At 69.5% G+C, this 55,045-nt stretch carries 56 protein-coding genes and 2 tRNA genes (1 of these 58 cut by a window edge); 26 read left to right on the top strand and 32 right to left on the bottom strand.

The annotated features are described in order from the left end of the window. On the top strand, window positions 1–82 hold the end of the coding sequence (gene edd, locus A7B20_RS14525) for a phosphogluconate dehydratase (RefSeq protein WP_102109303.1). 1,724 nt of this gene lie to the left of the window's left edge; 82 of the gene's 1,806 nt are visible here — the last part of the coding sequence; its start codon lies off the left edge, out of view; the stop codon is at window positions 80–82. 79 nt (window positions 83–161) lie between these two features. Here the strand turns inward: edd and A7B20_RS14520 are convergent, their stop codons facing one another. Continuing rightward, window positions 162–860 (bottom strand): HupA family protein, encoded by a 699-nt coding sequence (locus A7B20_RS14520; RefSeq protein ID WP_102109302.1) that lies wholly within the window; start codon window positions 858–860, stop codon window positions 162–164. Window positions 861–1,126: 266 nt separating this feature from the next. On the opposite strand from A7B20_RS14520, the gene A7B20_RS14515 reads away from it, so the two are divergent. After that, window positions 1,127–1,768 carry a bifunctional 4-hydroxy-2-oxoglutarate aldolase/2-dehydro-3-deoxy-phosphogluconate aldolase gene (locus A7B20_RS14515; RefSeq protein ID WP_102109313.1) on the top strand — a complete coding sequence of 214 codons (642 nt, stop codon included), beginning with the start codon at window positions 1,127–1,129 and terminating at the stop codon, window positions 1,766–1,768. A gap of 3 nt (window positions 1,769–1,771) precedes the next feature. Here A7B20_RS14515 and A7B20_RS14510 read toward each other — a convergent pair whose 3' ends face one another. Both A7B20_RS14510 and A7B20_RS14505 read right to left on the bottom strand, forming a co-directional pair. Further along, on the bottom strand, window positions 1,772–2,032 hold the full coding sequence (locus A7B20_RS14510) for a hypothetical protein (protein WP_102109301.1): 261 nt from the start codon (window positions 2,030–2,032) through the stop codon (window positions 1,772–1,774). Between the two features lie 41 nt (window positions 2,033–2,073). Further along, on the bottom strand, window positions 2,074–4,878 hold the full coding sequence (locus A7B20_RS14505) for a bifunctional [glutamine synthetase] adenylyltransferase/[glutamine synthetase]-adenylyl-L-tyrosine phosphorylase (RefSeq protein ID WP_102109300.1): 2,805 nt from the start codon (window positions 4,876–4,878) through the stop codon (window positions 2,074–2,076). Between the two features lie 84 nt (window positions 4,879–4,962). Here A7B20_RS14505 and A7B20_RS14500 point away from each other — a divergent pair, with 84 nt between their 5' ends. From A7B20_RS14500 to A7B20_RS14485, 4 genes are all read left to right on the top strand, one after another. Next, window positions 4,963–5,433 (top strand): YbaK/EbsC family protein, encoded by a 471-nt coding sequence (locus A7B20_RS14500; RefSeq protein ID WP_102109299.1) that lies wholly within the window; start codon window positions 4,963–4,965, stop codon window positions 5,431–5,433. A gap of 113 nt (window positions 5,434–5,546) precedes the next feature. Further along, on the top strand, window positions 5,547–5,966 hold the full coding sequence (locus A7B20_RS14495) for a DUF2852 domain-containing protein (protein WP_102109298.1): 420 nt from the start codon (window positions 5,547–5,549) through the stop codon (window positions 5,964–5,966). A gap of 61 nt (window positions 5,967–6,027) precedes the next feature. Next, window positions 6,028–6,483: an RDD family protein gene (locus tag A7B20_RS14490; protein WP_102109297.1), complete on the top strand. Its 456-nt coding sequence runs from the start codon at window positions 6,028–6,030 to the stop codon at window positions 6,481–6,483. A gap of 82 nt (window positions 6,484–6,565) precedes the next feature. Then, the gene (locus A7B20_RS14485; protein WP_102109296.1) at window positions 6,566–7,405 is read left to right on the top strand and encodes an arginyltransferase; all 840 of its coding nucleotides are present in this window, start codon (window positions 6,566–6,568) and stop codon (window positions 7,403–7,405) included. Window positions 7,406–7,728: 323 nt separating this feature from the next. Here the strand turns inward: A7B20_RS14485 and A7B20_RS14480 are convergent, their stop codons facing one another. From A7B20_RS14480 to A7B20_RS14415, 15 genes are all read right to left on the bottom strand, one after another. Next, window positions 7,729–8,067 (bottom strand): hypothetical protein, encoded by a 339-nt coding sequence (locus A7B20_RS14480; RefSeq protein WP_102109295.1) that lies wholly within the window; start codon window positions 8,065–8,067, stop codon window positions 7,729–7,731. Continuing rightward, entirely contained in the window at window positions 8,064–8,450 is a 387-nt protein-coding gene (locus A7B20_RS14475; protein WP_102109294.1) for a response regulator, read from the bottom strand. The genes A7B20_RS14480 and A7B20_RS14475 overlap by 4 nt, the downstream gene beginning before the upstream one ends. A 2-nt stretch (window positions 8,451–8,452) precedes the next feature. Beyond that, a complete protein-coding gene (locus tag A7B20_RS14470) occupies window positions 8,453–9,349 on the bottom strand; it encodes a CheR family methyltransferase (protein ID WP_102109293.1) in 897 nt (298 codons plus the stop codon). Beyond that, window positions 9,346–9,819 (bottom strand): chemotaxis protein CheW, encoded by a 474-nt coding sequence (locus tag A7B20_RS14465; protein WP_102109292.1) that lies wholly within the window; start codon window positions 9,817–9,819, stop codon window positions 9,346–9,348. The genes A7B20_RS14470 and A7B20_RS14465 overlap by 4 nt, the downstream gene beginning before the upstream one ends. Beyond that, window positions 9,816–11,807 (bottom strand): chemotaxis protein CheA, encoded by a 1,992-nt coding sequence (locus A7B20_RS14460; protein WP_245866966.1) that lies wholly within the window; start codon window positions 11,805–11,807, stop codon window positions 9,816–9,818. Before A7B20_RS14460 ends, A7B20_RS14465 begins: the two co-directional genes overlap by 4 nt. After that, the gene (locus A7B20_RS21650) at window positions 11,710–12,042 is read right to left on the bottom strand and encodes an Hpt domain-containing protein (protein ID WP_245866963.1); all 333 of its coding nucleotides are present in this window, start codon (window positions 12,040–12,042) and stop codon (window positions 11,710–11,712) included. Before A7B20_RS21650 ends, A7B20_RS14460 begins: the two co-directional genes overlap by 98 nt. 4 nt (window positions 12,043–12,046) lie before the next feature. After that, a complete protein-coding gene (locus A7B20_RS14455; RefSeq protein WP_102109291.1) occupies window positions 12,047–12,415 on the bottom strand; it encodes a response regulator in 369 nt (122 codons plus the stop codon). Further along, window positions 12,412–12,687 (bottom strand): STAS domain-containing protein, encoded by a 276-nt coding sequence (locus A7B20_RS14450; protein ID WP_157937694.1) that lies wholly within the window; start codon window positions 12,685–12,687, stop codon window positions 12,412–12,414. Before A7B20_RS14450 ends, A7B20_RS14455 begins: the two co-directional genes overlap by 4 nt. Window positions 12,688–12,691: 4 nt before the next feature. Further along, window positions 12,692–13,240, bottom strand: coding sequence for a chemotaxis protein CheD (locus A7B20_RS14445; protein ID WP_102109289.1), 549 nt, complete (start codon window positions 13,238–13,240; stop codon window positions 12,692–12,694). 45 nt (window positions 13,241–13,285) lie between these two features. Further along, window positions 13,286–15,802: a methyl-accepting chemotaxis protein gene (locus A7B20_RS14440; protein WP_102109288.1), complete on the bottom strand. Its 2,517-nt coding sequence runs from the start codon at window positions 15,800–15,802 to the stop codon at window positions 13,286–13,288. 25 nt (window positions 15,803–15,827) lie between these two features. Then, window positions 15,828–16,310 carry a hypothetical protein gene (locus A7B20_RS14435; protein WP_216641209.1) on the bottom strand — a complete coding sequence of 161 codons (483 nt, stop codon included), beginning with the start codon at window positions 16,308–16,310 and terminating at the stop codon, window positions 15,828–15,830. Window positions 16,311–16,606: 296 nt separating this feature from the next. Further along, window positions 16,607–19,747: an efflux RND transporter permease subunit gene (locus tag A7B20_RS14430; protein WP_102109287.1), complete on the bottom strand. Its 3,141-nt coding sequence runs from the start codon at window positions 19,745–19,747 to the stop codon at window positions 16,607–16,609. Between the two features lie 70 nt (window positions 19,748–19,817). Beyond that, window positions 19,818–21,029, bottom strand: coding sequence for an efflux RND transporter periplasmic adaptor subunit (locus A7B20_RS14425; protein WP_102109286.1), 1,212 nt, complete (start codon window positions 21,027–21,029; stop codon window positions 19,818–19,820). 178 nt (window positions 21,030–21,207) lie between these two features. Then, window positions 21,208–22,488, bottom strand: coding sequence for a multidrug effflux MFS transporter (locus A7B20_RS14420; protein WP_245866960.1), 1,281 nt, complete (start codon window positions 22,486–22,488; stop codon window positions 21,208–21,210). Further along, the gene (locus A7B20_RS14415; RefSeq protein ID WP_172961023.1) at window positions 22,485–22,955 is read right to left on the bottom strand and encodes a MarR family winged helix-turn-helix transcriptional regulator; all 471 of its coding nucleotides are present in this window, start codon (window positions 22,953–22,955) and stop codon (window positions 22,485–22,487) included. The genes A7B20_RS14420 and A7B20_RS14415 overlap by 4 nt, the downstream gene beginning before the upstream one ends. Window positions 22,956–23,154: 199 nt before the next feature. On the opposite strand from A7B20_RS14415, the gene A7B20_RS21310 reads away from it, so the two are divergent. The 3 genes from A7B20_RS21310 to A7B20_RS14405 all read left to right on the top strand — a co-directional run bounded on the left by A7B20_RS21310 (window position 23,155) and on the right by A7B20_RS14405 (window position 23,951). Further along, the gene (locus tag A7B20_RS21310; protein WP_157937693.1) at window positions 23,155–23,346 is read left to right on the top strand and encodes a hypothetical protein; all 192 of its coding nucleotides are present in this window, start codon (window positions 23,155–23,157) and stop codon (window positions 23,344–23,346) included. A 67-nt stretch (window positions 23,347–23,413) separates the two neighbouring features. Next, window positions 23,414–23,629 carry a hypothetical protein gene (locus tag A7B20_RS14410; protein ID WP_102109284.1) on the top strand — a complete coding sequence of 72 codons (216 nt, stop codon included), beginning with the start codon at window positions 23,414–23,416 and terminating at the stop codon, window positions 23,627–23,629. Beyond that, entirely contained in the window at window positions 23,610–23,951 is a 342-nt protein-coding gene (locus tag A7B20_RS14405; protein ID WP_245866956.1) for a YbjQ family protein, read from the top strand. The genes A7B20_RS14410 and A7B20_RS14405 overlap by 20 nt, the downstream gene beginning before the upstream one ends. 4 nt (window positions 23,952–23,955) lie before the next feature. Here A7B20_RS14405 and A7B20_RS14400 read toward each other — a convergent pair whose 3' ends face one another. Then, window positions 23,956–24,465, bottom strand: a complete 510-nt coding sequence (locus A7B20_RS14400) for a hypothetical protein (protein WP_102109283.1) — start codon at window positions 24,463–24,465, stop codon at window positions 23,956–23,958. A 160-nt stretch (window positions 24,466–24,625) separates the two neighbouring features. On the opposite strand from A7B20_RS14400, the gene A7B20_RS14395 reads away from it, so the two are divergent. Continuing rightward, entirely contained in the window at window positions 24,626–25,252 is a 627-nt protein-coding gene (locus A7B20_RS14395) for a DUF1638 domain-containing protein (RefSeq protein ID WP_102109282.1), read from the top strand. Window positions 25,253–25,258: 6 nt separating this feature from the next. On the opposite strand, the gene A7B20_RS14390 is transcribed toward A7B20_RS14395, so the two are convergent. Then, window positions 25,259–25,681 carry a SufE family protein gene (locus tag A7B20_RS14390; protein WP_102109281.1) on the bottom strand — a complete coding sequence of 141 codons (423 nt, stop codon included), beginning with the start codon at window positions 25,679–25,681 and terminating at the stop codon, window positions 25,259–25,261. Window positions 25,682–25,791: 110 nt separating this feature from the next. Here A7B20_RS14390 and A7B20_RS14385 point away from each other — a divergent pair, with 110 nt between their 5' ends. Beyond that, entirely contained in the window at window positions 25,792–26,256 is a 465-nt protein-coding gene (locus A7B20_RS14385; protein WP_172961022.1) for a hypothetical protein, read from the top strand. A gap of 247 nt (window positions 26,257–26,503) precedes the next feature. Here A7B20_RS14385 and rnd read toward each other — a convergent pair whose 3' ends face one another. The 3 genes from rnd to purM form a co-directional block, all read right to left on the bottom strand. Next, window positions 26,504–27,661, bottom strand: a complete 1,158-nt coding sequence (rnd, locus tag A7B20_RS14380; RefSeq protein ID WP_102109280.1) for a ribonuclease D — start codon at window positions 27,659–27,661, stop codon at window positions 26,504–26,506. A gap of 81 nt (window positions 27,662–27,742) precedes the next feature. Then, window positions 27,743–28,345: a phosphoribosylglycinamide formyltransferase gene (gene purN, locus A7B20_RS14375; protein ID WP_102109279.1), complete on the bottom strand. Its 603-nt coding sequence runs from the start codon at window positions 28,343–28,345 to the stop codon at window positions 27,743–27,745. Then, the gene (gene purM, locus A7B20_RS14370; protein ID WP_102109309.1) at window positions 28,342–29,388 is read right to left on the bottom strand and encodes a phosphoribosylformylglycinamidine cyclo-ligase; all 1,047 of its coding nucleotides are present in this window, start codon (window positions 29,386–29,388) and stop codon (window positions 28,342–28,344) included. The genes purN and purM overlap by 4 nt, the downstream gene beginning before the upstream one ends. 190 nt (window positions 29,389–29,578) lie before the next feature. On the opposite strand from purM, the gene A7B20_RS14365 reads away from it, so the two are divergent. The 5 genes from A7B20_RS14365 (at window position 29,579) to A7B20_RS14345 (ending at window position 32,875) form a co-directional block, all read left to right on the top strand. After that, window positions 29,579–29,854, top strand: coding sequence for a hypothetical protein (locus A7B20_RS14365; RefSeq protein ID WP_102109278.1), 276 nt, complete (start codon window positions 29,579–29,581; stop codon window positions 29,852–29,854). A gap of 34 nt (window positions 29,855–29,888) precedes the next feature. After that, window positions 29,889–29,965: transfer RNA gene (locus A7B20_RS14360), tRNA-Ile, on the top strand. A 208-nt stretch (window positions 29,966–30,173) separates the two neighbouring features. Further along, complete coding sequence (locus A7B20_RS14355) at window positions 30,174–30,818, top strand: hypothetical protein (protein ID WP_102109277.1); 645 nt, start codon at window positions 30,174–30,176, stop codon at window positions 30,816–30,818. Between the two features lie 385 nt (window positions 30,819–31,203). Next, window positions 31,204–31,533, top strand: coding sequence for a TfoX/Sxy family DNA transformation protein (locus A7B20_RS14350; protein ID WP_102109276.1), 330 nt, complete (start codon window positions 31,204–31,206; stop codon window positions 31,531–31,533). A gap of 85 nt (window positions 31,534–31,618) precedes the next feature. After that, a complete protein-coding gene (locus A7B20_RS14345; RefSeq protein WP_157937692.1) occupies window positions 31,619–32,875 on the top strand; it encodes a class I SAM-dependent DNA methyltransferase in 1,257 nt (418 codons plus the stop codon). 46 nt (window positions 32,876–32,921) lie between these two features. Here the strand turns inward: A7B20_RS14345 and ndk are convergent, their stop codons facing one another. Then, window positions 32,922–33,344, bottom strand: a complete 423-nt coding sequence (gene ndk / locus A7B20_RS14340; protein ID WP_102109274.1) for a nucleoside-diphosphate kinase — start codon at window positions 33,342–33,344, stop codon at window positions 32,922–32,924. A gap of 232 nt (window positions 33,345–33,576) precedes the next feature. Here ndk and A7B20_RS14335 point away from each other — a divergent pair, with 232 nt between their 5' ends. From A7B20_RS14335 to A7B20_RS14320, 4 genes are all read left to right on the top strand, one after another. Then, complete coding sequence (locus tag A7B20_RS14335; RefSeq protein WP_102109273.1) at window positions 33,577–34,218, top strand: YceI family protein; 642 nt, start codon at window positions 33,577–33,579, stop codon at window positions 34,216–34,218. Window positions 34,219–34,269: 51 nt separating this feature from the next. Then, window positions 34,270–36,132 (top strand): ABC-F family ATP-binding cassette domain-containing protein, encoded by a 1,863-nt coding sequence (locus A7B20_RS14330; RefSeq protein WP_102109272.1) that lies wholly within the window; start codon window positions 34,270–34,272, stop codon window positions 36,130–36,132. Window positions 36,133–36,334: 202 nt separating this feature from the next. Further along, on the top strand, window positions 36,335–36,946 hold the full coding sequence (locus A7B20_RS14325) for a MarC family protein (RefSeq protein ID WP_102109271.1): 612 nt from the start codon (window positions 36,335–36,337) through the stop codon (window positions 36,944–36,946). Between the two features lie 40 nt (window positions 36,947–36,986). Next, entirely contained in the window at window positions 36,987–37,568 is a 582-nt protein-coding gene (locus A7B20_RS14320; protein WP_102109270.1) for a retropepsin-like aspartic protease family protein, read from the top strand. 24 nt (window positions 37,569–37,592) lie between these two features. Here A7B20_RS14320 and A7B20_RS14315 read toward each other — a convergent pair. Then, window positions 37,593–37,669, bottom strand: a tRNA-His gene (locus A7B20_RS14315). Window positions 37,670–37,745: 76 nt separating this feature from the next. Further along, entirely contained in the window at window positions 37,746–38,645 is a 900-nt protein-coding gene (locus A7B20_RS21780; protein WP_102109269.1) for a GNAT family N-acetyltransferase, read from the bottom strand. A gap of 119 nt (window positions 38,646–38,764) precedes the next feature. Here A7B20_RS21780 and A7B20_RS14305 point away from each other — a divergent pair, with 119 nt between their 5' ends. Both A7B20_RS14305 and serS read left to right on the top strand, forming a co-directional pair. Further along, window positions 38,765–38,974 (top strand): DUF6324 family protein, encoded by a 210-nt coding sequence (locus A7B20_RS14305; RefSeq protein ID WP_102109268.1) that lies wholly within the window; start codon window positions 38,765–38,767, stop codon window positions 38,972–38,974. 84 nt (window positions 38,975–39,058) lie between these two features. Next, complete coding sequence (gene serS, locus A7B20_RS14300) at window positions 39,059–40,348, top strand: serine--tRNA ligase (RefSeq protein WP_102109267.1); 1,290 nt, start codon at window positions 39,059–39,061, stop codon at window positions 40,346–40,348. Window positions 40,349–40,353: 5 nt separating this feature from the next. Here serS and A7B20_RS14295 read toward each other — a convergent pair whose 3' ends face one another. After that, the gene (locus tag A7B20_RS14295; protein ID WP_102109266.1) at window positions 40,354–41,115 is read right to left on the bottom strand and encodes a potassium channel family protein; all 762 of its coding nucleotides are present in this window, start codon (window positions 41,113–41,115) and stop codon (window positions 40,354–40,356) included. 161 nt (window positions 41,116–41,276) lie between these two features. Between A7B20_RS14295 and A7B20_RS14290 the strand changes: the two genes are divergently transcribed. Further along, complete coding sequence (locus A7B20_RS14290; protein ID WP_102109265.1) at window positions 41,277–41,990, top strand: hypothetical protein; 714 nt, start codon at window positions 41,277–41,279, stop codon at window positions 41,988–41,990. Window positions 41,991–42,080: 90 nt separating this feature from the next. Here A7B20_RS14290 and der read toward each other — a convergent pair whose 3' ends face one another. From der to A7B20_RS14275, 3 genes are read right to left on the bottom strand one after another with little or no spacing between them, the layout of a single operon-like run. Continuing rightward, a complete protein-coding gene (gene der, locus A7B20_RS14285) occupies window positions 42,081–43,562 on the bottom strand; it encodes a ribosome biogenesis GTPase Der (protein WP_102109264.1) in 1,482 nt (493 codons plus the stop codon). A 49-nt stretch (window positions 43,563–43,611) separates the two neighbouring features. Next, window positions 43,612–44,937, bottom strand: coding sequence for an outer membrane protein assembly factor BamB family protein (locus tag A7B20_RS14280; RefSeq protein ID WP_102109263.1), 1,326 nt, complete (start codon window positions 44,935–44,937; stop codon window positions 43,612–43,614). A 40-nt stretch (window positions 44,938–44,977) separates the two neighbouring features. Continuing rightward, window positions 44,978–45,631, bottom strand: a complete 654-nt coding sequence (locus A7B20_RS14275; RefSeq protein WP_102109262.1) for a hypothetical protein — start codon at window positions 45,629–45,631, stop codon at window positions 44,978–44,980. Between the two features lie 205 nt (window positions 45,632–45,836). Here A7B20_RS14275 and A7B20_RS14270 point away from each other — a divergent pair, with 205 nt between their 5' ends. The 3 genes from A7B20_RS14270 (at window position 45,837) to A7B20_RS14260 (ending at window position 52,414) form a co-directional block, all read left to right on the top strand. After that, entirely contained in the window at window positions 45,837–47,054 is a 1,218-nt protein-coding gene (locus A7B20_RS14270; protein ID WP_102109261.1) for an efflux RND transporter periplasmic adaptor subunit, read from the top strand. Continuing rightward, window positions 47,051–50,659 (top strand): efflux RND transporter permease subunit, encoded by a 3,609-nt coding sequence (locus A7B20_RS14265; RefSeq protein WP_102109260.1) that lies wholly within the window; start codon window positions 47,051–47,053, stop codon window positions 50,657–50,659. The genes A7B20_RS14270 and A7B20_RS14265 overlap by 4 nt, the downstream gene beginning before the upstream one ends. Window positions 50,660–50,830: 171 nt before the next feature. Continuing rightward, window positions 50,831–52,414 carry a calcium-binding protein gene (locus tag A7B20_RS14260; protein ID WP_102109259.1) on the top strand — a complete coding sequence of 528 codons (1,584 nt, stop codon included), beginning with the start codon at window positions 50,831–50,833 and terminating at the stop codon, window positions 52,412–52,414. Here the strand turns inward: A7B20_RS14260 and A7B20_RS14255 are convergent. After that, on the bottom strand, window positions 52,362–54,272 hold the full coding sequence (locus tag A7B20_RS14255) for an ABCB family ABC transporter ATP-binding protein/permease (RefSeq protein WP_102109258.1): 1,911 nt from the start codon (window positions 54,270–54,272) through the stop codon (window positions 52,362–52,364). The two genes, A7B20_RS14260 and A7B20_RS14255, sit on opposite strands and share 53 nt — an antisense overlap. 79 nt (window positions 54,273–54,351) lie before the next feature. Beyond that, on the bottom strand, window positions 54,352–55,045 hold a 694-nt coding region (locus A7B20_RS14250), incomplete at its 5' end, for a LysM peptidoglycan-binding domain-containing protein (protein ID WP_157937691.1).

The raw sequence follows: 55,045 nt of genomic DNA, 5'->3' as shown, positions 1-55,045 counted from the left end.
CAACGGCGTGGGCCGCGAGCTGTTCGAGGTGTTCCGCCAGAACGTCGGCCTGGCCTCGCAGGGCGCCGGCGTCGTGGTCTGACGCCTTTGCCCGTAACGCGGAAGGGCGGGACATCGCCCGCCCTCCCCGATCCCGAGGGATCACGTGGAGCCGATGCGGCTCAGCGCTCGGCGTACCAGGTGCCCGCGCCCGCCCGCTCGGCCACCGACGTGCCGGTGATCTGCTGGATCTGCGCTGGCCCATGGATTGCCTGCCCCTGCGGACCGGTGAAGTTGCCGCCGAGGGTCAGGAGCACCTCGCTGTTGCCCGCATTGGCATCGTCGATATCGCCGTAAAGCGCGATCGACGCGCTGCCCGGCCGGACGCTGGTCGGCGTGCCCGGCGGCAGGATCACGCCCGGCGGGGCGACGATCGGCTGCTCGTCGTTGTTGAAGGAAGAGGGATACTTGGGGCCGGTGCGCAGTTCGCCGTTGAAGGCGACCGCCTGGCCGTCGACCGTGCCGCGCCAGTTGTTTGCCACGCCGTTGCTGATGGCGGCATTGTTGGCGGCGGCGAAATCGACGTCGAAGGACACGTCGCCGTAAAGCTCGCCCGTCCCGCCCTGCACGATATCGAGCCGGGTGGCGCCGGTGTAGGTCGCGGACCCGGACACGGGCATGTCGGACGTGGGCACAAGGGCCTGCACCGCGTCGAGGTTCGCCTGGTAGGTGGCCGGGGTCGCCGGCGGCGTTCCGCCGCCTCCACCGCCCGTGCCGCCGCCCGGCGTGGCCGTCCCGTTGTTCACGCAGCCCGCAAGCGCGACGGCGCCAAGCGCCAGCGCGCCCGCCCGCACACCACGCGGCCAGTTCTTCAAATCCATCCATACCTTCCTTTCGAGACCCCGTGCAGAGAATGACGCGCACGGGAACGCATTCGCCCGGTCAGACATCTCGGCCGGGCGATAAACTGCCAATAAATTGATGTCCGATGACGTTACGTTATCTGGAACCCTTTAACGATCAAGCCCAAATGCCTGTTTCAGTGATGAAATTTCGTCAACCCAAGGGCGAGCGATCCTGCCCGGTGGACAGGCCGACGGCACTCGGCTAGTGCAGTGCTGCACCGCTGATTGAAAGGTCCGCCATGATGACGCCCCATCTCGCTTCCCAGAAGGCCGCCGAGATCTGCCGCCTCGCCCCCGTCGTTCCGGTCCTCGTCATTGACGATGCGTCCCGCGCCGCCGACCTGGCCCGCGCGCTGATCGCGGGCGGCCTGCCCGCGCTGGAAGTCACCCTGCGCACCCCCGCCGCGCTCGACGCCATCCGCGAGATGGCGAAGGTCGAGGGCGGCGTCGTCGGCGCGGGCACGCTCCTGACCCCGAAGGACGTGCAGGACGCGGTGGATGCGGGCGCGACCTTCGGCGTCTCCCCAGGCGCCACCGACCGCCTGCTCTCGGCCTGCGAGGAAGCGGGCTTGCCGCTGTTGCCCGGGGCCGCCACGGCGACCGAGGCGATGGCGCTGCTCGAACGCGGCTATACCACGCAGAAGTTCTTCCCGGCCGAAGCCTCCGGAGGCGTCCCCGCGCTGAAGGCGATCGGCGCGCCGATCCCGCAGGTCAGCTTCTGCCCGACCGGCGGCGTGTCGCCGAAGAACGCCCGCGACTACCTGGCGCTGTCGAATACGCTGTGCGTCGGCGGCAGCTGGGTCGCGCCGAAGGACAAGGTGGAGTCCGGCGACTGGGCCGGAATCGAGGCGCTGGCCCGCGAGGCCGCCGCACTCGACGCCTGACCTTCACGCAGGCGGCACCCGCGCCGCCCCCCCGCCCCGCCGCACGGGCGAGTCCGCCGCCGCCAGACCGTCGCGCAGCACGGTGTTCATCGGATGGCCGGGGTTCGCGTCCTCGTAGTGTTCCAACAGCGCCGCCAGCGCCTCGGCCGGGACGGCCTCGGCCGGGAGCGACAGTGCCCAGTCGAGGAAGATCGACCGGCACTCGCCCGCCGTGATCCCCTCGATGTTGTAGCTCTCGCGGATCAGGCCCTTGGGGTCGGTCATTGCAGAATCCATCGCGCGCACCTCGCTTTGCTGTCCATGCGTTAGGCCCTGTCGGCCGCGCTGCCAAGCATTTCCGCGACATGGGCCGCCGCCTTCCCGGCCAATTCCGCCATGGCCGCCGCCAGTTCCTCCAGCGTCTCCGCCCCGCTGTCGCGCAGCAGGAGCGCAGCGCCCCCCGCGCCCAGGTGGTCGGGCGCGAGCCGCCCTGGGCTCAGCAGCCGCGCCGCCGCGTGAAGCCGCCAGAAGGCACCGTGCGCCTCGGCCAGGTCCTGCGCCACGTGGGCCGGCAGCACGCCCGCCGCCGCCCCTGCCTCGAGCTGTTCGGGCACCGCCCGTGACGGACAGCCCGCCAGCAGCGCCGCCGCCGAGGCCGCCAGTTCGATGTCCTGCAACCGCCCCGGTCCCGCCTTGGCGTCAAACGGCCCCGAGGCGCCCTGCGCCGCCGCCAGCCGGTCGCGCATGTCGGCGACGTCCTTCAGCACCGGCGCGGCCTCGCGGGGTGCGGCCAGCAGCTCCAGCCGGAACGACTCGACCGCGTCACACAGCTCTGCCGCCCCGGCCACGGCCCGCGCGCGGGTCAGGGCCAGGTGCTCCCAGGTCCAGGCCTCCTCGCGCTGGTAGGTGCGGAAGGCCGGGAGCGCGGTCGCCACCGGCCCCTGCCGCCCCGACGGGCGCAGCCGCATGTCGACCTCGTAGAGCTTGCCCTCGGCCATCGCGGCCGACAGGGCCGTGACCAGCGCCTGCGTCAGCCGGGCATAATAGAGGCGCGAGGCCAGCGGCCGCTTGCCCTCGCTCGCCTCGACCCCGTCGGCGTCGTAGATCACGATCAGGTCCAGGTCCGAGGCCGCATTCAGCCGCCCCGCACCGAGCGAGCCCATGCCCAGCACCATCGCCCCCCGCCCCGGCGCCGCGCCGTGGCGTTCGGCGAAATGCGCGCCGACCAGCGGCCAGAGAACGCCCAGCACCGCGTCGGCGACATCGGCATACTGCCGCCCCGCCGCATCGGCCCCGATCAGCCCGCGCAGGTGGTGGACGCCGATGCGGAACTTCCACTCCTTCGCCCAGGCCCGCGCCAGGTCCAGCCGCGCCTCGTAGTCGGCGGCATCGGCCAGCCGCGCCTCCAGGTCCTCCCGCAACGCCTCGGGCCCGGGCCAGGGGGTAAAGAAGGTGCCGCCGATCACCGCGTCGAACACCCCGGCATTGCGCGACAGGAACCGCGCGAGGTCCGGCGCGGTGTCGGCGATGTCGACGATCAGGTCGATCAGCTGCGGATTGGCCTCGAAGAGCGAGAACAGCTGCACCCCGGCGGGCAGCCCGGCAAGGAAGCCGTCGAGGTGCAGCAGCGCCTGCTCGGGGTCGGCGCTTTCGGAGAGGCGGGCCAGCAGGTCGGGGCGCAGCCGGTCGAAGATCTCCTGCGCGCGTTGCGACCGCAGCGCCGGATAGCCGCGCCAGCGGGCGACGATCGCCGCCTGCTTCTCGTCCAGTTCGGGCGGCTCCGAAGGCTCCTGCCCGTCGCGGGACTCGTGGGCGGGATCGAAGAACGGCTCGGTCAGGCCCGCCACCCGCTCGAGCCGCGCCTCGATCTCGTCGCGCAGGGCTTCGGTGTCGCGGTCCATCATCGCGGCAAGCCGCGCGAACCCCTCGCCGTCCTGCGGCAGGGCGTGGGTCTGGGCGTCGTTCACCATCTGCACCCGGTGCTCGACTGTCCGGTGTTCGACGTAATCCGCCTTCAGCTGTTCGGCCGTCCCGCCCTGCACCCAGCCCGCCGCCACCAGCCGGTCGAGCCCCTCGCAGGTGCCGCGGACGCGGAGCGAGGGGTCGCGCCCGCCCGCGATGATCTGCCGGGTCTGGGTGAAGAACTCGATCTCGCGGATGCCGCCCCGCCCGAGCTTCAGGTCGTAGCCCTCCAGCGCCGGTCGGCCGTTCAACCCCTTGTGGGCGCGGATCCTCAGCCGCATGTCGTGGGCATCCTTGATCGCCGCGAAGTCCAGATGACGCCGCCAGATGAAGGGGCGGAGCCGTTCAAGATAGGCTTCCCCGGCGATGACGTCTCCGGCAGAGGGCCGCGCCTTGATATGCGCCGCCCGCTCCCAGGTCCGCCCGAGGCTTTCGTAATACCGCTCGGCCGCCTCCATGCCGACGCAGACCGGCGTGACCGAAGGATCGGGGCGCAGCCGAAGGTCGGTGCGGAAGACATAGCCCTCGGCGCTGCGGTCCGAGAGCAGCGCGCACATCCGCTGGGTCGCGCGCACGAACCCGGCACGGGCGGTCATCAGCTCGGCCGGATCGAAGCGGCTTTCGTCGAAGAGGCAGATCAGGTCGATGTCGGAGGAATAGTTCAGCTCCCCCGCCCCCATCTTGCCCATGGCCAGCACCACCATGCCGCCCGCGGTGGCGATGTCGTCCTCCGTCAGCCCCGGCAGCTTCTTCCGCCGGATCTCGGCCGCGACGGTCGAGGCCAGCGCCCGCGCGACCGCGAGGTCGGCGAAGGCGGTCAGCGCCCCCGTGACCTCTTCCAGGCGCCAGACCCCGGCCAGGTCCGCAAGCCCCGTCAGCAGCGCCGTCCGCCGCTTCGCCACCCGCAGCCCCGCCGCCAGCTGCCCGTCCTCCAGCGCCTGCATGTCGTCGAGGATCCCCGCGAAGGCCGCCTCGGGCGCGACCGACAGCGCCTCGGCCAGCCACTCCGCCTCGCGCTCCATCGCGCCCTTCAGGAACGGGCTGCATCCCGCCGCACCTTCCAACAGGTCAGCCAGCTCCGGCGCGAGCGCTTCGAGGGGCGCGGCCTCGGGACGACGGTCCGTTTCGAAGGGACGGGGGCAGCGGGTCATGCGGGCGGCGAAGGTCATGGAACGGGCCTTGAGCTTGGGATCGAATTGCACATACCCAAGTCATACCTGAATCAGACGCAAAGATGACAGCAGCGGGGATCCATGAGCAAAAGCCTGACCCGGGTGAAGGCGGCGCTGGAGGCGGCGGGTCTGGCCACCGAGGTGCGCGAGATGGCGGAGACGACCCGCACCGCCGCCGACGCCGCCGCCGCAGTGGGCTGCGCGATCGACCAGATCGCCAAGTCCATCGTCTTCCGCGACGAGACGAGCGGCGAGCCGGTGCTGTTCCTGACCGCCGGCAACAACCACGTGGACCCGGAAAAGGCGGCGCGGGCGGCGGGATGCCCCCTCGGCAAGGCGGATGCCGCGCTGGTTCGCGCGCGCACGGGCTTTGCCATCGGCGGCGTCTCGCCGGTCGGCCACCTGCACCCGATCCGCAGCTTCTACGACCCGCACCTGTCGGATTTCGCGCTGATCTGGGCCGCCGCGGGCACGCCGCGCCACGTCTTCGCCATCGCCCCGCCCGACTTGCTGCGCGTGACCGGCGCGCAAGTCTCTGATTTCACGGCCTGATCGCGAAAATGTAAATTACTTTCACATCAACCCTTGAAGCAGCGCCCCGCCGTCCCGATCTTGGGGATGTGAAAGACATTCACATCACCCCCAACCCGACACGGGAGAGAGCAATGAGCTACTACGCAGACACCCCCGCAACCCGCATGTCGTGGCTTGCGCGCTCCGAGGCCTGGCTTGACGACAAGGGCAAGGGCGCGTGGATCGCGGCCATGGTCCTCGGCTTCATCGCCTTCTGGCCCGTCGGGCTCGCCATCCTCGCCTACATGATCTGGAGCAAGCGCATGTTCAGCAAGTCCTCCTGCGCCCTGTCGCGCACCCGCCACACCGCCGCCGCCTTCCGCAGCTCGGGCAACTCCGCGTTCGACGCCTACAAGGCCGACACCCTGCGCCGCCTGGAAAAAGAGCAGGACGCCTTCCAGTCCTTCCTCGAGCGTCTGCGCGCCGCCAAGGACAAGGCCGAGTTCGACCAGTTCATGGAAGACCGCGCCCGCAAGAACGGCAACGGCGACACCACCGTCCAGGACGCCTGATCGTCCCTGCACCGGCCCGCTTCGGCGGGCCTTCCGCCCCCCTGCCTCCCGGAGCCCGACGATGACCTTCCACGATCCCGCCCTCGGCCTGCCCGACCCGGACCGCGACGCCGACTTCTACGCGGACGTGGCGACGAAGCGGTTCTTCGCTTGGCTGATCGACGTGCTGCTGATCGGGCTGATCTCGGTGCTGACGCTGCCCTTCACCCTGTTCCTCGGGCTGTTCTTCTTCCCGCTGATCTGGATCACGGTCGGCTTCCTCTACCGCACGGCGAGCCTCGCCAACCGCTCGGCCACGCCGGGGATGCGGGTGATGTCGATCGAGTTCCGCACCGCCCGGGGCGAGACCTTCGATCTGACCGCGGCGCTTCTCCATACCATCGGCTACACGGCGAGCATGACGGTCTTCCCGCTGCAGCTCGTGTCCGTGGTCCTGATGCTGACGACCTCCCGCGGCCAGGGCCTGACCGACCACCTTCTGGGGACTGCGGCGATCAACCGCGCGGCCGCGTCCTGAGAGGGCGCGGATCGACCCACCAAAAGGGTTGGCGGCTGCTGTCTTCGTTGCTAACCTGCCGCGAAACGGACCCGGGGAATCCATGCGCCACACCCTGCCGATCGCGCCGCAGTTCTACGTCACGGCGCCGCAGCCCTGCCCCTATCTCGACGGCCGGATGGAGCGCAAGCTCTTCACCGCGCTGCAGGGCGAGTATGCGGAGAAGCTGAACGATTCCCTGTCCCAGCAGGGTTTCCGGCGCTCGCAGAACGTGCTGTACCGCCCCTCCTGCGCCGAGTGTTCCGCCTGCCTGTCGGTGCGCGTGAAGGTCGACGGTTTCACCCCGTCGCGCACCCAGAAGAAGCTGATGAAGCGCAACGCCGCGCTGCGCCGCGAGGCCAATTCACCCTGGGCGACCGAGGACCAGTTCGCCCTGTTCCGTGCCTACCTCGACAGCCGCCATGCGACAGGCGGTATGGCCGACATGGACATCTTCGAATTCGCCGCGATGATCGAGGAGACGCCGATCCGCTCGCGCGTCGTCGAGTACTCCCGCCCCGGCACCTCCGAACGGCGGCGCGAACTGGCCGCGGTCTGCCTGACGGACGTGCTGTCGGACGGGCTGTCGATGGTCTATTCCTTCTACGACCCGACCCACCCGGCCGAAAGCCTCGGCACCTACGTGATCCTCGATCACATCCGCATCGCGCAGGAGGCCGGGCTGCCCTACGTCTATCTCGGCTACTGGGTGCCCGGCAGCCCGAAGATGGGCTACAAGGCCAAGTTCTCGTCGGTCGAGGTCTATGTCGGGGGCAAATGGCAGCCGATGGGCGACCCGAAGTCCTACTCCGCCGACCTGCACCCCCTCTCGACCGACCCGATCGCCGAGCAGGTCGCCCAGATCAACCTCCCGGACACCCGCCCCACCACGGCGAAGAAGTGAAACCCCGGCTGGCGGCGGGCGTACGGAGTGCGCCGGTCGTGCCTCGAGTCCGACACTTCCCGGGCCTCCACCGTCAGCTTCCGGCGGATCCGAGGGTCTGGGTTCTTGCAGCTTCTGCGCCTCGCTTCGGACACCCGGGGAACCGTTCTGAGGCGCCCTCGCGCGGCCGAGGTAGGATGGGTCATATGACCCATCTTACGGCTCGCCCGCCGGGTGCGAACAGGTCGAAACTGAGCAAGCAGAGCGGCTCTTCCCGATCACTCGGCAGAGTTGGCAGGCTCGGCCTCGGACCCCGCCCCTTGGTCTTGCCCGGGCCCGGCGCCTCAGAAGATGTGCGCGTCCCGCTCCTCCTCCTGGTCGGCAAAGTGGCCGGACAGCGCCTGCCGCACGCGGGCCAGGCGCACCACGCGCAGCGACTCCTCAAGCTCCGGCGCACCACACCTCGGCATTGTTTCGGCCATGTGCAGGGCGAAGCACTTGAGATCGCGGCAGGTCTGCACCATCAGGTCCAGCGTCTGCAACGAGGACGGCGCCGCGTCGGCCGTGCCGGACACCAGTTCCGCCACGCTGTCCTCGAGCCTGAGGCCCATGTCCTCGACCCGTGCCAGTTCCCGGCCCAGACGGTTCAGTACCTCGGACAGCGTCGGATCGGGGGCGATCACAGCGGCCCCGTCACGGTCTCGAGACAGGTCTTCAGTTTGGGCGTGTCGAAGGGTTTGGACAGGAAGTTGTTCAGCCCCCACTTGCGCGCCGAATCCAGCAGCTGCTGGTTCATCGAGCCGCTGATCAGGATGAAGCCGATGCGCGACGTCGCCTTCTGCATCCTGAGTTTCTCCAGCAGCTGGATCCCCGTCAGCCCGGGCATATTCTGGTCCGAGATGACCACATGCACGCCGCGGCGGGTTGCGATGTCGAAGGCTTCGTCGCCGGATTTGCAGAAGTCGACGTTCTTGATCCCGATCTCCTCGAGCGACATGCAGACGAGACCCCGGCTGACGCTGGTGTCGTCGACGACGAGAACCTGGAGGGTATCACGAAGGGACATGGCTAGGCTCCAATTCTGGACTGCGTGGAAGTCGGCCGGCTTCCGGGACGGCGGAACGACGTCGGCCCGTAGAGCTCCAGACGGTCGGCAAGGCTGGGGCCGATCCGTTCGGAATGACCGATGAAGAGACTGCCCTCCTCGTCCAGGACCCGTTCGAGCCCGGTCCAGATCCGCATCTGGATTTCCGGCTCCATGTAGATCGTCACGTTGCGGCAGAAGATCGCGTCGAACGGGCCGCGCACGGGCCAAGGCTCCATGAAGTTGAGGTAGCGGAACGAGACGAGGTCGCGCAGGGGCTGGCGGACGCGCACCTGCGAGGGGCCGGGGCCCGGTTCGAACATGAGGCGGGCCAGGTCCGCCGGCACGTCTCGCGCCGCTTCCGCCGCATAGATCGCGGCCTTCGCCCGGGTCAGCATCGCCGTGTTGATGTCTGTCGCGAGGATGCGGAAATCGTGCTGTCCGGCGTCGGGGAAGGCCCGCAGCACGGTCGCTGCCATGCTGTAGGGTTCCTCGCCGCTGGAACAGGCGGCCGACCACAGCCGCACCCGGCCGCCCTCCCGCGCCTTGCGGATCAGCCGCGGCATCTGCCCGGTCTCGAGCAGGCGGAAATGGCCCTCCTCGCGGAAGAACCGCGTGGTGTTGGTGGTCAGCGCGTCGATCATCCGCTTCTGTTCCTCGGCCCCCTGGGGGCCAGTGACGAAGTCCAGATAGGCTTCGAAGCCCGGAAGCCCGAGCCGCTTGAGATGCTTGGAAAGCCGCGACACAACCAGTTTCTGCGCCCCGTCGGCCAGGCAGATGCCGCTTTGCAGGCGCATGATCCGTCCGATCCTTTCGAACTGCGCGTCCGACAGGGGAAAATCCGTCCCCGCCGCGGGTGTGGACAGTGCCGCGCCGGTCATGCGACTTCCGACTCCTCGGTGATGGCCGCGGCCAGCATGTCGATGTTCAGCACCCGGAGCGTCTGGTGGCGCGACGCGATGATACCCTTCACGTAATTCCCGGCTGCGGTCCCGCCGACCTGGGGCAGCGGCTGGATGTCCTCGGGAGCGGCGCTCACGATGTCGGACACGGCGGTGACAAGGAAGCCGACGGTCTGCCGACCGATCAGCGCGATGATGATGACGTTGCGCGCTTCGGGTCGGCAGGCCCCGAGCCCGAGACGCGCCGAAAGGTCGACGATCGGCACCACGGCGCCGCGCAGGTTCATCACCCCCAGCACGTCTGCGGGCGAATGCGGCAGGACGGTCACGTTGGTCCAGCCGCGGATCTCGCGCACCAGCATGATGTCCATGCAGAAATCCTGCTGCCCGACGGAAAAGGTGATCAGCTCGTGCTTGCCGGCCCGCGCCGGATCGTTCTCGTGGATCATGCGGATTTCCTCGCTTGCGGTGGGGTCGGCAGGGCGGGCGTCCCCTGCGTGATCTCGTCGAGGTCCACGATCAGGGCGATCTGGCCGTCTCCGAGGATCGTGGCCGCGGCGACATAAGGCACATGGCCGTAATTGGACTCGAGGCTCTTGATGACCACCTGGCGCTGGTCATGGATCCGGTCCACCGCCAGCGCCCGCTGTTCGCCGCGATCGTTCTCCACCAGCAGCAGCACGCCTTCGCGTTCCAGCGCGCCGGACCCGCCGGCGTAATCGAAGACAGCGGCCAGGTCGATGACGGGAATCATCAGGTCGCGCACCGAGATCATCCGCGCCTCCGGGCCGATCCAGTGCAGTTGCGACGGTTGCGGCCGGATGGTTTCGACGATCGCCGAGATCGGTACGACCATGGTCTGCCCGCCGACGTCGACGATCATGCCGTCGAGCACCGCGAGGGTCAGCGGCAGGCTGATCGAGATCGTCGTCCCCTGACCCGGTTCCGAGATGATTGCCACCCGGCCGCCGAGGCTGCGGATCTCGTTGTTGACCACGTCCATGCCGACGCCGCGCCCCGACAGGTTGGTCACTTTGCTCGCGGTGGAGAAGCCGGGCGTGAACAGCAGGCGGTCGATTTCGGCGGGAGAAAGGTTCGCGTTCGCGGGCACCAGCCCCTTTGCGATCGCCGAGGCCAGGACCTTGTCGCGGTCGACGCCGCCGCCGTCGTCCTTGACCTCGATCACGACGCGACCCGACCGGTGCGCCGCCGAAAGCGTGACGGTGCCGGTGGGATCCTTGCCGGCCGCCCGGCGACGCTCCGCATGCTCCAGCCCGTGGTCGATGGCGTTGCGCAGGATGTGCGTCAGCGGATCCACCAGACGCTCGATCACCGTGCGGTCGACCTCGGTGTCCTCCCCCTCGGTGACGAACCGCACGTTCTTCTCGGCGATCTGGGCGGTCTCGCGGACAATGCGGCCCATCCGCTGGAACAGCGGTTTCACCGACTGGGCGCGGATCGCCATCACCCCTTCCTGGATCTGCCGGGTCAGGGTGCGGAATTCCTCGAGGGTCGACGCCATGCGCCGGTCGCTCGCGAGGCCGGCCTCGACGATGGACTGGTTCATGACCGACTGCGTGATGACCAGTTCGCCGACCATGTTGATCAGGGCGTCGACAAGTTCGAGGTCGACCCGGACGGTCGCCCGGGAACCCGTCTTGACCGCCTTGTCGGGCTGCGCCCGGTCCGCAGCGCCCTGTGGCGCATCGACCTGCTCCGTTCCCCTCGCGGGTCCGGCGGGGCCGGTCGAGAGCGGTTGCATATCGATCGGCACTGGGTCGTTGGACGCGATGTCGGCCATGGCCCCCGGCGCGGGCGCCCTCTCCGGCGCAAGGGCATCGGAGCCGGAAGTGCCGGACTCCGTCCCCGCCGGGTCGTGGCCGTCCTCCTCGATCCGGATTTCCGCGAAGGGTTCGGCAAACTCGAAGATCTCCTGGATCTCGGTCCGCGTCTGAGCCGTGTCGAGCGTCAGGGTCCAGACTATGGCAGGCGCATCGGCGTCCCAGGCTGCGGCGGCGTCCAGCTGCGCCTCGACGTTCAGCTCTCCCAGGGCCGCGAGTTCCCGGAACAGATGGACCGGCTCGTGCCCGTTTGCGAACAGCTCGGCCGTTGGTGCGAAGGTGATCCGGTGGCGCCGGAACGCCGCAGCCTCCTGCCCCGGCGGAACGAAGGAGAAGTCCAGCGCCGTCGGGGTGAACTGTGCCAGGAGATCACCGTCGGCGGCCGCATCTCCGGAGTCGTCCGGCGAGGCCGGTGAGGCCGCAGCCGGCTCGGCTGCGCAGGACAGGGCGAGGATCTCGTCGATCTGGCGGCGCAGCGCAGGTTCGTCCCACATCTCGTCATCGGCGCCCAGCGCGACGAGGTCGGCCAGCCGATCCGCCGCGCGGTAGAAGACGCGCAGGATCTCGGGGGTCAGGTGCAGCTTGCCGCTGCGCACCTCGTCGAGGATCGTCTCGAAGGCATGGGCGAACCGGGTGATCCCGTCGAGGGAGAAGGACGCGGCGCCCCCCCTCCATCGAATGCACCGCGCGGAACATCTGGTTCACCGTCTCGGCATCGGGGTCGGCGCCCGGCGGCAGCGCCTCGATCGCGTTCAGCCCGTCGGTGAGCTGCTCGAGCTGCTCCTCGCATTCGACGAAGAAAAGCTGGCGGATTTCGCTGAGACTTGCCATGTCGTCAGACCCTTGCAACCCGGCGGATGGCCGAGATGAGCCGCGCGTCGTCGAACGGCTTGACGATCCAGCCGGTGGCCCCGCTCATCCGGGCGCGATTCTTCATCTCGGGGCTGCTTTCGGTGCTGAGCACGAGGATCGGCACCGTGGCGGCGCAACGGGAGCCGCGCACCGCCTCGATCACGCCGAAGCCGTCGAGACGGGGCATGTTGATGTCGGTGATGATGACATCGGGCGCCGCGGCTTCCAGCTGCTCGACCGCCTCGGCCCCGTCCTCGGCCGTGGCCACCCAGAACCCGGCCTTCTCCAGCGCCGCACGCAGGAGATCGCGCATCGTGCGCGAATCGTCGATCGCAAGAACGCGAATATTCATTGGGCGATTTCCTCTCCAAGAACCGCGGCCGCAAGGCCGAGGATGCGCAGGTCGTCCTCCATGTCGCGCGAGACCCGGACCGTGACGCTGCGCCCTTCGCCCCGCGCCGCGGCGGCGAAGCGGGCAAGCGTCTCGGCGGCGCGGGCCCCGATCGAGCGGACGTGGCGGCCGTCGATCCGTGCCGCCGGACCGGTTGCGGCACGAAGGCTGCGGCGCATGTCTTCCACGGCGGACGACGGCAGTCTCTCTGCCAGTACGATTTCGGCACTCATCGTCTCACTCCTCGAAGAACTGGACATCGCTCGCCCGCGGGGACCGGACCGGCACCTCCTCGCGGTCGATCCGGTCCACCAGCCTCTGGCTCACGCGGCCGGTCGTGGGGTAGTAGCGCAACCGCCGGGCCTGGCTGCCGCCAAGGCTCATCGAGCGGCAGGGGATGCCTTCGGCGGTCAGGAAGCCCAGGGCAAAACGTCCGTTCTCCTCGCCGATGTGCCCCATGCGCCCCCCCATGGTGGCCCCTCCGAACAGTTTCGCCTCCATGCGCGGCTTCCTCGCCCCGAGCTTGAGAAGGCCGTTGATCAGCACCTCCATGGCGTAGAAGCCATAGCGTTCCGACGGCGCGATCCCCTCGGGACCGGCGGCGAGGAGGAAGTGGTTCATGCCGCCGACCCGGGCCACCGGGTCGAAGAGGCAGGTCGCGACGCAGGAGCCAAGAAGGGTCGTCAGCACGACCGAAGGGTCGCCGCTGACCCGGAACTCGCCCTGCAGCACCAGGAGTTCCCTTTCCTGCCCGGTGTCGCGCAGTCGGGGTTCGATCACCGCCATGTGCTGCCTTTCCCTGTTCGCCGATCCGGCGCGCCGCGACCCATCTCAGAAATCCGTCCAGGTGCCAGTGGCGACGCCGATGTTGCCCTCGCTGCCCTCTCGCGCCGTGTCGGAGGCCGGCCTTGACGGACGGGACGGTGCGGCCTGGCGCGGCTTCTTCGTCGGCATCTGTACGACCTTCTCGGAAAGCCTGAAGTGTCCGATCGTCTCGACCAGCGACACCGCCTCGCTGCGCAGCGCGTCACTGGCCGCGGTGGTCTCTTCCAGGCGCGCCGCGTTCTGCTGGGTCGACTGGTCGAGCTGGTTCACCGACGAGTTGATCTCTTCCAGTGTCAGCGCCTGCTGCTTCGCAGAGCCCGCGATCTCCGAAACCTGGCCGGAGATCTCGCTGACCGAGGCAACGATGCGGCGCAGCGCCTGGCCGGTCTCTCCGACCAGGTCGACGCCGACCTTGACCTGCGCCCCGGAGGCGGCGATCAGGCCGTTGATCTCGCGCGCGGCTTCGGAAGAGCGCTGTGCCAGCGCACGGACCTCCGAGGCGACGACAGCGAAGCCGCGTCCTGCCTCGCCGGCCCGGGCCGCCTCGACCCCGGCGTTCAGCGCCAGCAGGTTGGTCTGGAAGGCGATGTCGTCGATCACCTTGATGATCGAGGCGACCTTTTCGGACGAGGTCGCGATCTCGTCCATGGCCGAGACGGTCTTCAACACCACCTGGCCGCTGGCCTCGGCGTTGGATTTCGCCTCCGTCACCATGGTGTCGGCCTTCTGGGCGCTCTCGGCGGCGCCGCGCACCGCACCGGTCAGGGCGTCGAGCGCCGCGGCCGCCTGTTCCAGGGTCGCCGCCGTGCTCTCCGTACGCCGCGACAGGGTTTCCGCGGTGCCGCTGATGTCCTGGGACTCGCTGCGAATGGTCTCCGCCCGCTCGGCGATGCCGCTCAGCGCCTCGCAGAGCCGTTCCACCGCACGGTTGTAGTCCTCCCGCAGTTCCTCGTAGCGGGCGGCGAAGGGGGTCGGCAGAACGGCGCGAAGATCGCCGTCACTCAGACGCTTCAACCCGACCTGAAGCGCGGCGACGACATCGGCACGCTCGCGATCGCTTTCGTCGCGCTCGGCCCGGATGCGTTCGGCTTCGGCCTTGGTCTCGGTCACGTCGCGGCCGAGGAGGAACAGCCGGTAGGGCTTGCCGTCGGTCCCCTGCACCGAGGTCACGCTTCCCTCGAGGGTCAGATCGGCGCCGGTGACGCTGCGCATCCTCATCTCGCCGACGAAGGCGCTGTTCTCCGCAAGCTGCGCAATGATGGCGTCGCAATCGCCGGGCGAGAGGCTGCGCAGCGTCATGCCGCGCCCGCCCCCCTCGCCGGTGCCGATGGTCCGGGCGAAGATGTCGTTGGCGGCGGTCAGCCGACCGTCGGGCGTGAATTCGGCGCGCAGCTGGGTGACGTTGATCGCGTCGATGAGCGCGATGTCCTTCCACTGCTCGGAGATGTCCTGCCATTCCAGGACGCAGCCGATCTGGTGGCCCTCCGCATCCTCGATCGACTGGATGTTCAACGCCAGCCGTGTGTCGCCCATCGCGATCGTGGAGGAGACGCCGTCGCGGGTGAGATCCAACATGCGGTTGCTGCGCGGATGGAAGTAGGACAGCGGCTTGCCGACCAGCGCGGCGGCGTCGAAGCCGGGGAAGCGCTTGCGGAACTCGTCGACATGCTTGTTGCAGAGCGCCTCGAAGGACGGGTTGACCGCAAAGATCTCGCCCGCCTCGTCGGCGAGCACCATGGCGGCGGAAGAGTTCTTGAACGCCTCGCTCTTGAACCGGGCCTCGCGCCCGGCCACGGCGGCGGCCGCGAGGTCTTCGCGCAGATGGTCCACGCTGCGCGAGAGGACGCCGAATTCGTCGCCGCGTGCCTGGCCCGCGATCGCGGTGTCGTACTCGCGACGGCGCAAGGCGTCGACATTGCCGGTGAGCGCGGCCAGCGGCTTCAGGACCAGGGCGCGGAAGGCCAGGAAGGTCGCCGCAAGGGCAATCAGCGCGACGATGGCGGCGATCGCGAGCGCCCGCATCTCGAGATCTGTCGAGAAGTCCTGCAGTCGCGCCGTGCTCCACCGGGTCGTCATGGAACCGACCACCCGGTCGGCGCCGTAGGTCAGCGGATAGGCCACGAGGCGCTGATCGTCGTCGATGACCGCCCCTTGGGCCCCGATCGCGGTGCGTCCGAAGTCGATCAGCGCATCTGCGCCGTCGCCGCGCCGCACCACCGGCTGCCCCTCGGCATTCAGGATCAGGACATCGGTGAAATTGCCGTTGGAGGCCGTCACGTACTGATCGACAAGCTCCTGCACCGCGTCCCCCTTGTCGAAGGCGACGGGGGCCGGCAGCAGCTCCGACATCATCCGTCCCTGCACCCGCGCATCGGACGACACGGCCTCGACCGTGAACTTGTCGAAATCGCGCCCGTGCAGGTATGCCATGATGAAGACCACCGCGGCGATGGACAGGATCACGGCGATCGCGAACTTGAAGGCGATGGAACCGCCCAGTCGCAGCTTGTCTGTTGACGTCATGTTCGGGCCCTCCTCCGGTCCAGGCTCAGTAGAAAGCGCCGGCGTCGAGACCGAAGGTCACGGCGCCGACCGGCTGCCCGAGGGCGGGATCGACCAGGGTCACGGAGATCTGCTGCTGGTAGATCTGGCTGGATTCGTCGAACTCGATCTCGGCGACGTGGATGGCTGCGGCGCCCTTGGGGTAGGTCTCCTGGAACTTCGCCTCGTCGCCCTGCCAGTAGTCCGAGGTGACGGCGCTGATGGCGGCGTTCATGCCCTTGTTGTCCATCACGATGATCTCGGTGATCTGGCCATTGGAAGCCTCGACCATGGCGCGCAGCGCGGCCGAGGCCGGCGACTCGGTCATCGCCGTGATCATGCCGTCGTTGGTGGTCCCGACCTCGGCCCGCCATTCGGCATCGGCGACGAGGATCGCGGCCTCGTCCATGGCGGCATGGCGGTTGTTGCCGGCGGCGACGGCCGCCAGGACATCCGGCGTGGCGGCGAGCGTGGCAAGCTGGCTGCGCACGAAGGCGATCGCCTCGGGCTCGGCCGCCTGAAGGGGGCAGCGGCCAGCGCGAAGGTGAAACCGAACGAGAGACTGCGGAGGCGGGAAAACATGGATCGGTCCTCTTGGGGAGCGACGCGCGGGCGTCGTGACGGGACCGTTATCGGTGCGAACTCTTTAGGCGCGGTTAAGGGCGCCCGGGCGGGTTCGCTCGAATTGCCGCATTTGTCGTGGGCGCCGCCCCGGGAACGCGAAAGGCGCCCGCCGGGCCGGCGGGCGCCTTTCCGGCGCGTCGTGTTCCGGTCCTCGCCCGTCCGTCAGGCGGGTTCGGCCGCGGACCGGGCCTTGCCGTCGTTGCCGTCGCGCACCTTCGCCGCGCCGGTCAGACGGGCGATGGTGACGAAGAACAGCGGCACCAGCAGCACCCCGAGCACGGTGGCCGAGATCGTGCCGCCCAGCACCCCCGCACCGATCGCCTGCCGCCCGCCCGACCCCGCGCCCGAGCTTAGCACCAGCGGAACGACCCCGAGCGAGAAGGCCATGGAGGTCATGATGATCGGGCGGAACCGCTGCTGCGCCGCGTGGACGGTCGCCTTGAACAGCGGTTCCCCGGCCTCCAGCTGCTCGCGCGCGAACTCGACGATCAGGATCGCGTTCTTGCCGGTCAGGCCGATCACGACCAGCAGGCCGACCTGGAAGAAGACGCCGTTGTCGAAGCTGCCGATATAGGCCGCGCAGAGCGTGCCGAGCACGCCGATGGGCATGGCGAGCATCACCGCGAAGGGGATCGACCAGCTTTCGTAGAGGGCGGCCAGCGCCAGGAACACCGCCGCGAGCGACAGCGCATAGAGCAGCGGCGCCTGGTTGCCGCTCTGCTGCTCCTCCAGCGAGAGCCCGGTGAAGGCCGCCTGGAAGCCCGAGGGCAGCTGCGCCACCAGCCGCTCGATCTCCGCCAGCGCCTCGCCCGAGGAGACGCCGGGCGCGGGCGAGCCCTGGATCTGCATCGACGGCACGCCGTTGTAGCGGTTCACCCCCTGCGGCCCGTAGACCCAGTCTGCCGTGGCGAAGTTGGAGAAGGGCACGAGACCGCCGCTCGCGTTGCGCACCCGCCACTTGGCCAGGTCCGACGGCGTGGCCCGCGCCTCGGCCTCGCCCTGGACGTAGACGCGCTTGATCCGGCCGCGGTCGATGAAGTCGTTCACATAGCGGCCCGCCCAGCCGATGGTCAGCAGGTTGCCGACATCGGTGGCAGAGACGCCCATGGCCCCCGCCTTCCGCCAGTCGATGTCGAGGTTGAACTGCGCCGCGTCCTCCAGACCGCTCGGCCGGGCGGAGGCGATCTTCGGGCTCTGCGCCAGCATTCCCAGAAGCTGGTTTCGCGCCGCCAGAAGCTCCTCGTGGGTCTGGCCGCCCCGCGCCTGGAGGTAGAAGTCGAAGCCCGAGACGTTGCCGAGCTGGCTGACCGAGGGCGGCACGATCGGGAACACCATCGCGTCCTGGATCTGGCTCAGCGCTCCGAAGGCGCGCCCGGCCAGCGCCTGCACGCTCTGGCTCGGCTCCGTCCGCTCGTCCCAGTCCTTCAGCCGCACGAAGGCCAGGCCCTGGTTCTGCCCCTGCCCTGCGAAGCTGAAGCCCGCGACGCCGAAGACCGAGGTCACGACATCGCTCTCCTGGTCCAGGTAGTAATCCTCGACCCGCTGCACGACGTCGAGCGTGCGCTGCGCCGTCGCGCCGGTCGGTGTCTGGATCAGGGTGAACAGGATCCCCTGGTCCTCGTCGGGCAGGAAGCCGCCGGGCGTCCTGAGGAACAGGAACACCGTCGCGGCGATGATGGCGAGGTAGAACAGGCCGTTCCTGACCGGGCGGCGCACGATCCAGCCGACGAACTTGCCGTAGCCCCGGGTCGTCGCGCCGAAGCCGCTGTTGAACCAGCGGAACGGCCCCCGCGCCTGCCCCTTCTTCGGCTTCAGCAACGTCGCGCAGAGCGCCGGGGTCAGCGTCAGCGCCATCACCACCGACAGCGCCATGGCCGAGATGATGGTGATCGAGAACTGCTTGTAGATCACGCCGGTCGAGCCCGGGAAGAAGGCCATGGGCACGAACACCGCCGTCAGCACCACGGCGATGCCGATCAGCGCGCCGGTGATCTCGTCCATCGACTTGCGCGTGGCCTCGACCGGGCCGACGTCCTCCTCCTCCATGATCCGCTCGACGTTCTCGACCACCACGATGGCGTCGTCGACGAGAAGGCCGATCGCCAGCACCATGGCGAGCATCGTCAGCGAGTTGATCGAGAAGCCCGCGGCGGCGAGGATTCCGAATGTGCCGAGCAGCACCACCGGGACGACGAGGGTGGGGATGATCGTCGCGCGGAGGTTCTGCAGGAACAGGAACATCACGAGGAAGACCAGCACCACCGCCTCGAACAGGGTCTTCACCACCTCCTCGATCGAGATCAGCACGAACGGCGTCGTGTCGTAGGGAATGACATAGCTCATGCCCTCGGGGAAGAAGGCCGCCAGCTCGTCCAGCCGCGCCTTCACGGCGTTGGCGGTGTCCAGCGCGTTGGCCCCGGGGGCGAGCGAGATCGCCATGCCGCTGGCCGCGTTGCGGTTGAAGCGGGGGATGGTGGAATAGTTCTCGGCCCCGATCTCGACCCGCGCCACGTCGTTCAGCAGCACGAGCCCGCCGTCGGTCTCGGCGCGGATCACGATCTGGCGGAAGTCCTCGGGCGTCCTCAGCAGCGACTGGGCGGTGATCGTCGCGTTCAGCTCCTGCCCCTCCACCGCGGGGCGCGACCCGAAGGCGCCGGCCGAGATCTGCGCGTTCTCCTCCGACACCGCCGCCACGACGTCCGAGGGCGTCAGGTTGAACGCGGCAAGCTTCGAGGGATCGAGCCAGATGCGCATGGCGTACTGCGCGCCGAACACCTGCACGTTGCCCACGCCGTCGACGCGGCTGATCTCGTTCACGAGGTTGGAGCTGAGGTAATCGGAAAGGTCCGTGGCGTCGTAGGCGCCGGATTCGCCGATCAGGCCGACCACCATAAGGAACCCGGCCGAGGACTTGCGCACCGCCACGCCCTGCCGCTGCACGACGTCGGGCAGCAGCGTCGTCGCCTGCGAGAGCTTGTTCTGCACCTGCACCTGGGCGATGTCGGCGTCGGTCCCCGTCTCGAAGGTCAGCGTGATCGAGGCGCCCCCGGCCGAGGTCGAACTCGACGAGATGTAGCGCAACCCGTCGAGCCCGGTCATCTGCTGCTCGATCACCTGGGTCACGGTGTTGGCCACCGTCTCGGCCGAGGCGCCCGGATAGGCGGCGCTGATCGTCACGGTGGGCGGGGCGATCTGGGGATACTGCGCCACCGGCAGGTTCAGGATCGACAGGATCCCGAGGCCGGAGATGAACAGCGAGATGACCCAGGCGAAGATCGGGCGGTCGATGAAGAAGCGGGCCATGGTCTGCCTTTCGCGGCGCTGAACAGGGTGCGGATCGGTTGGGCGGAAAGAGGTGCGGGGCGAAGGGCCGTCAGTCGACGGCGCTCTTCTCGGCGGTCCGTGTGACCTTCGCGGTGTCCTGTCCGGCGTCGGCGGCGGCCGAGGCCTGCTCCTCGGGGGCGACGGTCGCGCCGGGGCCGACCTTCTGGAGCCCGGCGACGATCACCCGGTCGCCATCGGCCACGCCATCGGTCACGATCCAGTCGTGGCCCTGGTCCTGGAGCACCGTCAGCTGGCGCTTCTCGACCTTGTTCTCGGCGTTCACCACCATCACCGTCGGCTCGCCCCGCTGGTCGCGGCTCACCGCCTCCTGCGGCACCAGGAAGGCCCCCTCCACGCTTCGCGTCGGCACTTCGACCTGCACATACATTCCGGGCAGCAACAGCTTGTCGGGATTGGCGAATTCCATCCTCAGGAGAACCACGCCCGTCTGCTCGTCCACGCTGGGCTCGGCCGCCTTCAGGCTGCCGGTCTGATCGAAGGTGCTGCCGTCGGCCAGCGTCAGCTTGACGTCTTCCGCCCCGGCCGAGAAGTTCCCGGCCTTCTGCGCGCGGCGCCACTCCAGCAGGTCCGCCGCCGATTGCGTGACATCGACATAGACCGGGTCGATCGCCCGGATCACGGCCAGCGGGGTTGCCTGGCTTGCCGTCACCAGCGCCCCCTGCGAGGTCTGCGAGACGCCGATCTCGCCGGTCAGGCGGGCGCGGATCGTGGTGCGGTCGCGGTCGATCTGGGCCGCGGCCAGCTGCGCCTGGGCCGCCTGGAGGTTGGCCTGGGCGCTGGCCCGCGCGGCATCGGCGTCGTCCTTGGCCTGCTGGCTGGCGACGTTCCTCTGCGACAGCTCGTCGACGCGGTTGGCCGACTTGATCGCCGCGTTCAGCTGCGCCTGGGCTTGGGCCACCGCCGCCTCGGCCTGGGCCACCGCGGCGTCATAGCTCGCCGGGTCGATCTGGTAGAGCGGATCGCCCTCGCTGACCTTGCCGCCCTCGGTGAAAAGACGCTCGGTGATGATGCCGTTGACCTGCGGACGCACCTCGGCCATGGCGCTGGCCTTGACCCGGCCCGGCAGGGTCGAGGTCAGGGTGACGTCCTGCGCCTTCAGCGTGACGACCGTCACCGCCTGGGGCGGACGCTCGCCCCCGCCCTGCCCCTGCTGGGTGCGGGCCGGGAAGGCGACGAGGGTTGCGGTGCCGAGCAGGGTCAGCAGCGTCAGGATCTTCGCGGCGCGGTGGCGTCTGACCATGGGGCCGACCTCTCTCTGTTCAGTTCTCTATGTGATTTCACGCAGGAGATAGCGCTGCGCTTCTAGCGGGCGACCGTTCCGGACCGCAAGGGGCCGCGGCAGGCCGTCCCGGTCGCCGAAAGCCTCGGAATGCCCACGAAGCAGGCAATTCGGCCGCAATATGTGCGGTTCTGGAGACTCACCTGTGCGCAGGCTCCGGGGCGCTGTCGCCCGCCAGCACCGCCCGTCCCGTGGGCGGCGCCACGGTGACCTCGGGCGACGGCTCGGGCTCGGCCAGGTGCGGGCGGCTGCGGTAAAGCGCGTAGGCCGCGCAGGCCGCGACCCCCATCAGCGGGATCAGCAGCCCCATCGCCAGCACCGCATCGCCCATCATCGCGCCGATGGTCCCGACCAGCAGGCCCGACCCCATCTGCAGGAAGCCGAGCAGCGATGCCGCCGCCCCCGCGCTTCGCCCGAAGGGCGCCAGCGCCGCGGTGGACATCGCGGGCATGACGAAGGCGATGCCGAAGGCATAGACCGCCACCGGGATCATCACGTGCAGGAACGAGGGCGGCCAGATCAGCAGCGTCGCCGTTCCGAGACTGCCGAGCAGGATGAAGCAGAGCCCCGGCAGCACCAGCGCATAGGCGCCCTTGCGCTCCATCAGCGCCCGGACCGCCAGCGAGCCGGCGAAGAAGAAGCCCGACTGCATCAGCATCCCCGCCCCGAACTCGGTCGGCGTCAGCCCGACCTCGGTCATCAGGATGAACGGCAGGAAGGTCGCCTGCGCATAGAGCGCGCCGAGCGCCCCGGCCATGACGCCCGAGGCGGTCAGGAAATGCCCGTTCGTCAGCAGCATCCGGTAGGTCCGTCCGAGCGCGGGAAGGTTCAGCCGCGACCGGTCCGGCACCACCGTCTCGCGCATCGCGAAGAGCGCGGTCAGGATCACCGCGGCGCCCATCAGCAGCATCAGCGCGAAGATCGCCCGCCACCCCGCGAAGGCCAGGGTCAGCCCGCCCAGCGTCGGCGACAGCGCGGGGCCGAGCGCCAGGATGATGCCGATCAGGTTCATGATCCGCGACGATTTCTCGCCGGTGAAGAGGTCTCGCACGATGGCCCGCGAGATGGCGATCCCGGCCGAGGCGCCGATGCCCTGCAGGAACCGCGCCGCGATCAGCACTCCCACGGTGGGCGAGAACAGCGCCAGCAGGCTGGCCGCGCAGTAGAGCGCCATGAAGGCCACCGTCACCGGCCTGCGCCCGAGCGCATCCGACAGGGGGCCCGCGATCAGCTGCGCGCAGGCGAAACCGCCGAAATAGAGCGTCAGCGTCAGCTTCACCACGGCGTCGGTCGAGCCGAAGGCATGCACCAGCTCGGGCATCGCGGGGGTGTAGAGCGCCATGGACACCGGCCCGATGGCGACCAGCATCGCGCCGATCATGCTCACCCGGCGCTCGCTCATGACGGGTGCGCCGCTCATACCTCCACCTCCGCCGCGCGCAGGCCGCGGAGCGTCTCGAGGTTGGTGCGCATCTGCCGCGCCACCTCCGAGAACTTCTCGCGGTCTTCCGGCGCGATCCCCTCCAGCGCCGCGGCGCGGAGCCTCCGGCCCACCGTCTCCATCCGCTCCAGCGCCGGTCCCGACGCCCCGGTCAGGCTGACCAGCTTCGCGCGCCGGTCGTCGGGATCGGGATCGCGGCGCACCAGCCCCGCCTTCTCCAGCCCGTCGAGGAACACCGAAAGGCTCATCGGTGCCACGCAGAGCAGGTCGGCGAGGCAGCTCTGCCGGATCGGCCCGCAGCGCGCGACCTGCGACAGCACCCGCGCCTCGGAGGTGGTCAGCCCCACCTCTCCCGTCTCGATGGCGCGCTCGAAAGCGGCGCGGAAATGCCGCGCAAGGTCGCCGACGAGAAAGGCGATGTGATCCCGGTCGATGTCCGTGGCCATGGCTGCCTGCCGATTTGATAAGTGAAAGATATTATATGCGGCATATAGCGACTGCCCGCGCAGGGTCCAGCCCCGGAATGCCGGAATCCCGCCTTCGACCGCCCCGGTATGGTCCGGGAAGCACCCGGACTCCGCCCAGATCTGGCCACATCGCGCGATCACAAATTGGTTAACAAGGCATTTAGAAAGGGACGCTGCCATGACCCCCCGCACATTTTTCAGGACCGTCGTCTGCATCTTCGCCCTGTTCGGGACCGCCAGCGTCGCGCGGGCGATCCTTGCCAGCGGACCCGAGCTGATGGCCAGCCAGATCGCCCTGCTGGTGCCGGTCGTCCTCTCCGTCCTGCTGCTCGTGCGCCTGACGCACCGCGCTGCCAGGGCCGAGGCATAGCAGGTCCGCACCTTTCGCCGCCCCAACCGACCTCCCATATGCGGTGGGCATCGAAAGGAATTGGCCCATGCCCCTCGACCGGTTCGTCCTGATCCTCGTGATCGTCTTCGCCGCCGCAGGCCTGAGCGTGTGGATCGCCACGGCCATCGCCGCCGCCACCACGGCTCCCGGTCTCTGGTTCCTCGCCGTTCCCGTCGTCCTCGCCGTGGCGGTGCTCTGGCGGGTGATCGCGCAGCGGCTGAACAACCCCGAGGACGACCACTATGACACCATCGAGAAGTGAGATCCTCGTCGTGACGACCGACCGGGTCGCCACGCGCGAGATCGCCGAAGTCCTCGGGCTCGTGCGTGGCTCCACCGTCCGCGCCAAGCACATTGGCAGCGACATCGTCGCGTCGCTGCGCAATCTCGTCGGCGGGGAAGTGCGGGAATACGCCCAGCTTCTCGCCGCCGCCCGGGAACAGGCGCTGGACCGGATACTGGAGGACGCGCGGCGGCTCGGGGCGGATGCCGTGGTCGGGGCCAGGATGCAGACCTCGACCATCGGCCAGCAGGCCTCCGAGGTGGTGTTCTACGGCACCGCCGTCCGCCTCGTCCCGTGCTGAGGGTTCAGCGCCGCCGCTCGAGCCAGACCACCGTGGCGCCGCAGACGATCCCGTAGAGGACATGCCCCACCAGCGCGACCCAAGCGATCGTGGTGAACTTCAGGAACGGCTGGCCGAGCGCGAAGCCGGCGACGAACCCGATGGCGAGGATCCAGAGCCCGAAGCCGTAGATCGCCGACGCCGCGAGCCAGCCGAGACCCGGCGCGAAACGCTCCTGGAGCGGGCGGAACACGGCGAGCCAGCCGATCGGATAGGCCAGCAGCCCGATGACGAGGAGATGTATGAAGTTGCCCGCGGCCGCCCCGTCCGGCAGGCCGAGCCGTCCGAGCAGGCTGCGCGCCAGACCGTCGGGCGAGAGGTTGCCGTAGCCCAGCATCGGGCTGATCGCCTGTCCCCAGATGTCGAAGGCGACGGTCGCGGTGGATCCGGACACGAGCAGCACCATCAGGGTACTCGGCGATATGGACGGAAACGCGCCGGGCCGGCGCAGGGAAACGGGGGAGGTGGCGGTCATCTTCGGCGCTCCTTGGATCATGGTGACGTCAATGACCGGCATTAAGGGATCCCAGCGACGCCCCGCCACATTGTTACCTGACGCCCACGTCAAGGTTACGATTGTTTCGCCCGCCTCCATGCCGCTTGCGCGAGGCTGCGAAAGGGTCCACCTGTCCGGCATGGACGACGCGACCCTCACCCACGACGGCACGACACTGCGGGACGGCGGCCGCGTCCTGCTGATCGCCTGCGGGGCCCTCGCGCGCGAGATCCTGGCCCTGCGCGACGTCAACGGCTGGACCCACCTCGACCTCACCTGCCTGCCCGCGATCCTGCACAACCACCCCGAGCGCATCACCGACGCCGTCCGCGCCGCGGTGGAGAAACACCGCGCCGCCTATGGCCGGATCTTCGTCGTCTACGCCGATTGCGGCACCGGCGGCCAGCTTCAGGCCGCCTGCGCCGAGATGGGGGTCGAGATGGTGCCGGGCCCCCACTGCTATGCCTTCTACGAGGGGGTCGAGACCTTCGCGCGCACCGCCGAGGACGAGATCACCGCCTTCTACCTGACCGATTTCCTGGTGCGCCAGTTCGACGCCTTCGTGTGGGAGCCCCTCGGCCTCGACCGTCACCCGGACCTGCGCGAGATGTACTTTGGCAACTACACGAAACTCGTCTACCAGGCGCAGACCGACGATCCGGCCCTGACCGCGAAGGCCGAAGCCTGCGCCGCCCGCCTCGGCCTCGGCTTCGAGCGCCGCTTCACCGGCTACGGCGACCTCGCCACGGCGCTCGCCCGGCTCTGATCGTCCTCAGGCCGCCGCCGCCGCGACCTCGCGGATCCGTGCGATCATCGCGCGGAGCCCGTTCGAGCGCTGCGCCGACAGGTGGTCGTTCAGCCCCAGCCGCCCGAGTTCCGCCGGGGCGTCGATGTTGCCGACCTCGCCCACCGGAACGCCGTTGTAGAGCGCGCCCAGCACCGCGATCAGGCCCTTGACGATCACCGCGTCGCTGTCGCCCTGGAAGCGGAAGGTCGCACCCGTCCCCTCTCCCTCGATCTGCGGCACCAGCCAGACCTGGCTCGCGCAGCCGTTAACCTTGGTCGCGGGCACGCGGAAGGCGTCCGGAAGGGGCGTCATCGCCTTGCCCATCTCGATCACATGGCGGTAGCGGTCCTCCCAGTCGTCCAGGAACTCGAAGGTGTCGGCAATCTCTTCAAAGGCTTCGGTGGCCATGGCGCTCTCCCGATGTCACAGCCCCTGCCTAAGCATCCCCCCGCCGCGCCACAAGCCTTTTCAACCCCGCCGCTTTCGGCTAACCGGAGGGCAGAGCGGAGGGGACCGGAATGGCACGAAGGCTGATCGCGACACTTCTGATCCTGTCCGTCGTGGCGGGCTGCGCGCGGGTCTCGAACTCGCGCCTGAACCCGTTCAACTGGTTCGGCCGCAGCCAGGCCGTGACCGCGGTTCCGGTCACGCCGGACGAAACCGGCGACCCCCGCCCGCTGATCGACCAGATCACCACGCTCGAGGTCGAGCGGACGCCGGGCGGCGCCATCGTCCGCGCCACCGGCCTGCCGCCGACCCAAGGCCACTGGGACGGCGAGCTGTTGCTGGTTGGCGACGAGGACCCGGTGGACGGCGTCCTCCAGTACCAGTTCCGCATCATGCCGCCCCCGGCCCCCACCCGCGTCTCCACCCCGCGCTCGCGCGAGGTTGTCGTCGGCCTCTACCTGACCCGCCAGGCGCTGGAGAACGTGCGCGAGATCCGCGTCTCCGCTGCGCGCAACGCCCGCGCCGTCCGCCGCTGAGCGGCTCCCGACGCCACCGCGGGACGGAGCCGTCGAGGGGGGGCCGTCTGCCCCCCAAGGCGCTGCGCGCCTTTCCCCCCGAGGATATTTGAAAAGCAAAGATGAACCCTGCGGAGGAGCGGCACCCGCCCGCCTCATCGTCCAGCTCATCTTTGCTTTCTCAAATATCCCCGCCGGAGGCTCCCGAACCCTCCGCGGGCACGCCGCCGGAGACAGGGGCGCGGCGGCGCAGCCCCGTTCGATGGCCTCAGATCTCGAAGACCTGCACGCTCTCGCCCTTGACGACCAGCCCGACCTCGCCCTTGCAGAGCCTGAGCGCGTCGGCCCCGAAGACGGTCCGGCGCCAGCCCTTCAGCGCCTGCACGTCGCGCTCGCCGCCGGCGATGGCGTCGAGGTCGGCGGAGGTGGCGATCAGCTTGCTCGCCACGTCGGCGCCGTCGGACTTGGCCTTCAGCAGCACCCGCAACAGGTCGGCGAGGGCCGGGTTCACCTGAAGCTTGTCGCGGGTCAGGTCGGGCTTCGGGAAATGCTTCGGGTCCGCCGCCTGCCCCGCCGCGATGGCGGCGAGGATCCCGTCGGCGATCGGTCCCTTGCGCGCCTCGCGCAGCAGCAGGCGCGAGCGCCCCAGGTCCTGCGCGCTCGCGGGCTTGGTCGAGGCGAGTTCGAGCAGGGCGTCGTCCTTGAACACCCGGCTGCGCGGCACGTTGTTGTCCCGGGCATAGGTCTCGCGGAACTGCGCCAGCTCCTTCACGATGGCAAGGAAGCGGCCCGAGTTGGTGCGCGTCTTGACCCGTTTCCACGCCTCCTCGGGATGCACGGTATAGGTCGCGGGGTCGGTCAGCACCGACAGCTCCTCCTCGACCCAGGGCGTGCGGCCGGTCTTGTCGAGCTTCGCCGCGAGGTGTTCGTAGATATCGCGCAGGTGCGTGACGTCGGCCAGGGCATAGGCCTTCTGCGCCTCCGACAGCGGCCGGTGCGACCAGTCGGTGAAGCGCGAGGTCTTGTCGAGCGGCTGCTTCGCGATCTTCCTGACCAGCGTCTCGTATCCCGCCTGCTCGCCGAAGCCGCAGACCATGGCGGCGACCTGGGTGTCGAACAGGGGCTCGGGGAACACGCCGCCCTCGACGAAGAAGATCTCGAGGTCCTGGCGCGCCGCGTGGAACACCTTCACCACGCCTTGGTCGCGGAAGAGGTCATAGAGCGGCTCCAGCGACAGGCCCCCGACCAGCGGATCGACCAGCACCGCGTCGTCCTCGGCGTCGCCGCGCACCGCCATCTGGATCAGGCAGAGCTTCGAGTAATAGGTCCGTTCGCGCAGGAACTCGGTGTCGATCGTGACATAGGGGTGGCGCCGGGCCTTCTCGCAGAAGGCGGCGAGCCCCTCGGTGGTGGTGATGGTGATCATTCGGCCCAGCTTCGTCCGCTCTCTGCCCCGCGTTCCGCCCGTGATAGGCACATTGGCGGCGGAAGGGAAGCCAAACCGCCCTCAGCCCGCCGCACTGTCGAGCCGGACCGGCGTCAGGTCCCCGGCCGCGAAACGCCGCAGCACCGCGGGGTAGAGCAGGTGTTCGGCCGCCAGCACCCGCGCCGCCAGCACCTCGGCCGTGTCGCCGGGCAGCACCGGCACCCGCGCCTGCCCCCTAAGCGGCCCGTCGTCGAGATCGGCCGTCACCTCGTGCACGGTGCAGCCCGCCTCGGTCTCGCCCGCCGCGAGCGCCCGGGCATGGGTGTGCAGCCCACGGTATTTCGGCAGGAGCGAGGGGTGGATGTTCAGCATCCGCCCCTGCCAGCGGTCGATGAAGCCCGCGGTCAGGATCCGCATGAAGCCGGCGAGGCAGAGGATGTCGGGCGCGGCCTCCAGCAGGCGGGCGTGCAGCACCTCCTCGAAGGCCGTGCGGTCGCCCCGGAACGGCCGGTGATCGACGGCCGCCGTCGGCACACCGCGCTCGGCGGCCCGCGACAGCCCGCCTGCGGCGGGATCGTTCGACAGCACCAGCACCGGGCGCGCGGGGTGGTCGCCGGTCATGCTCTCGACCAGCTTCACCATGTTCGACCCGCCGCCCGAAAGCAGGATCGCGACCCGCTTCACGTCAGGCGGCCCTCGTAGCGCACGCCCTGCCCTTCGGTCACATGGCCGAGGCGGCACACCGTCTCGCCCGCGTCACCGAGCAGGGCCTCCAGCGCGTCGGCCCGTTCGGGCGCGACCACGGCCACCATGCCGATCCCGGCGTTGAAGGTCTTCAGCAGTTCGGCCTGCGCCAGCCCGCCGGTTTCGGTCAGCCAGCGGAACACCGGCGGCAGCTGCCAAGCCCCGAGGTCCACCGTCGCGCCGCATCCTTCGGGCAGCACCCGCGGCAGGTTCTCGGTCAGCCCGCCGCCGGTGATGTGGGCGAGGCCATGCACGCCCCTGGCGCGCAGTGCCTCCAGCACCGGGCGCACGTAGAGCCGAGTCGGCGTCAGCAGCGCCGCGCCGAGCGTTCCCTCCCCGAAGGGACTGTCGGCGTCCCAGGACAGCCCCGAGACCTCGACGATCCGGCGCACCAGCGAGTAGCCGTTGGAATGCACCCCGTCCGAGGCGAGGCCGAGCAGCACGTCGCCCGCGGCCACCCCGGAGGGCAGCGCCGCGCCGCGCTCCATCGCGCCCACGGCGAAGCCCGCGAGGTCGAAGTCGCCGCCGTGGTACATGCCCGGCATCTCGGCCGTCTCGCCGCCGATCAGCGCGCAGCCCGAGGCCGCGCAGCCCCGCGCGATCCCCTCGATCACCCGGGCCGCTTGGTCGAGCTCCAGCTTGCCGGTGGCGAAGTAGTCGAGGAAGAACAGCGGCTCCGCGCCCTGGCAGATCAGGTCGTTCACGCACATCGCCACCAGGTCGACGCCCACGCCGTCCATGTGGCCCGTGTCGATGGCGATGCGGAGCTTGGTGCCCACGCCGTCTGTCGCCGCCACCAGGACGGGATCGGAAAATCCCGCCGCCTTCAGGTCGAACAGCCCGCCGAACCCGCCGAGCCCCGCCATGACCCCTGCCCGGTCGGTCGATTTCGCCGCCGGCTTGATCCGCTCGACCAGCGCGTTGCCCGCGTCGATGTCCACCCCCGCCTCGGCATAGGTCAGACCGTTCCTGCCCGTCTCCATCGCCCGCCCCCACTGGCCCGCGGCGCCGCAGCGACGGCGCCCATGATCGGCGCGGGGATAGACGATCCCCATCCGCGCCGCAACGCCGGAGAAGGCCCGCACCGGCAACCGGGCGGAACGAATCAGCCCCCATCGCGTTCGGATCCCAGGCAACGCCCTGAAACAAGGGCAGGACTTTGAGGATCGACAGATGATCAGACGCACCCTGACCGCCGCTGTCACCGGCACAGCGCTCCTGATGCTGCCCGTCGGCGCGGCGCTTGACGCGCTCCAGATGGACCCCGTCCACCCCGCCACCCTCGATGCGCCCGACCTCGACACCATCGGCCTGCGCGCCATGGCCGAGATCGACGGCGACCCCGCGACCTTCACCGCCGACGAGCGACGCAAGATGGTGGTGCTCGGCCAGGTGCTGGGCACCGCGCCGCTCGGCACCATGGAGGCGTTCAACCTCATCGAGTCTTGACCGGCCCGGCGGCTCTGCTACTCCGAGGGACAGCGGGCCTGTAGCTCAATTGGTTAGAGCAGAGCGCTCATAACGCTTTGGTTGCGGGTTCAAGTCCTGCCGGGCCTACCAAGAACCGCACCGTGCCGGAACGCATCTGCGCATCGCAGGGAGGAACGGCGTTCCGGTTCGCGGGTCGGGCGCATCTGCTCCGCATATGAGCCTCATCACCCTTGATCGCCATCCGTCGGAGCGGCAAACTGGCCTTGTCGTCATCGTGCCCAGGGAGGCCGGTCCAGGGGGATCGCGAGAGGTGCGTTGGTGCTGGAAGGAGGCCCAGATGACCCAGACACCGAAGCTGGTTTTCGGCTGTATCGCAACCGGTTGCGCAATCGTCGCCACGACCCTCGTCGTTGCGACAGGTGTCCCGCAGGATGCGCAGGCGCAGTCGCGGGGGGGCGCAAGCGCGACCATCGGCGGGGCGGGCAGCCTGATTCGCCCCGGGGGCGCGGGCGTCTCGTTCAACCGCATCACCAATCTCGCGACGGAACAGATCGTTTTCCTGGTCCAGAGCATCGGTGCGTTCTGCTCGAAGCTGCCCGACCGGCGGTACGAGGTCGACTGCCTGGCCGACCAGTACGAACAGGTCGCCTCGACGATGGCGCGCAACGGCGAATATGCCGGGGCGCGCCAGGCCATCGAGCAGACCTCGAAGCGCCTGCGCGGCCTTGCCGCGGCGAATCGGGCGGCCGATGCGCAGCCCGCGCAGCTGGCCGGGACCAAGACGGCCCACGCCAGCAGCCGGCCGATCGTGCCGATCGACCGCGCGCGCACCAAGGCCGCCCGGGTCCGCGCGGCGCAGATCGTCGAGGAAGGCCAGACGCTCCTGCTGCGCAGCGCCGAACGCTCGGAGCGGCGCAAGGTCGCCTATACCCAGATCGCCGAGGCGCTGGAGAGCAACAAGGTCCTGCTGCGCTCGGCCTGACACCGAGTCGGACGGCATCGCGGGAGGTCGGCGGTCACGACCGGCCCCGACGCTCTCATTCGCGTGATGGCGATGAATTGCCGTGCAGGTGACGCGGGGGCACCTGTGGCGGGTTTTCCACAGGCCGGGGCGATCTGCTCACTTGTGCGGGATCGCCCGAAAATGGGATTGAACTCGCCGCAATAGAGGCAAAATGGAGGGGCATCCTCGGGGGATCGTCCCGCAGCAGAAGACAAAGTACCATGGCCAGTTCCAAACCCCGCCCCGCACCCGCCCCGGCACAAGCTCCGCAACCGACCCCGGCCCCGACCGGCCCGGTGTCGTTCAGCGACTGGGCCGCGATCTGAGACTTCCGGACCGGTCCTCGGCACCCTAGTCTGGTGCCATGGCCGATCCCGTCTCGAGCATCCGCAACCTCGGTCCCGCCATGGAGCGGGCCTTTGCCGCCGTCGGTATCGACAGCGCCGAGACCCTGCGCGCCCTCGGGACCGATGCCGCCTATCTCCGGCTGCTCGAACACGGGCACCGGCCGCATTTCATCGCCTACTACGTGATCGAGATGGGGCTTCAGGGCCGCCCCTGGAACGACTGCAAGGGCGCCGAGAAGGCCGCCCTGCGCGCCCGATTCGACGCCCTGAAGGCGCGCGGCCACGATGCGGGGCGCGCCGCGCTCGAGGCGGAGCTGGACCGCATCGGCGTGCGTCCGCGCCCCTGACCTCGGCGCAGCGCGCAGAAAGGGGTGGCGGGGCCGCCCGGTTTGCGCTTCCCTTACGGCAACCACCGCCCGCGGAGGAGCGCCCATGACCGAGCCTGCCGAAACCGCCGAGACGCCCGCGCCGACAAGCTGCGCTGCCCACGTGGCGCGCGCCCGGGCGCTGGCCCGGAACGGCGACACGTCCGCCGCCACCGAAGCCTGCATCGCCGCGCTCAGGTCGCCGGACGTCCCCGTGCCCATGGGCATCAAGATCGAACAGCTGCTGCGCGAGCTCGGACAGGACGGCATCGCCGACCAGGTGCGCGCGGGGCTTCTGCAGGTCGCCGACAAGACCCTGCGGGATCACGGCGACAACGTCGAGGCGCTGCGCGAGGTCGCGGCGATCTGCCTCGAGCTCGGGCTTGGCGCGCGGGCGGTCGAACTCGGGACGGCCGCGCTGGCCCGCACGCCCGCCGACCCCGACGCCCTGCGCTTCTGCTACATGGCGACGCTGCGCACCGACGCCTATCCGCCGGGCGGCTTCGATGTCGAGCCGGTGCTGGCCGCATCGTCCGACCCGGTGGTGTTCCTCGGCGGCATCATCAAGATGCTCGCCACATTCGGCCGCCACGAGGACGCCCTGCGCCTCGTCGACCGCGCCCGCGCGGCGGTGCGCGACGACCGCGACAGGCGCGTGTTGCGGCGCATCGACGACGCCCTGCACGGCCGCACCGATCCCGACTCGCAGCGCGCCGATGCCGTGATGCTGTTCGACGGCTTCGCCGAGACCTACGACCAGAACCTCGCCGCGATCCAGAACAACGGCCCGGCCATGATCGACCGCATCCTGAAGGAGATCGCCCTGCCCGCCGATGTCCGTCTCGACGTGCTCGACGCGGGCTGCGGCACCGGGCTCTGCGCGCCGTTCCTGCGGCCCTACGCGAAGCTGCTGCACGGCAACGACCTGTCCATCGGGATGCTTGAGAAATGCCGCGCAAAGAACAGCTACGACCTGCTGACCCGCACCGATCTCGCCGCGGCCGAGACCTATCCGCAGGGCACCTTCGACCTTGTCGTCTGCGCCGACGTGCTGGTCTACATCCCCGACCTCACCCGGACGTTCACCAACATCTTCGACGTGCTGAACCCGGGCGGGCGGTTCGTGTTCACGGTGGAGGAGAAACAGCAGGGCGACGGCTATGCCGTCACGCCCTCGGGGCGGATCAGCCACTCCGAACCCTACCTCAGGGAGGTTCTGCAGAAGACCGGGTTCGCCTCGGTCGAGGCGCTGTTGCGCGATGCGCTGCGCACCGAGTTCTTCAAGCCCGTCGCGGGGCTCGCCATGGCTGCCCGCAAGGCCTGAACGCCCCGGCCCCGCGGGGCCGAAGGCGATGTCATGTCGGACCGGCTCAGCCGACCAGTTCGAGACCCGAGAAGAAGAACGAGATCTCTTCGGCCGCCGTCTCCGGCGCGTCCGAACCGTGGACAGAGTTCTCGCCGACCGATTCGGCGAACTCGGCGCGGATCGTGCCCGGCGCGGCATCGGCGGGGTTGGTCGCGCCCATCACTTCGCGGTTCTTGCTGATGGCGCCCTCGCCCTCCAGCACCTGCACGACGACCGGCTCGCTCGCCATGAACTCGCACAGCTCGTCGTAGAACGGACGCTCCGAGTGGACGGCATAGAACTTGCCGGCCTGCGCCTTCGTCAGGTGGATCCGCTTCTGCGCGATGATCCGGAGGCCCGCATCCTCGAACTTGGCGTTGATCTTGCCGGTCAGGTTGCGGCGGGTGGCGTCGGGCTTGATGATCGACAGCGTGCGCTCGGTGGCCATGGAAATCCTCTTTCTCGCTCTGGGCGGACCCTATGCCCGCCCGCAATTTGCGCGCCCTGCTAGCATGGGGAGTCGGTGAAAGGAAGGGCACAGGACCGGGCGCGGGCCACGGCCACGGCCGTTCCCTCGCCCCCCTGCCCCCGGCGCCATCTCGCCGACCGCGAAGGTTTCGTTGCGCGGGCGCGAACGGCCGCTAAGGTCGCACCCGACCCATGTCCGAAGCGAGCCCGCCATGCGCCTCCTCCCCCTTGCCGCCGCCCTCCTTGCCAGCCACGCCGCCGCGCAGGGCGCGCCCGGGTACCCGGCGCAGACCTACACGCTCGACCCCGCGCACAGCACCGTCGTGTTCTCGCTCGACCACCTCGGCTTTTCCCGCTTCACCGCGACCTTCGACGAGATAGCGGGCACGCTGGAACTCGACACCGCCGCGCCGCAGGAGGCGCAGCTTTCCGTCACCATCTCCACCGGCTCCCTCGACATCCCGAAGCCGCCCGAAGGCTTCCGCGAGATGCTGCTCGGCCCCGACTGGCTGGATGCCGAAGCCCACCCCGAGATCACCTATCGCTCAACCGCGATCATCCCCGACGGCGAGGCCGCGACGATCGAGGGCCTGCTGACCTTCCGCGGCACCGAACAGCCCGTGACGCTCCACGCCACCTTCAACGGCGCCTGGCCCGGCCCCCCCTATGAACCCGGCCCCCGCCTCGGCTTCTCGGCGACGGGGACGTTCCTGCGCTCGGCCTTCGGGATGGGCCAGGGCGTGCCGCCGGTGGGCACGCAGTTCGGCGTCAGCGACACCGTGACCGTCCGGATCGAAACCGAATGGACCGGCACGATCCCGCCCGAGACGCCGCCCGAGACTCCGCCCGGGTGAGCGCCGCAAACCCGCGTTGACAGACAGCCCCGCCTGACGCACACCGCGCCCATGCTCAGCATCGAGAACATCACCTATTCCGTCGAAGGCCGTCCCCTGTTCGAAGGGGCCAGCGCCCAGATTCCCGCGGGCCACAAGGTCGGCATCGTCGGGCGGAACGGCACCGGCAAGACGACGCTCTTCAACCTGATCCGCGGGCAGCTCGTGCTGGAAGGCGGCGACATCCGCGTGCCCGCCAAGGCCCGCATCGGCGGCGTCGCGCAGGAGGTGCCCGGCAGCGAGGTGTCGCTGATCGACACCGTGCTGGCCGCCGACACCGAACGCGCGTCGCTGCTGGCGGAATCCGAGACCGCCACCGACGGCACCCGCATCGCCGAGATCCAGACCCGCCTCGCCGACATCGACGCCTGGTCCGCCGAAGCCCGCGCCGCCAGCATCCTGCGCGGCCTCGGCTTCACCCACGCCGAACAGCTGATGCCCTGCTCCGCCTTCTCCGGCGGCTGGCGGATGCGCGTGGCCCTCGCCGCGGTCCTCTTCGCGGCGCCCGACCTGCTGCTGCTCGACGAGCCGACGAACTATCTCGACCTCGAAGGCGCGCTCTGGCTCGAAAGCTACCTCGGCAGGTATCCCCATTCGGTGCTGGTCATCTCCCACGACCGGGGCCTGCTGAACCGCGCCGTGAACCACATCCTGCACCTCGAAGACCGCAAGCTGACCCTCTACGCGGGCAACTACGACGCCTTCGCCCGCACCCGCGCCGCCCGCCTGGCCGTGGCCGAGGCGCAGGGCCGCAAGACCGAGGCGCGCCGCGCCCACCTGCAAAGCTTCGTCGACCGCTTCCGCGCCAAGGCCAGCAAGGCCAAGCAGGCGCAGAGCCGGATCAAGATGATCGAGAAGCTGGAAACCATCTCGACGCCCCAGGAAGCCGCCCTTCGCGCCTTCACCTTCCCCGAGCCCGAGGAACTGTCGCCGCCCATCGTCGCCATCGAGGGCGGGCAGGTCGGCTATGACGGCAAGCCCGTCCTGTCGAAGCTGAACCTCAGGATCGACCAGGACGACCGGATCGCGCTCCTGGGGCGCAACGGCGAGGGCAAGTCGACGCTCTCGAAGCTGCTCGCGGGCAAGCTCGAACGCATGGCGGGCTCGCTCACCCAGTCGAGCAAGCTCAGGATCGGCTATTTCGCCCAGCACCAGCTCGACGAGCTCCGGGCAGAGGAGACGCCGCTCGATCACCTCCGCCGCCTGCGCCCCGCCGAACTGCCGGGCAAGCACCGCGCCCGCCTCGCCGGGTTCGGGCTGGCCGCCGCGCAGGCCGAAACCGTGGTCGGCCGCCTTTCGGGCGGGCAGAAGGCGCGGCTGTCGCTGCTGCTCGCCACGCTCGACGCGCCGCACATGCTGATTCTCGACGAGCCGACGAACCACCTCGACATGGAATCGCGCGAGGCGCTGGTCGAGGCGCTGACCGCCTATTCGGGCGCCGTGATCCTCGTCTCCCACGACATGCACCTGCTGTCGCTCGTCGCCGACCGGCTGTGGCTGGTGAGGGACGGCCGCGTGGCCCCCTACGAGGACGATCTGGAGGCCTATCGCCGGATGCTGCTCTCCGCCGACACCCCCGCCCAGAAGGCGAAGAAGGAGGAGGCGAAGCCGGAACCGAAGCGCAAGGAACATACCCGCGAGGAGCTGATGGCCCTGCGCGCCGAGGTCCGCAAATGCGAGGCCCGGGTCGAGAAGCTGTCCGAGATGCGCGACAAGCTGGCCGCCAAGCTTGCCGATCCCGCGCTCTACGAGGACACTCGGGTGGGCGAGCTGGAGACCTGGAACAAGAAGTACGCCGAGGTGATGGAGGCGACCGAACGCGCCGAGGCCCTGTGGATGACCGCGCTGGAGAAACTGGAAGGCGCCCCGGCGTGATGCCGATATTATAAGCGATACCAACGCTTTGCGCAACCATCTTCGCGCGGGACACGAAGACCCTTCAAGCTGCGCCGCACCAGGCCGGAGCGGAGACGACCACCGCCCCGGCACGGCTGCTGCGGTACGGCCCGGAAGCCGCACCCTCCCGGCGGCATTCGAGAACGAAGCGGAAGTCGCCATAAACTCGGAAGGTTAGACGATGGACCTCGCTTTCTACATCACCTCCTTCGTCACCCTGTTCGTGGTGATCGACCCGGTCGGCCTTGCCCCGCTGTTCGTCGCCCTGACCGCAGGGATGGACCCGGCCCACCGCCAGGCCATCGGCCTTCGCGCGCTGGTCATCGGCGCCGCGCTGCTGACCCTCTTCGGCCTCTTCGGCGAGGCGGTGCTGGGCTTCGCGGGCATCTCCATGCCCGCCTTCCGCATCGCGGGCGGCATCCTGCTGTTCCTCACCGCCCTCGACATGCTGTTCGAACGCCGCACCCAGCGTCGACAGGGACAGGCCGACAGCCACACCGACGATCCCTCGGTCTTTCCCCTCGCCACGCCGCTGATCGCCGGCCCCGGTGCCATCGCGACGATGATCCTGCTTACCGGCCAGACCGACGGCGACTGGACGGCGATCCTGCTGATCCATCTTGTCCTGTTCGCCGTGCTGCTGCTGACCTGGGCGCTGTTCCTCGCCTCGGGCCTTCTGGAACATGCGCTCGGCGATGTCGGCATCAACGTGGTCACGCGGCTTCTCGGGATGCTGCTGGCCGCGCTTTCGGTGCAGTTCGTGGTCGATGGCGTGCGCGCGCTGATGCCCTGATCCTCTGGCATTTCGCGCCCCGAGTCCCCACTTCCGGACCATGGACAGCAACGACCTTCCCCGCCTGATCTACCTCGTCCTCCTCGGCGCGGTGATCGGCGGCTATTTCATCGCCGCGAACCGGCAGAACCTGGGCCAGACGGCGCGGCAGGCCCTGCTCTGGGGGCTGATCTTCGTCGGCGCCATCGCCGCCGCGGGGCTCTGGCAGGACGTGCGCGACGACGTGATGCCGCGCCAGAGCTTCATCGAGGGGACCGGCACGATCGAGGTGCCGCGCGCGGTCGACGGCCACTACTATCTTCGGCTCGGGATCAACGGCGTGCCGGTGGACTTCGTGGTGGACACCGGCGCCTCGGACATGGTGCTGAGCGCGCGGGACGCCCGCCGCGTCGGCATCGCCCTCGACCGCCTCGCCTATCTCGGACAGGCCCGGACGGCGAACGGCGTGGTGCCCATCGCGCAGGTGCGGCTGGACAGCGTCACCCTCGGCGGGATGGCGGACCGCAACGTGCTCGCCTCGGTCAACGGCGGCGAGATGGACGGCTCGCTTCTCGGGATGAGCTATCTCCAGCGGTTCGGGCGAATCGAGATCGCGAACAACCGCCTGCTGCTGGAGCGCTAGGGCCGGACCTGCGGAAAAAAGGGGTGGTACCACCTCCTGGTCTCGAACCAGGGACCTCCTGATCCACAATCAGGCGCTCTAACCAACTGAGCTAAGGCGGCACGGCCCTCCAGATACAAAGACCGACGCCGCATTGCAAGAGGCTCCGGGCGCGAAAATCGCCTCCGGCACCACCTCTCACAATCCGATCTCCCAGTTCTGCTCGACCACGTCCTGCCCGAAGGACCGCGCCGGGCGGCTGTCGGTCATGGTGAAGCCCTCGCGGGCATAGAGCGCGCAGGCCGCCCGGTGGCTTTCGTGGGTCCAGAGCGACATCCGCGCGTATCCCGCCGCGCGCGCGAACGCCATGCAGGCGTGCAGCATCCGCCGCCCCAGCCCCAGCCCCCGGGCCTCGGGCTCCAGCAGGAACAGCCGCAGCTTGGCGACGCCGGGCACCCCCGACCGGACGCAGAAGATCGAGCCGAGCCGCCGGTCGCCGCGCACTGCGATCCATCCCCGCTCGGTGCCCGGATCGTGGCTGCGCAGGAAGGCCGCGACGATCTCGGCCACCAGCGCCTCGAAGCTCGAATCGAACCCCTCGTCGCGGGCATAGAGCGCCCCGTGCCGCGCCACGATCCAGCCCGCGTCCCCCGGCTCCAGATCCCGCAGCCGCACCTCTTCCGGCTCCTGCGACAGGAGCGCCTCGACCCGCGCCATGGCCGCCACCAGCTCGGCCCGGCCCGCGCCGTCCAGATGCGCCACCGCCTGCTCCGCCGCGGCCCGCGCCTGCGCCTTCAGCCCGGCAAGCCGCGCCTGCCCCGCCGCGCTGAGCCGCAGGCGTTGCCGCCGCCGGTCCTTCGGGTCCGCCTCCCGCGCGACCAGCCCCTGCGCGCGGAACCGCGCCAGGACCCGGCTGACATAGCCCTCGTCAAGCCCCAGGTCCCGCGCCAGGTCCCGCGCCGTGCCGCCGTCTTCGAGGTCGTGCAGCAGCCGCACTTCCGACAGGGTCGCGCCGCTGCCGAGGTACTGGCGGTCGAGAAGCCCGAGGTGGCGCGTGTAGAAGCGGTTGAACCGCCGCATCCGGTCGATCTCGTCCATGGTCCTGCCTCCCGCCCTGCCCCGTCCATGGGACCGGAAAGCTTGCCGAAGTCAAGCGTTCCCTGCTTGCCAGCCTGCAATCGCAGGGATAGGCCAAGCTGTCTGGAACGGAGGCCCCCATGGGAATCGACAAGGAAAGCGACGTCGCGGCGAACCTGCAAATCGGGCCGACGACGCTCGGCATGGTCAGGATCTATGTCGAGGGCGACGGCGTGGACCTGCCGCTCGACTTCGACCCCGACGAGGCCGAGGAGATCGCCGAAGAGATCCGCGCCGCAGCCGCGCAGGCCCGCAAGATGGGCGCGAAGGGCAAGCCGAAGAAGAAGTAGCGGCCCCGCCCTCGCCCGCTTTTGCGGCTTCAATTTCGGACCGCTTTCCGGCATATGGCCCAGAGCGAACCGAGAGAGGCCACCATGCACGACATCCGCACCCTGCGCGACGACCCCCAAGCCTTCGACGCCGCCATGGCGCGCCGGGGCCTGTCGGGTGTCTCCGACAAGGTGCTGAAGATCGACGAGGCCCGCCGCGCCGCGATCCATGCCGCCGAGACGGCGAAGGCCGAGCAGAACGCGGCGTCCAAGCAGGTCGGCGCCGCCAAGGCCGCGGGCGACGAGGCGAAGTTCGAGGAGCTGCGCGCCCTCGTCGCCGCCAAGAAGGCCGAGGTCGCGCGGATGGAGACCGAGGCGAAGGGTCTGGACCAGGAGCTGACCGACCTGCTTCTGACCCTGCCGAACGTGCTGGACGACGCGGTGCCTGCGGGCCGCGACGACACGGAGAACAAGGAAATCCACCGCTGGGGCACGCCCCGCAGCTTCGACTTCAAGCCGCTGGAGCACTACCAGCTGCCCGCGGCGCAGGGCCTCGACTTCGCCACCGCGGGCAAGCTTTCGGGCGCGCGTTTCGTCGTGCTGCGCGGCGCCATGGCCCGCCTGCACCGCGCCCTCGCGCAGTTCATGCTGGACCTGCACACCGCGGAACACGGGCTCAGCGAAACCAACGCCCCCGTGCTGGTGCGCGAGGAGGCGATGTACGGCACCAACCAGCTGCCGAAGTTCGCCGAGGACAGCTATCAGACCACCAACGGCTGGTGGCTGATCCCGACCTCGGAAGTCACCCTCACCAACTCCGTCCGCGAAAGCACGCTGGAGGAAGCCGAGCTGCCGATCCGCCTGACCGCCCATTCGCTCTGCTTCCGCTCGGAGGCCGGCAGCGCGGGCAAGGATACGGCGGGGATGCTGCGCCAGCACCAGTTCGAGAAGGTCGAGATGGTCAGCATCACCCACCCCGACCAGTCCGAAGCCGAACACCGGCGGATGACGGACTGCGCGAAGGCGGTGCTGGAACGCCTCGGCCTGCCCTACCGCGTGATGCTGCTCTGCGAAGGCGACACGGGATTCGGCGCGCGGCGCACCCACGACCTTGAAGTCTGGCTGCCCGGGCAGGACACCTATCGCGAGATCAGCTCGGTCTCCAACACCGGCGCCTTCCAGGCCCGCCGCATGAATGCCCGCTTCAGGCCGAGCGCGGGCGGCAAGCCCGAGTTCGTGCACACGCTGAACGGCTCGGGCCTTGCCGTGGGGCGCACGCTGATCGCGGTGCTGGAGAACGGCCAGCAGCAGGACGGCTCGGTCGAGCTGCCCGAGGCGCTGCATCCCTATCTTGGCGGCCGGACGCGGGTGACGGCCGAGGGCATTCTCGCCTGAGGGCGTCAGACGCTTCCTTCCGTGGTGATGTGGATCGTGGTGCCGCAATGCTTGCAGTGCACCGCGTCAGCGTCGTGCAGCACCAGCCCGCAGACCTGACACTCCTCCCGCACCTTCGAGGGGCGGAACAGCACCTGCAACAGCCGCAGGAACAGCGTGACCCCGAAGATCATCACCGCCACCGACAGCATCCGCCCCCAGGTGCCGGTCAGGATGATGTCGCCGAACCCCGTCGTGGTCAGCGTCGTGACGGTGAAATAGAGCGCGTCGGCATAGTTCGAGATGTCGGGATTGCTCCGCCCCTGCGAGGCATAGATCAGCCCGGTCATGATGAACAGGAACACCCCGAGGTTCAGGCAGGCGAGCACAATGTCCTCGTTCTCGCGGAAATAGCGGAAGTCCTGCCGGAGCCGGGCGAGCAGCTGGTAGGTGTGCAGGAGCCTGAGCGTGCGCAGCACCCTGAGGAAGCCGAACCCCTCGCCCGCCACGGGCAGGAGAAACGAAAGCACGGCGGCGATGTCGGCCCAGACCGAAAGCGTCATCAGCGACCGCGCCTTGCGCCGCTCCAGGGCGAAGCGGATCAGGAAGTCGGCCAGGATCAGCACGCCGAACACGATGTCGGCGACTTCCACGACGCGGGTGCGCGGGAAGAACGAGGTGACGATGACGAAGATGACCGTCACGATGTCGAAGGCCAGAAGCCCATAGCGGAACCGCACCGCCCGCGGCGTGTCGGCCTCGTAGAGTTCTCTCAGTCGATCCAGCACGAAGCGGCCCCGTTGCGGTAGCGGTTGCGGTTGCGGTGGCGGGCACCATGCCGTCTTCGGCGCGCGCCGCCAAGACCTGTTGGCAGACCGCTCCGGGTGTAGCGACAGCCCGTTTGACGCCGCCCCTTCCGGCCATCGCCCGGCCACGCTACACCAAGGGGATGAAACCGATCCTGCTTCTCGTCGTCACGCTGGCCTTCGCCGTCTCGCCGTTCCTGAACCCCGAGTTCGGCGGCTTCGACCCCGACCGCTTCCCGATCCCGCAGACCGACCCGCCGGTGCAACCCGCGGGCTATGCCTTCGCGATCTGGGGGCCGATCTATCTCTGGCTGATCGCCCATGCGGTCTTCGGCCTCTGGAAGCGGCGCGAGGTTCCGGCCTGGGACGAGATGCGCCTGCCGCTGACCGTCTCGCTTGCCGTCGGCGCCGCATGGCTGCCGGTGGCGCTGGTCAACCCGCTGGCGGCGACGGTGATGATCTTCGTGATGCTGGCCTCGGCGCTGGCCGCCTACCTCCGCGCGCCCCGTGCCGACCGCTGGTGGGCCGAGGCGCCGGTGGGGCTCTACACCGGCTGGCTCACGGCGGCGAGCTTCGTGTCGCTCGGGCTCACGCTGGCGGGCTGGGGTCTTGTGTCGGGGCCGGTCGCGGCCTGGGTCTGTCTTCTCGCCGCTCTGGCCTCCGCCGCCCTTGTGCTGCGCCTGCGCCCGGGCCTGGCCTATGGCGCGGCGGTGACCTGGGCGCTGGTGGCGGTCGCGGTGCAGAACCTCGGCAGCGACATCGCGCTGGTGCTGCTGGCCCTGGCGGGTGCGGCGCTGATCGCCGGACTGACCCTGAAGGGCGCCCTTGCGCGAAGCGGCGCAGCCCGTTCGGCATAGGTCAAACGGCCCTACCGCAAGTCAGGCCACCGAGGTGGCGCCGGGCCGAAGCCCGGCTCTCCCGTCCCTGTGCGGCAGTCGCAGGCGCCCTCAGACCTCGTCCGCGCGCCCCTTGCCGAGGTGCTTCCTCAGCCGCGACGGCGTCGATTTCGTCCGGTTGCGGTAGGGGTTGTCGTCCCCCTGGCCGCGGAACCACAGCCGGATCGGCGTGCCCGGCATGTCGAAATCGGCCCGCAACCCGTTGACGAGATAGCGGGAATAGCTCGCGGGCATCTTGTCGGGGTAAGAACACATGACGACGAAGCCGGGCGGCCGCGTCTTCGCCTGGGTCATGTAGCGCAGCTTGATCCGCCGCCCGCCCGGCGCGGGGGGCGGATGCGCCTCCATCATTCCCGCAAGCCAGCGGTTCAGCTGCGCCGTGGTGACGCGCCGGTTCCAGACCTCGTGCGCCCGGATCACCGCCTCCTGCAAGCGGTCCAGCCCACGCCCCGTCTTCGCCGAGACGGTCACCAGCGGCGCCCCCTTCAGCTGCGGCAGAAGCCGCTCGAAGGCTTCGCGCAGGTCGCGGATCTTGTTCGACTTGTCGTCTTCCAGGTCCCACTTGTTGACCGCCACGACCACCGCGCGCCCCTCGCGCTCGGCCAGGTCGGCGATCCTCAGATCCTGCTGCTCGAACGGCACCGCCACGTCCAGCAGCACCACCACCACCTCGGCGAACTTCACCGCCCGAAGCCCGTCGGACACCGACAGCTTCTCGAGCTTCTCCTGCACCTTGGCCTTCTTGCGCATCCCCGCGGTGTCGAACAGGCGCACCGGCACCGGCCCGTCGGGCCCCGGCCACTCCATGTTGACCGAGATCGCATCCCGCGTGATCCCCGCCTCGGGTCCCGTCAGCATCCGCTCCTCGCCGAGGAACTGGTTGACCAGAGTGGACTTCCCCGCGTTCGGCCGCCCCACGATCGCCACCTGCAGGGGGCGTGCGCGGGTCGGCACGCGGGGCGCGTCGGACCGGCCCTCCTCGTCCACGTCGACGTCCATCATCGGCGCCTCTGTCACCTCCTCCAGCGCCGCCTCGAACCCGTCGGCCAGCGGACGGAGCTGCTGGTAGAGGTCGTTCAGCCCCTCCCCATGCTCGGCCGAAAGCCGGATCGGCTCGCCCAGGCCAAGCGAATAGGCCTCGATCACGCCGCCATCGGCCGCCCGCCCCTCGGCCTTGTTGGCGGCAAGGATGACGTGAGAGTTCTTCTTCCGCAGGATGTCGGCAAAGACCTCGTCGGCGGGCAGCACCCCGGCCCTCGCGTCGATCAGGAACAGGCAGACGTCCGCCATCTCGACCGCCCGCTCGGTCAGCTTGCGCATCCGGCCCTGAAGGCTGTCATCCGTCGCCTCTTCCAGCCCCGCCGAGTCGATCACGGTGAAGCGCAGATCGCCCAGGCGCGCCTCGCCCTCGCGCAGGTCGCGGGTGACGCCGGGCTGGTCGTCGACCAGCGCCAGCCGCTTGCCGACGAGGCGGTTGAACAGGGTGGACTTGCCCACGTTGGGCCGTCCGACGATGGCCAGGGGAAAGCTCATGGGGCCCTCACGGAGCTGACGGAAAACCGCGCCTTACACCCAATCGGCGCTAACGGAAAGCGTGAAGCTGCCCGTCCTGCGTCACGACGTAAAGGGTCTGGCCCGCCACCACGGGGTTGCTGGCCGCGCCGCCGGGCATGTCGACCGACGACACCAGCAGCCCGGTCTCGGGGCTGAAGGCGCGCAGCTGGCCGTCGCCAGAGGCCACCCACAGCCGACCGCCCGCCAGCACGGGGCCGAAGTTGCCCACGACCGCCTGACGCTTGCGTGCCTGCGGGCGGACGTAATACGGCAGGGGCGTGCCCCAGACGCGGGCGCCCGTCTCGGCGTCGAGTCGCACCAGTTCGCCAAGGTCGGTGACGGCGAAGACCGAGCCGCCGGCGACGACCACGGGGCTCACCGCGCCCTCGGTCGCGGACCAGACCTGCGTGCCGCCCGCCAGGTCGAACGCGGCGATGCGGCCCGAGGCCGAGCCGGCATAGACCCGGTCGCCCGCGATGACGGGATCGCCGCTGATGTCGGTGATCCGGGCATAGACCTTGCCGGGCCGCGTTCCGGCGACGTTGCCGGTCCAGATCTTCGTGCCGCCCTCGCGCAGCGCGCCCGCCAGTTCGCCGCTGGCGAAGGGGAAGACGGCCAGCCGGTCGTTCACCGCCGGGGCCGCGCCCCCCGCGACGCCCACCGGGCTCGGCAGGGCCGAGAGCGTCCAGCGCACCCGGCCGTTGCCCGCGTCGACGGCCCAGCCGGTGGCGTCGCGGCTTGCGACATAGACCAGCCCGTCGATCACCGTCGGCGCGCCGGTGGGCGACGCGTCGAGCTCCTGCGTCCAGATCTCGCGCCCCGTTGCGGCGTCCAGCGCCACGAGGTCGCCGAAGCCCGTCGTCACGAACAGCGTGCTGCCCGCCACCGCCAGCCCCGCGCCCGAGGCGTCGCCCGGATCGTCGGCGGGCGGCGTCAGGTCGACCGACCAGATCGGCGCGCCGTTCAGGCCGTGGGCGGTGACGCGGGCGCGGCTGTCGACGGCGAAGATCCGCCCGTCGGCGACCACGGGATCGGCGCCGATCCGGTGGCGGCGGTCGTTGCCCTCGCCGATCGGGGCGCTCCAGATCCGCCGCGGCGTCGCGCCGAGCGCAAGATGGCCGCTGTCGTGATCCGGCCCGCCGGCCTTCTGGGTCCAGCCGGCATTCACCCGCGGCGCGGGCAGGCCGATCGCGCGGGAGGCGTCGGCGGCGTCACCGGCCGTGTCATCGGTCGGGGCGCTCAGGTCGGCGCGCAGGTCCAGCCGCTCGCCGGTCAGGATCACCTCGGGCTCGCCACAGGAGACGAGCAGCGCAAGGGCCGAGCCGACCGCCAGAACCGGTTTCAGTTTGCGCATGTCCAGGTCTCTCCCTGCCCCGTTTCCGCCGCGCCCTGTCTCAGGTTGCGTCCAGCGTCCCGCCCAGGGCCACAATCAACTGAGACGCCCGGCGGCGCAAGCCTTCGCTGACCTGATCCTCGGCCAGAATCCCCTTCAGTCGCGCCAGCGCCGCATCCTTCTCGCCCTTGGCGAGTTCGGCCAGCGCCGTCTGCTCGAGCGCGAGCAGCCGGTAAGGCGCGCCGGGGGTGGTGAGCGGCTCCAGCCGCTGGATCTTCGCGTCGGGCTCCAGCGTGTCGCCCGCCGCCATCACCGCCTTCAGCGCGGCGAGGTCGCGGTAGACCTGCGGCAGGTTCTCCTGGGCGGCCAGCTGTTCCAGCTTGGCGACGTCGGGCGCGGGGGTCTCACCGGGGCCCGCATCGGCCTCGTACATCGCGATCACCGCTTCCTGCGAGGGATTGGCGGGCTCGATCGCCGCCAGCGCCTCGGAGCGGGCGGCGGCATCGTTGTTCTCCAGTGCCGCGTTCAGGCTGTCGCCGAAGGCCTGGGCCCGCGCCGCCTCCTGCGCGATCGACCACTCGCGCCAGGCGGCGGCCCCCACCAGCAGGACCACGGCCGCGACCGCGATCCAGCCATAGCGGCGGATCATCGTGAAGAGCCGGTCGCGCCGGACCTCCTCGTTGACTTCGTCGATGAAACTGTCGCTGTTGCTCACGCGTGGCCTCCTGTCTGCGGGCCCCTCATACCCCGAGGGCGCCGCGATTGCCAAGGGCACTAGACCGTGGGACGAAGGCCGCGGATTCGGCACCTTGCCGGACGTCGCGTAAATGTTTAATCTGAACCGGTCGGTTCAGCGTATCCCCGTCCAGACCCGGCTCCGCCGACCGTCCGAACCGCCGCCCTTCTGCCCCGAGGCCGCCATGCGCTTGTTCTCCGTCCTGATCGCCCTGCTGGTTGCCGGCGTTCTCTACCTGCTGGTGTTCGAGCGCCCGACCCTGCTGGCCTTCGCCGGGCAGGACGCGCCCGCGTCCGCGGCGGCCGAGGCGGAGGAGACGGAAGGGGAGCACCGCGTCTCCGTCGTCGCCCTGAAGTCCCGTGCCCGAGACATCGACAGCGCCGTGCTGCTGCGCGGCCGGACCGAGGCGGCGCGCCAGGTCTCGGTCGCGGCCGAGACCACGGGGCGCATCGTCTCGCCGCCGCTGCGCAAGGGCGCCTTCGTGAACGAGGGCCAGCTTCTGTGCGAACTCGACCCCGGCACCCGCGAGGCGCAGCTGGCCGAGGCCGAGGCGCGGCTGAGCGAGGCGAAGGCCCGCGGCCCCGAGGCCGAGGCGCGTGTGGCCGAGGCCGAGGCGCGGCTGAACGAGGCCGAGATAAACGACAACGCGGCCTCGAAGCTGTCGCAGGGCGGCTTCGCCTCGCAGACCCGCGTCGCCGCGACCGAGGCGGCCGTGGAATCCGCCCGCGCCGCGCTTCAGGCGGCGAAGTCGGGGATGGAATCCGCGGCCTCGGGGGTGCAGTCCGCCACCGCCGCCGTCGCCGCCGCGACGCGCGAGATCGAGAAGCTGAAGATCCACGCCCCCTTCGCGGGGCTGCTGGAAACCGACACGGCCGAGCTCGGCACCCTGATGCAGCCCGGCGCGCTCTGCGCCACGATCCTCCAGCTCGACCCGATCAAGCTGGTCGGCTACGTCCCCGAGGTGCAGGTCGACCGCGTGCAGGTCGGCGCGCCCGCGGGCGCGAGGCTCGCCACGGGGCGCGAGGTGCAGGGGCGCGTGACCTTCCTCAGCCGCGCCTCCGATCCCGCAACCCGCACCTTCCGCACCGAGATCGACGTCGCCAACGCCGACCTCGCGATCCGCGACGGCCAGACCGTCGAGATCATGATCGCCGCCGAGGGACGCACCGCGCATCTCCTGCCCCAGTCCGCCCTGACCCTGAACGACGAGGGCGACCTTGGCGTGCGGGTCGTGGCCGAGGGCGAGGTCGCCCGCTTCGCCTCCGTCAGCGTGGTGCGCGACACGCCCGAGGGGGTCTGGCTTGCGGGGCTGCCCGACGAGGTGGCGGTGATCGTCACTGGGCAGGAATACGTCAGCGACGGCGTGCCTCTGGCCGTCACCTGGAAGGATGCGGGCCAATGATCGGCATCGTCGACTGGGCCGCCGCGCGCGCCCGCATGGTCATCGCCTTCATCCTGCTCTCCCTGATGGCGGGGGGGCTGGCCTATGTCTCGCTGCCGAAGGAGGGCGAGCCCGACATCGAGATCCCCGCGCTCTTCGTTTCCGTCCCCTTCCCCGGCATCAGCGCCGAGGACAGCGAGAAGCTGCTGGTCAAGCCGATGGAGACCGAGCTTTCCGACCTCGACGGGCTGAAGAAGCTGTCGGGCACCGCCTCGGAGAACTATGCCGGCGTCGCGATGGAGTTCGAGTTCGGCTGGGACAAGACCAAGATCCTGGCCGACGTGCGCGACCGGATGAACACGGTCGAGGCGAAGTTTCCCGCCGGGGCGGAGAAATACACGATCTCCGAGATCAACTTCTCGGAATTCCCGATCATCATCGTCAACCTCACCGGCAACCTGCCCGAGCGTACGCTGCTGCGCGTCGCCAAGGATCTTCAGGACCGTCTCGAGGGGCTCGAGCCGGTGCTGGAGGCGGGGCTTTCCGGGGACCGCGACGAGATGCTCGAGGTGGTGATCGACCCGCTCAGGCTCGAGGCCTACAACGTCACCGCGAACGAGCTGATCGGCGTGGTGCAGAACAACAACCTGCTGATCGCCGCCGACAAGGTGACGAGCGACCAGGGCGCCTTCGCGGTCAAGATCCCCTCGTCCTTCGACGACCAGCAGGACATCTACGCCCTGCCGATCAAGACCGAGGGCGACCGCGTGGTGACGCTGGGCGAACTTGCCGACATCCGCCTGACCTTCGAGGACCGCCAGGGCACCGCCCGCTTCAACGGCGAGAAGACGGTCGCACTGCAGGTGGTCAAGCGCAAGGGCTTCAACCTGATCGACACGGCGGCGCTGGTGCGCGAGGAGGTGGAGAAGGCGCAGGCCGACTGGCCCGAGGACCTGCGACAGGCGATCCGAGTCGGCACCTCGAACGACCAATCGCGGCAGGTGAAGTCGATGGTGCAGCAGCTGGAAGGGTCCGTGCTGACCGCCGTGGCGCTGGTGATGATCGTCGTGCTCGGCTCGCTCGGCATCCGCTCGGCCCTGCTGGTCGGCTTCGCGATCCCGACCTCGTTCCTGCTCTGCTTCCTGTTGCTCGGGATGATGGGAATCACGATCAGCAACATCGTGATGTTCGGCCTGATCCTGGCCGTGGGGATGCTGGTGGACGGCGCCATCGTCGTCGTCGAATACGCCGACAAGCGGATCGAGGAGGGTGCCGGCCCCATGACCGCCTTCGTCGAGGCGGCCAAGCGGATGTTCTGGCCCATCGTGTCCTCCACTGCGACGACCCTCTGCGCCTTCCTGCCGATGCTGTTCTGGCCGGGCGTGCCGGGCGAGTTCATGGGGATGCTGCCGGTCACGCTGATCTTCGTGCTCTCGGCCTCGCTGGTGGTGGCGCTGGTCTACCTCCCCGTGATGGGCGGCGTCGCGGGCCGGATGAGCCGGATGTTCGGCAACACCTCCGACGGGCTGCGCAGGCTCCTGCCCTGGTGGTTCGTGCGCGCCGTGCTGGTCGTTCCGTCGGCGCTGCTGGTCTTCGTCGCGGCGATGCAGATGCTGAACCCCGACTACCTGTTCCCGGCGGGCAATCCCCTGCCCCCGGCGCTGCGGATCCTCCCCGGCGGCCTCCTCTTCATCGCGGGCTGCATCCTGACGACGATCACCCTCGGCGCGGTGGCGATCCACAGGACGCCGAGGCGCATCCGCGCGGGACGCCGCCGGACGCTGTTCGGCTGGTTCACCAAGGCCATCGCGGGCAACCCGGTGATGCCGCTCGTCGCCATCGCCGCCGTCGTCGGCTTCGTCGTCGCGACCTTCGGGTACTTCGGCCAGCACAACAACGGCGTCGAATTCTTCGTGGAAAGCGAGCCCGAGCAGGCCATCGTCTATGTCCGCGCCCGCGGCAACCTCTCGCTCGCCGAGAAGGACGCGATCCTGCGCGAGGTCGAGGATGTCGTCCTCACCACCAAGGGCATCGACAGCGCCTTCGCCTTCGCGGGCGCAGGCGGGCTGAACTCGAACACCGGCGGCGCCCAGGGCCCGCTCGACGCCATCGGCCAGGTCCAGATCGAGCTGATCCCGTGGGACGACCGCCCCGCCTATGCCCGGAGCCACCCCGAGGAGGTGACGCTGGCGGAACTCGACGGCGACGCGGTGCTGGCCGACCTCCAGGCGCGGCTCGACAAGATCCCCGGCATCCGCACCGAGATCCTGAACCTTGCCCAGGGCCCCGCCCAGGGCAAGCCGGTGCACCTGCGGCTGAAGGGCGACGACTTCGCCGCGCTGCAGGAGGCCGCCGCCACCGCCCGCGCGAAGTTCGAGGCGACGGAAGGCCTGACCGACATCGAGGACACGCGCCCCCTGCCCGGCATCGACTGGCAGATCGACGTCGATGTCGAGAAGGCCGGCCGCTATGGCGCGGACGTTCAGACCGTGGGCGGCATGGTGCAGCTGGTGACGCGGGGCATCCTGCTCGACACCATGCGGGTGCCAAGCTCGGACGAGGAGATCGAGATCCGCGTGCGCCTGCCCGAGGAGGACCGTGTGCTCTCGACCCTCGACACCCTCAAGGTGCGCACCAACGAGGGGCTGGTGCCGCTGTCGAACTTCATCACGCGGAAACCGGTGCCGAAGCTCGGCCAGATCGACCGCGTGGACCAGCAGCGCTATTTCGACGTGAAGGCCGACGTCACCGCCGGCCTGACGAAGGAGGGCCCCGGCGGCGCCGAGGTGCCGATCAACGCCAACGAGCGGATCGAGACGCTGACGGAATGGCTGGAGGACGACCGCCCCCTGCCGCCGGGCGTGACCTGGGAATGGACCGGCGACCAGGAGGAACAGGCCGAATCCGGCGCCTTCCTGATGAAGGCCTTCGCGGGCGCGCTCGGCCTCATGTTCATCATCCTGCTCGCGCAGTTCAACAGCTTCTACAACGCGGTGCTGGTTCTGCTGGCCGTGGTGCTCTCGACGGCGGGCTGCCTGATCGGGATGCTGGTCATGGGCCAGCCCTTCTCGATCATCATGACCGGCACGGGGATCGTCGCGCTGGCGGGGATCGTGGTGAACAACAACATCGTGCTGATCGACACGTTCCAGGAATATTCCCAGTACATGCCGAAGATCGAGGCCATCGTGCGCACCGCCGAGGACCGCATCCGCCCCGTGCTCCTGACCACGATCACCACCATGGCGGGCCTCGCGCCGATGATGTTCGGCCTCAGCCTCGACTTCATCGGCGGCGGATACTCCATCGACAGCCCCACCGCTCTCTGGTGGAAGCAGCTGGCGACGGCGGTGGTCTTCGGCCTCGGCATCGCGACGGTGCTGACGCTGATCTTCACCCCGGCGATGCTGGCGCTCAGGATCTGGCTTTCGGCCGGGGCCTACCGCTCGCTCGCCGCGCTGAAATCGCTGTCAAGCCGCAGCGTCCGCCGCGACCTCGCCACGAACCGCGCCGCGCGCAAGGTCCGCTCGCCCGAGATCCTGTGGGAGACGGGGGACGCGGACGGCGCGGAGCGCCCCGACGGGTCCGCCGACGATCCCGCGCAGCATCTGCGGGCCGCCGAGTAGCGCGGCCCGTTTGTTCAGCGCCATGATGGCCGGACGTTGCGCTCTGGCCCAAGGTTCGGGCCGATTGACAGGTTTTTGCCTGCTCCATACGCTTTCACGCAGCGTTTCCGTACCCATGCGATTTCCGATTTTTCTCGCATCCCGCATTTCCGGCAAGGAGGATTTCCGACAATGGCTGTTTTCAACAGGGCCTTCACCTTCGATGGCGTCACCGACCTGTCCATTCCCCAATACCGTACCTCGGTGAACTGGGACGGCGGATTTGCCAGCTGGGTCAGCTTCTTCGAACCCACCCCCGCCAACACCCACAACCTGACGATCAACCTGGTCGGCGCGGACTGGTACATGCAGACCCTCCGGTTCTCCGGCGACTCGACCATGAACGTGACGCTTCGCGATCTCGATTCGGATGCGGAAAGGCGCATCCAGTTCGTCGATCTCGGAGACAACGCGATCGTCGACCTGTCCAGGACCCGCATCGATGTCCTGAGGGGCTTCGGCCACGACTATGACATCAGCTACGGCGCCACCAACTCCGACCTCGTGCGCCTCGGCGGCGACGGCGACCGCAGCCTGACCCTCGCGGACGGAGGACGCATCTCGACGGTGCAGATGGACGGCGGCACCTCGACGATCGACCTCCAGGGCAGTTCCCGCGTCTTCCTGATGAAGCTCGATTTCAGCGTCAACAACGTCACCACCGGGTCCGGCAACCTCGAAAGCTTCTATGCCTACGAAAGCCGGAACACCCTGCACTTCGGAACCGGCGGCGTCTCGCAGGTCACGCTCTCGGGCGACGGCGGCCTGCAGCGCATCACCTCCGACGGCTATCTCGGGGCGCTCCAGATCTACGACGACAACCGCGCCATCGTGGTGCTCAACGACTTTGCCGGGTCGATCCGCACAAGCAGCGGCAACGACAGGATCTTCACCTCGCTCGGGGTCGACAGCATCGTCACTCGCGACGGCAACGACGTGGTCAATTCCGGTGACGGCTACATCGGCTTCGTTTCCACGGGCAACGGCAACGACATCGTCCGCTTCGGCGCCGAGGGCATCGGCCTGACGCAGGGCGGCAACGACGACGACAAGTTCATCATCGACACCATGGTCGCCGACGGCGGCGGACGGATCTCCGGCGGCAACGGCACGGACGAGCTGAACTTCCAGCGCCTCGGGACCGCTGCGGTCGAGTTCACGCTGGAGTCCACCGGGTTCCAGCAGGTCGGCCTCGGCTTTCTCGCGGTGAACAGCATCGAGCGCATTACCACCGCCAATGGCGACGACGACATCATCGGCAACTTCAGGGACAACCGGATCGTCCTGAACGGCGGCAAGGACCGCGCGAACGGCGGCGACGGGGACGACGACATCCTCGGCGGCGGCGGATCGGACACGCTGAACGGCGGCGGCGGCGAGGACCGGCTGCTTGGCGGCGACGCCAACGACTTCCTGAACGGCGGCGCCGGCGACGACATCCTGATCGGCGAGGCGGGCAGCGACCGGTTCATCTTCACCATCGACTCGGGCACCGACATCGTGATCGATTTCACGACCACCGGCGGGGAGTCCGACCGCCTGGTGCTGGACCAGCAGCTCTGGGCCGGCACGAAGACCGCGGCCGAGGTGGTGGCCGACCACGCCTTCGTGGCGAGCAACGGCGCCGTCGTCCTCGACTTCGGCTCCGAGGGGCGGCTGATCCTCAGCGACTACGGCACCCTGCAGGGACTGGCCGGGCAGATCGACTTCCTCTGACCCCCGCGGCGGGGCGGCGGCCTGGCACCCAGGCCGCCTCCTCCGTCTGCTGGCGGAACCAGAGTGCGGCATAGCGGCCCTGCCGCGCGAGCAGTTCGGCGTGGGAGCCGCGCTCGACGATCTCGCCGTCCTCCAGCACCACGATCTGGTCGGCGTCGGCGATGGTCGACAGGCGGTGGGCGATCACCAGCACCGTGCGTCCGCGCCCGAGGCCCTTCAGCTGGATCTGGATCTCGGCCTCCGTCTCGGTGTCGAGCGCGCTCGTCGCCTCGTCGAGCAGCAGGATCGGCGGATCCTTCAGCAGGGTCCGGGCGATCCCGACGCGCTGCTTCTCGCCCCCCGACAGCTTCAGCCCCCGCTCGCCCACCGCGGTGTCGTAGCCCTCGGGGAGGGCGGCGATGAAGTCGTGGATCCGGGCGGCGCGGGCCACCGCCTCGATCTCGGCGAAGGTGGCGTCGGGTCGGCCGTAGGCGATGTTGTAGCGGATCGTGTCGTTGAACAGCACCGTGTCCTGGGGCACGACGCCGATGCTGGCGTGCAGGCTGTCCTGGGTCACGTCGCGCACGTCCTGCCCGTCGATGGTCAGCCGCCCCGCCGTCACGTCGTAGAAGCGGAACAGCAGCCGCCCGATGGTCGACTTGCCCGACCCGGACGAGCCGACGATGGCCACCGTCCGCCCCGCCGGCACCTCCAGCGACACCCCCTTCAGGATCGGGCGGGCGGGATCGTAGCCGAAGTGGACATCCTCGAGCTTCACCACCCCCTCGCCCACCCGCAGGGGCGGCGCGCCGGGCTTGTCCTGCACCTCGGCAGGCTGTTCGAGCAGGCCGAACATCTGCCCCATGTCCACCAGCGCCTGCCGGATCTCGCGGTAGACCGTGCCGAGGAAGTTCAGCGGCATCGTGATCTGGATCATGTAGGCGTTGACCATGACGAAGTCGCCCACCGTCAGCGTCCCCGCGGCGACGCCCCGCGCCGCCATGACCATCACCACGACCAGCCCCGCGGTGATCAGCAGCGCCTGGCCGAAGTTCAGCACCGCCAGCGAATACTGCGTCTTCAGCGCCGCCGCGACATAGCGGCCCATCGCCCCGTCGTAGCGCTCGGCCTCCCGCGCCTCGGCGCCGAAATACTTCACCGTCTCGAAGTTCAGCAGGCTGTCGATCGCCTTCTGGTTGGCGTCCGTGTCCTCGGCGTTCATCTCGCGGCGGATCTTCACCCGCATCTCGGTCACGGCGAAGGTGAACCAGACGTAGAGCGCGATGGTGACGACGACGACGACGAGATACCAGATGTCGAACACCACGGCGAGCACGACGGCGATCATCAGCAACTCCAGCAGCAGCGGGCCGATGGAGAACAGGAGGAAGCGCAGCAGGAACTCCACCCCCTTCACCCCCCGCTCGATGATCCGGGACAGGCCCCCGGTCTTGCGGGTGATGTGATAGCGCATGGACATGCGGTGGATGTGGGTGAAGGTCTCGAGCGCGAGCTGGCGCAGGGCGCGCTGACCGACGCTGGCGAAGATCACGTCGCGCAGCTGCTGGAAGCCGATGTTCATCGCCCGCGCCATGCCGTAGGCCACGGTCAGGCCCACCGCCCCGGCCCCGAGCGTCCAGGCCGCGTCCGCCGCTCCCTCGCCCGACAGCGCATCGACCGCGGCCTTGTAGAAGAAGGGCGTTCCGACGGCCACGACCTTCGAGATCAGCAGCATCGCCAGCGCCAGCACCACCCGCCGCTTCACCCAGGCCAGGCCCTCGGGCCAGAGATAGGGCGCGACCCGCCGGATCACCGAAAGCCCGGCGCTTTCGGGGGGATCGCCGGGCGTTGCGGGGACGGCAGGAGAGCGGGGGGCCATGGGCGACTCCGTCAGGGGGGAAGGGTGACGAAGGGTATGCGGCACGCCCGGGAATGACCAGAGCGGCGGCGCGCGCCGGTCAGGGGGTCGGGACAGTGAAGATCTGGCCGGGATAGATCAGGTCCGGATCGCGGATCTTGTCGGAGTTGGCCTCGAACACCCGGACATAGAGGATCCCCTCGCCGTAGTTCTCGCGCGCGATCCGCCAGAGGGTGAAACCCGGCTGCACCGTGACCAGCGTCACCGGAGCGCCGGTTTCGTCCTGCGGCAGGGCGGCCAGTGCCTCGGGGCTCTCGGGGCGGAACGGCGTCTCGGCCCGCGAGGTGACGGTGCCCGCCGCGTCCACCTCGTCGATCCTGAGGTCATAGACCCGGGTGTCGATCCGCGGCAGGTCGGCGCGCCACTGGCCGTCCTCGGCGATCGGCGCGGTCAGGATCGCGCGGTTGTCGAGGTAGACGCGCACGTGCCGGTCGGCCCGGCCACGCCCCGCCAGCACCACCGCCCCCGCGCTGTCATAGCCGATGGAGTCGATCATCACCTGCTGCTGCGCATCGGGGGCTGGACCGGGATCCTGGAGCACCTGTACCCCCTCGGGACCGCTGACCATGACCCGCGCGGCCTGCGGGGCCGACGGACGTCCGGGCCTCTCGGAATCGCCCGGCACCGCGCCGCGCGGGCGCGGATCGGGGGCCGCGGCCACGGCGGGGGCGGCAGGGTCGGCGTCGACCGGGGCGGGAAGCGACTGCGCGCCGGGCTCCTGCCCCGGTCCGGGC

It is taken from the genome of Oceaniglobus roseus (assembly GCF_002869745.1).
Classification (GTDB): domain Bacteria; phylum Pseudomonadota; class Alphaproteobacteria; order Rhodobacterales; family Rhodobacteraceae; genus Oceaniglobus; species Oceaniglobus roseus.
This window is presented reverse-complemented; position numbering and strand designations above follow the sequence as displayed.

Bases quoted from the DNA above. Each gene is read 5' to 3' on its own strand.
- A7B20_RS21310 (WP_157937693.1), top strand. From the start codon at position 23,155: ATGACCCCCCGCACATTTTTCAGGACCGTCGTCTGCATCTTCGCCCTG.
- A7B20_RS14470 (WP_102109293.1), bottom strand. From the start codon at position 9,349: ATGACCGGCGCGGCACTGTCCACACCCGCGGCGGGGACGGATTTTCCC.
- A7B20_RS14445 (WP_102109289.1), bottom strand. From the start codon at position 13,240: ATGGCGGTGATCGAACCCCGACTGCGCGACACCGGGCAGGAAAGGGAA.
- A7B20_RS14415 (WP_172961023.1), bottom strand. From the start codon at position 22,955: ATGGCCACGGACATCGACCGGGATCACATCGCCTTTCTCGTCGGCGAC.
- A7B20_RS14490 (WP_102109297.1), top strand. From the start codon at position 6,028: ATGACCTTCCACGATCCCGCCCTCGGCCTGCCCGACCCGGACCGCGAC.
- A7B20_RS14420 (WP_245866960.1), bottom strand. From the start codon at position 22,488: ATGAGCGGCGCACCCGTCATGAGCGAGCGCCGGGTGAGCATGATCGGC.
- der (WP_102109264.1), bottom strand. From the start codon at position 43,562: ATGAGCTTTCCCCTGGCCATCGTCGGACGGCCCAACGTGGGCAAGTCC.
- A7B20_RS14510 (WP_102109301.1), bottom strand. From the start codon at position 2,032: ATGACCGACCCCAAGGGCCTGATCCGCGAGAGCTACAACATCGAGGGG.
- A7B20_RS14385 (WP_172961022.1), top strand. From the start codon at position 25,792: ATGGCACGAAGGCTGATCGCGACACTTCTGATCCTGTCCGTCGTGGCG.
- A7B20_RS14320 (WP_102109270.1), top strand. From the start codon at position 36,987: ATGGACAGCAACGACCTTCCCCGCCTGATCTACCTCGTCCTCCTCGGC.
- A7B20_RS14485 (WP_102109296.1), top strand. From the start codon at position 6,566: ATGCGCCACACCCTGCCGATCGCGCCGCAGTTCTACGTCACGGCGCCG.
- A7B20_RS14290 (WP_102109265.1), top strand. From the start codon at position 41,277: ATGAAACCGATCCTGCTTCTCGTCGTCACGCTGGCCTTCGCCGTCTCG.
- A7B20_RS14405 (WP_245866956.1), top strand. From the start codon at position 23,610: ATGACACCATCGAGAAGTGAGATCCTCGTCGTGACGACCGACCGGGTC.
- A7B20_RS14450 (WP_157937694.1), bottom strand. From the start codon at position 12,687: ATGAGTGCCGAAATCGTACTGGCAGAGAGACTGCCGTCGTCCGCCGTG.
- A7B20_RS14500 (WP_102109299.1), top strand. From the start codon at position 4,963: ATGAGCAAAAGCCTGACCCGGGTGAAGGCGGCGCTGGAGGCGGCGGGT.
- A7B20_RS14305 (WP_102109268.1), top strand. From the start codon at position 38,765: ATGGGAATCGACAAGGAAAGCGACGTCGCGGCGAACCTGCAAATCGGG.
- ndk (WP_102109274.1), bottom strand. From the start codon at position 33,344: ATGGCCACCGAGCGCACGCTGTCGATCATCAAGCCCGACGCCACCCGC.
- A7B20_RS14365 (WP_102109278.1), top strand. From the start codon at position 29,579: ATGATCAGACGCACCCTGACCGCCGCTGTCACCGGCACAGCGCTCCTG.
- A7B20_RS14325 (WP_102109271.1), top strand. From the start codon at position 36,335: ATGGACCTCGCTTTCTACATCACCTCCTTCGTCACCCTGTTCGTGGTG.
- A7B20_RS14410 (WP_102109284.1), top strand. From the start codon at position 23,414: ATGCCCCTCGACCGGTTCGTCCTGATCCTCGTGATCGTCTTCGCCGCC.
- A7B20_RS21780 (WP_102109269.1), bottom strand. From the start codon at position 38,645: ATGGACGAGATCGACCGGATGCGGCGGTTCAACCGCTTCTACACGCGC.
- A7B20_RS21650 (WP_245866963.1), bottom strand. From the start codon at position 12,042: ATGGCAAGTCTCAGCGAAATCCGCCAGCTTTTCTTCGTCGAATGCGAG.
- A7B20_RS14270 (WP_102109261.1), top strand. From the start codon at position 45,837: ATGCGCTTGTTCTCCGTCCTGATCGCCCTGCTGGTTGCCGGCGTTCTC.
- A7B20_RS14400 (WP_102109283.1), bottom strand. From the start codon at position 24,465: ATGACCGCCACCTCCCCCGTTTCCCTGCGCCGGCCCGGCGCGTTTCCG.
- A7B20_RS14395 (WP_102109282.1), top strand. From the start codon at position 24,626: ATGGACGACGCGACCCTCACCCACGACGGCACGACACTGCGGGACGGC.
- A7B20_RS14520 (WP_102109302.1), bottom strand. From the start codon at position 860: ATGGATTTGAAGAACTGGCCGCGTGGTGTGCGGGCGGGCGCGCTGGCG.
- A7B20_RS14260 (WP_102109259.1), top strand. From the start codon at position 50,831: ATGGCTGTTTTCAACAGGGCCTTCACCTTCGATGGCGTCACCGACCTG.
- A7B20_RS14335 (WP_102109273.1), top strand. From the start codon at position 33,577: ATGCGCCTCCTCCCCCTTGCCGCCGCCCTCCTTGCCAGCCACGCCGCC.
- A7B20_RS14350 (WP_102109276.1), top strand. From the start codon at position 31,204: ATGGCCGATCCCGTCTCGAGCATCCGCAACCTCGGTCCCGCCATGGAG.
- A7B20_RS14425 (WP_102109286.1), bottom strand. From the start codon at position 21,029: ATGGTCAGACGCCACCGCGCCGCGAAGATCCTGACGCTGCTGACCCTG.
- A7B20_RS14255 (WP_102109258.1), bottom strand. From the start codon at position 54,272: ATGGCCCCCCGCTCTCCTGCCGTCCCCGCAACGCCCGGCGATCCCCCC.
- A7B20_RS14505 (WP_102109300.1), bottom strand. From the start codon at position 4,878: ATGACCTTCGCCGCCCGCATGACCCGCTGCCCCCGTCCCTTCGAAACG.
- A7B20_RS14440 (WP_102109288.1), bottom strand. From the start codon at position 15,802: ATGACGTCAACAGACAAGCTGCGACTGGGCGGTTCCATCGCCTTCAAG.
- serS (WP_102109267.1), top strand. From the start codon at position 39,059: ATGCACGACATCCGCACCCTGCGCGACGACCCCCAAGCCTTCGACGCC.
- A7B20_RS14265 (WP_102109260.1), top strand. From the start codon at position 47,051: ATGATCGGCATCGTCGACTGGGCCGCCGCGCGCGCCCGCATGGTCATC.
- A7B20_RS14430 (WP_102109287.1), bottom strand. From the start codon at position 19,747: ATGGCCCGCTTCTTCATCGACCGCCCGATCTTCGCCTGGGTCATCTCG.
- A7B20_RS14280 (WP_102109263.1), bottom strand. From the start codon at position 44,937: ATGCGCAAACTGAAACCGGTTCTGGCGGTCGGCTCGGCCCTTGCGCTG.
- A7B20_RS14475 (WP_102109294.1), bottom strand. From the start codon at position 8,450: ATGTCCCTTCGTGATACCCTCCAGGTTCTCGTCGTCGACGACACCAGC.
- A7B20_RS14515 (WP_102109313.1), top strand. From the start codon at position 1,127: ATGACGCCCCATCTCGCTTCCCAGAAGGCCGCCGAGATCTGCCGCCTC.
- A7B20_RS14330 (WP_102109272.1), top strand. From the start codon at position 34,270: ATGCTCAGCATCGAGAACATCACCTATTCCGTCGAAGGCCGTCCCCTG.
- A7B20_RS14355 (WP_102109277.1), top strand. From the start codon at position 30,174: ATGACCCAGACACCGAAGCTGGTTTTCGGCTGTATCGCAACCGGTTGC.
- A7B20_RS14345 (WP_157937692.1), top strand. From the start codon at position 31,619: ATGACCGAGCCTGCCGAAACCGCCGAGACGCCCGCGCCGACAAGCTGC.
- A7B20_RS14390 (WP_102109281.1), bottom strand. From the start codon at position 25,681: ATGGCCACCGAAGCCTTTGAAGAGATTGCCGACACCTTCGAGTTCCTG.
- A7B20_RS14455 (WP_102109291.1), bottom strand. From the start codon at position 12,415: ATGAATATTCGCGTTCTTGCGATCGACGATTCGCGCACGATGCGCGAT.
- purM (WP_102109309.1), bottom strand. From the start codon at position 29,388: ATGGAGACGGGCAGGAACGGTCTGACCTATGCCGAGGCGGGGGTGGAC.
- A7B20_RS14495 (WP_102109298.1), top strand. From the start codon at position 5,547: ATGAGCTACTACGCAGACACCCCCGCAACCCGCATGTCGTGGCTTGCG.
- A7B20_RS14465 (WP_102109292.1), bottom strand. From the start codon at position 9,819: ATGATCCACGAGAACGATCCGGCGCGGGCCGGCAAGCACGAGCTGATC.
- rnd (WP_102109280.1), bottom strand. From the start codon at position 27,661: ATGATCACCATCACCACCACCGAGGGGCTCGCCGCCTTCTGCGAGAAG.